Genomic DNA, 54,591 nt, shown 5'->3' on the forward strand with positions numbered 1-54,591 from the left:
GCTGCACGACGGCTGGCTGGCCACCGGTGACCTGGGCTCCCTCGACGAGGACGGTTATCTGACCATCACCGGCCGCAAGAAGGAGATCCTCGTGACCTCCGGCGGCAAGAGCGTCTCGCCCGGCGTGCTGGAGGAGCGGGTCCGCGATCATCCGCTGGTCAGCCAGTGCATCGTGGTCGGCAACGACCGCCCCTACATCGCGGCCCTGGTCACCCTCGACCAGGAGGCGGTCGAGCACTGGCTCCAGATGCGCGGCAAACCGGCGATGGCGCCCGCGCAGCTGGTGCGGGACCCGGATCTGGAGACCGAGGTGCGGCGCGCGGTGGTCGCCGCGAACACGCTGGTCTCCCAGGCCGAGTCGATCCGCACCTTCCGGATACTGGCGCAGCCGTTCACCGAAGAACAGGGCCTGCTGACACCGTCGTTGAAGCTGAAACGGAAGGCGATCGAGAAGGCGTACGAGCGCGAGGTCGAGGCCCTGTACAAGTCCTGATCGGCCGAAGCGGATCCGGGTGTCTCCGGGCGCGTCAGGAATGTATCGCGGTGGGTGATCGTTGACGATGGTGAACCACGTTGTCGACAAGCGAAGGATCACGAGCTCGTGAGCAGCAAGGTCCCCCCGATCATCCTCAACAACGGCGTGGAGATGCCCCAGGTGGGCTTCGGCGTGTGGCAGGTGCCGGACGACGAGGCCGAGCGGGCCGTCGGCACCGCGCTGGAGGCCGGGTACCGCAGCATCGACACGGCCGCGGCGTACGGCAACGAAGAGGGCACCGGCCGGGCCATCGCGGCCTCCGGTCTGCCCCGCGAGGAAGTCTTCGTCACCACCAAGCTCTGGAACAGCGACCAGGGGTACGACGCGACCCTGCGTGCCTTCGACACGTCGCTCCGCAAGCTGGGGCTCGACCACCTCGACCTGTACCTGATCCACTGGCCGCTGCCGGCGCGGGACACGTACGTCGACACGTACAAGGCGCTGGAGAAGCTGTACGCCGACGGCCGGGTCCGTGCCATCGGTGTGTCCAACTTCCTTCCCGAGCATCTGCGGCGGCTCGCGGAGGAGACGTCCGTCATCCCCGCGGTGAACCAGATCGAGCTGCACCCGCATCTTCAGCAGCACGAGGCGCGGCAGTACCACGCGGAGCAGGGCATCCGGACGGAGGCGTGGTCCCCGCTCGGGCAGGGCAAGGGGCTGCTGGAGGTGCCGGCGATCGTGGCGATCGCGCAGAAGCACAACCGCACTCCGGCGCAGGTGGTGCTGCGGTGGCATGTCCAGCAGGGCACCATCGTGATCCCGAAGTCGGTGACGCCGTCGCGGATCAAGGAGAACATCGAGGTGTTCGACTTCAGTCTGGACGAGGAGGATCTGGCGGCGATCGGCGCGCTGAACGAGGACCGGCGGATCGGTCCGGATCCGGCCACGTTCGACATGGGCTGACGTGCGGGGGCGTTGAGGGGGCGCGCTGTACCGCGGCTGGGCGGTGGCTGGGCCGGGCGCGCGGGGAACTGCGCGAGCGGCCACAGCGGGCCCGCTGATCACGACGGCGCGGCAGGCCCACGCCGCGGTCACAGCGCATGCGCATCCGCATGCACCACGGTGAATTCCTCCAGCGCCACCACCTTCGCCCGTGCCTTCGCCGTGCCGGACCGGCGGACGGCGGAGGCGGAGGCGCGGGAGGACACGAGGGTGGGGTGGTCGGTGAAGACCGTGCCCGCGATGCCCCGGCCCCGGTCGCGGTCCAGCAGCAGCGCCGTGCGGGCCAGCCCCGGTACCGTCTCCAGCCGCGGCAGCGCCGTCGCGTGGAAGGTGTCGGCCAGCAGGTCCGCGTCGCGGGGGTCGAACTCCAGCCGGGCGACGCGCAGTCCGCCGCCGACCACGGGCCGCGGCAGGGCGTGGAAGACCGCGACGCGATAGTGCTCGACGGCCACCGACGCGGCGAACGGCTCCAGCAGCGCGGAGCGGCGTTCCCGCATCACCTCGTCGCTGTTGACCTGTGCCTCCTCGGACTCCCACCAGCTGACGGTGAGCAGTTTGCCCAGTTCGCGGTCGACGAAGACGCCCGCGCCCCGGTAGCCGGGCCGCTCCTCCAGCAGATCGTGACCCTGGCTGTTCAGGGCGCGCAGGGCCGAGTCCAGCCGGGCCGGGTCCCCGGTCGCGTACACCGTGCGTACGAACATGACGCCTCGCCTCCCAGGGCGCGGATGACGCCGATCCCTCCGGTGACTCCAGTCTCACCACGGGAGCAAACCACCGCAATACGCACCAGGTTGCGCGCGTTCGCGACCCAAGGGTTGACGCGCACATGACGCCTAGGCCACCGTGGAGCCGCCCGGTAAGGAAAGTTTCCTAACAGAAGGGTCCCCCACAGTGCGTCTTCGATCACTGACCCTCGCCGCGGCCTCCGGGGCCGCCCTGCTCGCCGCCGGCCTCGTGCCCGCGCACGCGCTCGCGAACCCCGCGCCGGCCTCCGCGCCGAAGGCCGCCCAGGAGGGCTCGGTCAGCGCGGCCGACCTGCTCGCCAAGGTCAAGTCCTGTTCGCAGATCTCCAACGGCAAGTACAAGACCGACGACGAGACCTCAGCCACGGTCCCCGTCTGCGGCAAGAACGGCGCGGTGTTCTGGAAGGCCGACATGGACATCGACTGCGACGGCCAGCGCACCACCAACTGCAACGAGGACCGCGACCCCTGGTTCCAGGACGACACCGCCTTCCACCAGTCCGACGGCAAGCCCCTGAAGTCCGAGTCGCTGCCCTATGTCGTGGTGCCCAGCACCAGCAGCATCTGGAAGTACACCGACTACGGGATCAAGGGCGGCGGGGTGGTCGCCGTCATCTACGACAACAAGGTGGAGTACGCCGTCGTCGGCGACACCGGCCCCACGAAGATCATCGGCGAGGCGTCGTACGCCACCGCCAAGGCGCTCGGCATCGACCCGGACCCGAAGACCGGCGGCGCGGACTCAGGGGTGACCTACATCCTGTTCAAGAACTCGAAGGTCTCCCCCATCGAGAGCCACAGCGCCGCCGTCTCCCTGGGCGACCAGCTGGCCAAGCAGTTCATAGCCAACAACTGACCTGGCTGCCCCGTAGAGGTTGCCGGGCGTGTTCACGAACCCGGCGACACTGCCGACGAGCACGATCCGGCCCCGCGTCTCCTTGAGCGCGTCGATCGAGGCACGGATGAGCAGGGCGGGGCCGAGGACGCTGGTGAGGACCGTTTCGGGCCAGTCGGCCGGGGACCGTCGTCAGCGCCTCGAGGTCGCCCAGGCTCGCGGCGAAGTCCCGCAGCCGCTGTTCCGCGCGGCCCGTGACGGCGACCCGGTGGCCGGCGGCCAGTCGCCGGGCGGCGGCAGCTGCGATGCCGCTGCCGCCGCCGGTGATGAGCGTGACCGGAGAGTCGTTCATGGTTTCCCCCTGGGTTTCCGAGTGCCGCTGGGCGGAGGGGGAGTTCGCCATTTGAAGCGCTCTCGAAGTCGAGTGCCGCCGGGCGCGGGAGGGGTCAGGACGGGCGGACGGCCGTGTACACGGTGTGGGCGGCCAGCAGGAACACGTCCGGCCGCCGGTGGACGCTCGCGGGGTCGGCCGGGTCCAGGAGCCGGTCGAGGGTGTCGCGGTCCTCGGCGACGAGGGCGTCACCGAAGCCCTCGCGCAGCCGGCCGAGGTGGGCGGCGGCGTAGGCGCGGGTCCGGTCGTCGGCGGGGGCGGGCAGGTCGAGCAGGAAGCTGCGGGTGCCGGTGTGCTTCAGGCCCGCGGCGGTCAGCAGGGCCGGCCAGTCCTCGGTCTCGGCGACGGCACCGGGGAGGTCGGCGCGCATCCGCGCGAACCAGTCCTCCTCCAGCGCGTCCAGCCGTGCCTGGAGTCCGGGGCGGCCGATGCCGAGGTCGCGGGGCAGGAAGCGGGAGGGCAGGCCGCCTTCGAGCAGGGCCAGGGTGCCGCCGGGGGCGAGCCGCTGCCCGAACGCGGTGAGCGCGGACCGCTGGTCGCCGAGGTGGTGCAGGCTGCGGCTGGCCCACAGCAGATCGGCTGGCTTCGGCAACTCGTCCAGTACGTCCGGGAGTTCACCGGCGAGGGTGTCGACGCGGTCGGCGAGACTCAGGCGGTCGGCGCGGGCGCGGGCCCGGTCGAGGAGCGGCGCGGTGCCGTCCACGGCGACGACCCGCGCGCCGGGGAACGCCTCGGCGAACAGGCAGGACAGGACGCCGGGTCCGCTGCCCGCGTCCACGATCAGCCCCGGCTCGGCGGCCTCGCTCGCGAGCCAGGACAGGGCCTGCCGGTACAGGGGAGCGAACAACTCGGCCTGGGCTTCCAGGTGGGGAGCCATCGCGTTCCAGTCGAGGTCCGAGCCGTGCCCGTGGCCGTGCTGGTGGCCGTGGCCCTGTTCGTGTCCCTGCGCCTGGCCGTGGGTGTGGTTGCCGTCGTGGTCGTGCGCCATGGTGGTCAGCCTTTCTTGCGGGTGCCGTCAGGGTGCGACGGCACACCGGGCGAAGGCCAGCTACGTTGCCGACCCGGCAAATCCGTGGCGGGAGACCGCCGGAAAGAAACCGGATGCCCGCCCGCCGCCCCCTCGTCCACCATGACCTGATGGGCAACGACATGGTGGGGCGCTTCCTCGCCGACGGATTCGTGAAGATCGAGGGCGCGGTCGCGCCCCGGACCGCGGAGGACTGCGCGCGACTGCTGTGGCGGGAGACGGGGTACGACCCGGAAGACCCCGGCACCTGGAAGGAACCGGTGGTGCGGATCGGCGGTCTGGCGCAGGGGCCTTTCGCGGCCGCCGCCAACTCCCCCGCGCTGCATGAGGCCTTCGACCTCTTGGTGGGTGAACGGCGGTGGCTGCCGCGGTACTCGCTCGGCACGTTCCCGCTGCGCTTCCCGCACGCCGAGGAACCGGGCGACGCCGGCTGGCACATCGAGGGCAGCTATCTGCCCGAGGGCGCGACCTGGTTCCACACCAATCTGCGCTCGCGGGACCGGGCGTTGCTGATGCTGTTCCTGTTCAGCGAGGTGGGCGAGGAGGACGCGCCGACGCGGATCAGGGTCGGTTCGCATCTGGACGTGCCGCGGATCCTCGAACCGTACGGCGAGGCGGGTGTCTCGGGGTTGGAGATCGCGCCGGAGCTGGAGACGGCGAGCGCGCACCGGCCGCTCGCCCTGGCCACCGGGCGCCCCGGCGATGTCTATCTGTGCCATCCGTTCCTGGTGCACGCGGCGCAGCCGCACCACGGCACCCGGCCGCGGTTCATGGCCCAGCCGCCGCTGGAGCCCGCGGTGCCGTACGAACTGGAGCGGCCGGACGGCTCGTACTCCCCCGTGGAGACGGCCATCCGCCGGGGCCTCGGCCACTGACCGAACCGGCCCGCCGGAGCCTCGGCCACTAGCCGGCCCTCGCATCCCGGCCCCCGCGTCCGCCGGGACCCCTCACTGTTTGCGGAAGGCGCGCAGGGAGAAGGTCGGGTCCGGGCGGCGGCGGTTCTGGTCGGGGAGGGCGGCCAGCCGGGCGGCGTACGTCTCGCGGCGGGGGTCGCCGGGCGGGAGCTGGCTGAACCAGCCCCGGTGCAGGTCGGCGATGGTGCTGCGGGGGCTGCGGCCCTGGCCGACGCCGGGGAAGGAGGAGTGCCCGGCGAGGGCGAGCCCGTGCCGGGCGGCGTGCGCGGTGACGAGGCCGGCGGCGTCCGCGGCGGGGCGGACGGGCCGGCCGGCGAGGGCGGCGTCGATGTCGCTGCCCACGTCGTGCGCGGCGGCCTTGTCGACCGTCGTGACGTACACCCCGCCGGGCCGCAGGACGCGGGCGCACTCGGCGAGGACGGCGTCCAGGTCGCCGGGGTCGGGCAGCAGGTGCAGCAGCCAGACGCTGACGACGGCGTCGAAGGTGGCGCCGGGGAAGGGCAGTCGGCGGCTGTCGGCCCGCACGAGCGCGCCGGGCAGCCGGGAGGCGGCCCGGCGGATCATGCCGTCCGCGAGGTCCGCGCCGGTCACGCGGGTCGCGGGGCGGGCCGCGGCGAGCCTGCGGGTGACGATGCCGGTGCCGCAGGCCAGGTCGAGAAGGCGGCCGGGGCGGTCCGGTATCAGGTCGAGGACGGCGACCGCGGCGGCTTCGGCGCGCTCCTCGCCGCCGCGTAGGGCGTCGTAGTCACGGGCTTCCTTGTCGTAATCGAGCACAGCGCTCAGTGTGCGCCGTGACCCGGTGCGATGTCCTCCACCCTGCGGGCGAGAGCGAAGTCCTTCTCGGTGAGGGTGCCGCCGGCGCTGTGGGTGGTGATAGTCAGGTCGACGGAGTGGTAGCCGAGGGTGCAGTCGGAGTGGTGGTCCAGCTCGTCCTGGACGCGGGCGATGTGCATGACCAGGGCGGCCGCGGCGAAGTGCGAGGCGAACCGGTAGGTGCGGGTGAGCCGGTCGCCGTCCGCGGACCAGCCGGGGAGCCCGGCGACCCGGTCCTCGATCTCCTGCGGCGACAGCGGTACGGCGGCCATGGCGCGGCTCCCTTCGGGTGGGGCGGATCTCCTCCCAGCCTGCCACGCGCGGGACCGGGGCGGCCCGACGACGCGTCCGCGGGGCCGGTACCGGCTGGCGCACCGCCGATTCCGGCCTGACCTGGCGCGTCCGCGTCCGCGAGGTCGTTGCGGTGCGCGCTTCTCGTCTAGGGTCGGGGTATGACCATGGTCGCCACCGAAGCTTCCGTGTCCACCGCCGCCCCCGGCACCAAGGGGGTGGGCCCGCTGCTGCGTGCCTGGCGGGAGCGGCGCCGCATCTCCCAGCTCGAGCTGGCCCTGCGCGCCGACTCCTCCGCCCGGCACATCAGTTTCGTGGAGACCGGCAGGTCCCGGCCCAGCGAGGAGATGGTTCTGCGGCTCGCCGAGCATCTGGACGTGCCCGTGCGGGAGCGCAACGCCCTGCTGCTGGCCGCCGGTTACGCCCCGCGCTACCCGGAGACCCCGCTGGACGACCCCGCCCTGGACGCCCTGCGCGAGGGCATGGAGCGGCTGATCCAGGGCTACGAGCCCTACCCCGCGCTGGTGGTGGACGCCGGGTACACGGTGGTGGCCGCCAACCGGGGCATCACGATGCTGCTGGACGGCATCCCGGAGAAGCTGCTCCAGCCGCCGAACGCGATGCGGCTGACCCTGCATCCCGAAGGCCTCGCCCCGCGGATCCGCAACCTGCGGGAGTGGCGCGGGCATCTGGTGGCGCAGATGGAGCGCCAGCTCGCGCTGCACCGCTCGGACCAACTCCGCGCGCTGTACGAGGAGGTGACGGCGTACCCGGTGCCCGAGGACGCTCCGGGCGAGGATCCGGACGAGCCGGTGCCGTACTTCGCGCTGCCGATGCGGGTCGAACACGAGGGCCGGATCCTGTCGTTCGTGTCCTCCATCTCCACGTTCAACACGCCGATGGACGTCACCGTCGCCGAGCTCGCCATCGAGACCTTCCTGCCGGCCGACCCGGCGACCGCCAAGTACCTCCAGAACCTGGCGGGTTGACGGGCCCGCTCGCGGGTTGACGAACCTGTGATCCTTTAGTGCGTTCGATCCGCTGTGCGAGCGGGCCGCGCGTGACAGACTGCTGCGCGCCAGGGCGGCACGGCAGGGGAGGGCGTGGCGTGAGTGAGCGGCGGGCCGCACCCACCGTGGGGCAGGTGGTGCTCGGCAAGCGGTTGCAGGAGCTGAGGGAGGCGGCGGGCCTCAGCCGGGAGGAGGCCGCCGGGGTGCTGCGGGTCGCGGCGGCGACCGTACGGCGCATGGAGACGGCCGAAGTCGCGCTGAAGATACCGTACTTGCAGGTGCTCCTGGACACGTACGGGGTGGCGCGGGATGAGGCGGCCGCGTTCGTACGGCTGGCCGAGGAGGCCAACCAGCCGGGCTGGTGGCAGCGGTTCCACGATGTGCTGCCGGACTGGTTCAGCCTCTACGTCAGTCTGGAGGGCGCCGCCCGGATCATCCGCTCCTACGAGCCGCACTTCGTGCCGGGACTGCTCCAGACCGAGGCGTACGCGCGGGCGGTGCTGGAGGCGGGGACGATCGGGCAGAGCTCGCCGGAGTCGGTGGAGCGGCATGTGGCGCTGCGGATGGAGCGGCAGCGGCTGCTGGAGCGCGCGGATCCCCCGCACCTGTGGGTGATCATGGACGAGACGGTGCTGCGGCGCCCGGTGAGCGCGTCCCCCGAGGTGATGCGGGACCAGCTGGACCGGCTCGTGGAGTGCGCCGAGCAGGACCGGATCACGCTCCAGATCGCGGAGTTCGCGGCGGGCCCGCATCCGGGGACGTACGCGCCGTTCACGCTGTTCCGGTTCGCCGAGCCGGAGTTGCCGGACATGGTGTTCACCGAGTATCTGACCGGCGCCCTGTATCTGGACGCGCGGCGGGAGGTCGCCACGCATCTGGAGGTGCTGGACCATATGACGGCGCGGGCCGCCTCGGCGCGGCGCACGCGGAAGATCCTGCGGGAGTACCGGGCGCGGTTCTGAGGGACGCGGGCCGGCGCCGGTTCCGAGCGGTGCGGGGCGGCGCTGGTTCCCGGGGGCGCGGGCCCACGCCCGGCTCTCCGTCGTACGACTTCCAGGTGCCGCGCCCCGCTCTCCGTCGTACGACGCCGAAGTGCCGCGCCCCGCGAGGGAACACGGCACCCGTGTCGGCCGACGCCGGTCCGGCTCAGGCCAGTTCGGCGGTCAGGGTGATGGTCGTGCCGGTGAGCGCCTGGCTGACCGGGCAGTTCTTCTTGGCGTCCTCGGCGGCGGACCGGAAGCCCTGCTCGTCCAGGCCGGGCACGGTGCCGGTCACGGTGAGGTGGATGCCGGTGATGCCGGTGCCGGGCTGGAAGGTGACGTCGGCCTTGGTCTCCAGCTTGGTGGGCGGGGTGCCGGCGCCGGTCAGGCCGTGGGCGAGGGCCATGGAGAAGCAGCTGGAGTGGGCGGCGGCGATCAGCTCCTCGGGGCTGGTCCTGCCGTTCGCCTGCTCGGCGCGCGAGGGCCAGGACACCGGGTACGCGCCGATGCCGGAGGAGTCGAGGGTGACGAGGCCCTTGCCGTCGAGAAGGTTGCCTTCCCATTCGGTGTGCGCGGTGCGCGTGGTGGCCACGATGGTTCCTTTCGCGAGGAATGCGGTTCCGTTGCCGGGTGTCCGGGATCCCTATCCGATCACATCCGGGCGGCGCGGGCGGGGGTTCGGCGGCACCCCGTGGGACGCGTCGTCAGGCGGCCCGCTCGTCCTCCTCCACGGCGGCCCCGGTGAGCGGAACCCCGGGCCCGGAGAGCTCGCCGAGCCAGCGGCGCAGCACCCGGTGCACCTGCTCGGCCCCGGTCAGCCGCTCCCCCGGCACGACCGGCGCGGACAGCTCCAGCGGGGAGAGCACGAACGGGCGGGACTGGGCGCCGCCGAGCCCGCCGTGGGAGCCGATCTGCTCCTCGAAGGCGAGCACCTCGCCGTCGGCGGGGTCGTACGCCGAGTTCACCATGATGTCGGCGGTGTGCGGGAAGGAGTGGGTGCGGCGCACCGCCTCGACGGCGCCGGGCCCGAAGCCGGCCAGCGGTCCGGGGTCGCGGTCGAGGTCGGCCAGCGGGATCTCGGTGCCGCCGGGGCCGAGCAGCACGCCGTCGTGCGTCTCGCTCGCCACCAGCAGGAAGCCGATGCCGGGGTGGTTGGCGAGGGTGGTGAGCAGGGCGGGGTGGCGGGCCTCGATCTCCTCCTTGGTCATGCGGTGGCGCACGTCCGGGAAGGAGACGAGGCCGAGGTTGCCGGAGGCCAGCACGATGGGTTCGCGGCGGCGGGCGGGCCGGTGCCGCTCGCCCTCCTCCACGGGCCGGCGCAGCGCGGCGCGTACGGCGGCCCGCGCCTCGGTGCCGCTGTGGGTGCGCTCGGCGCGGCGCGGCACGTGCAGTCCGCAGCCGGCCCGTACCAGGTCGGCGAGGGTGAGGCCGTAGCGGGCGTGGAAGGTCTCGCCGGGGCTCTGCCCGTGGTCGGAGAGGACCACGAGGCGGTACGGGCGCGGGGCGTGCTCGGCGACTCGGGCGAGCAGGGCGAGGCAGCGGTCGAGGCGGGTGAGCACCTTCGCGGCGTCGCGGCTGTGCGGTCCGGAGTGGTGAGCCACCTCGTCGTAGGCGACCAGGTCGGCGTAGACGGCGGTGCGTCCGGCGAGCATGTCGCCCATCACCGCGGCGACGACGACGTCCCGTTCCACGACGGTGGCGAAGGCACGGACCAGCGGGTAGAGCCCGCCGCGGGAGACGCGGGGGCGCCGGCGGCGGATCCGGGCACGGGTGGACTCGCCGATCTCGCGGGCCACCTCGGCGAGGAAGGACAGGGCGGTGCGCACGGCGTTGGCCGGGTCGGAGAAGTAGGCGAAGTACCCGGCGCGGGAACGGTTCTCCCGGCCCCGGCGGCGGGCCGCTATGGACAGCACCAGGGCCTGTTCGCCGGCGCCGCCGCTGAAGAGGTTGCCGCGGCTGGCGCCGTCCTCGGTGAGCAGTCCGCCGCCGCCGGTGCGGGCGATGGCGCGGCGCTGGAGTTCGGCGGCGCTCGTCGGCCGGTTGCAGACCATCACCTCCCCGCGGTCCTTCTCGTACCAGCGGAAGGCCGGCACGTCGTACGTGCTGCCGTGCAGGATGCCGAGCTGGCTGGCGCCGGTCTGGCTGGACCAGTCGGTGTGCCAGGGGGTGAGGCGGTGGGTCGGGCGGGCCGCCGGGGGCGGGTCGTCCGCCGCCAGCCAGCGGGCGACCGTGGGCATCAGCCCCTGCTCCACGGCCGCGGTCAGCACGTCGTGGCCGACACCGTCGAGCTGCAGGAAGACCACTCCGGGGGTGGCCGGGCAGGGCGGGTCGGTTCTCCGGCGGCGGGTGGCGAGGCGGTGCAGCCGGCGCCGGTACGCCTCGTCGTCGCGCACGGCGAGCGCGCCGCCGGTGGCCGAGGCGACGGCCGACATGACCGCGGCCACGATGACGGCGGTCTCCGGCGCGACCGCGCCCCGGCCGGTGGGGTTCAGGCGCAGGGCGAGCGGCAGCAGGGAGCCGTTGAGGAAGAAGACCAGCAGGCCGAGGACGAGGGCGGGGACGAGCAGCAGCAGCCGGACGAGCAGCGGCCACACCACGGCGGACAGGACGCCGAACGCGCCCGCGCCGAGGGCGGCGGTGAGGGCGATCCGGGTGGCGCTGTCACCGTCGGCGGACTGGAGCCGGAAGTCGGGCAGGAGCAGCGCGAGGACCAGCATGGTGAGCGTGGAGACCGCCCATACGGCGACGCTGCGCCCGATCTGACGGGCGATCCGCCGCCATCCGGTCCCACCGGTGATCCGCCGCCACGCTACGCCCCGCACGCCCGCGCTTCCTCCGCCTCGACCCTCCCCCGCCGCGCGGCGAGGCCACCGTCCCGGCGCACCGCGGCGACCGAGCCGCCCTCCACCTTGTCATACCGGCCGGAATCCACTCGAAGGAGTGACGGCGGGCTCACGGCGCGTGGTGCCGGTGGGCTCACCGTCCGTCGTACCCGGCGGTCGGCATGGACAGCCGGCGGTGCACTCGGGCCTTCATCTGCGCGTCGTACGACGGCTCCGCGCGGCCCACCGTGACCACCCGAACCCCGCGCCGGGCGCACTCGGCGGTGAACTCCTCCACGGAGGACAGGGCCCGGCGCAGGACCCGCAGGCTGGGCGCGACGAACACGTCCACGCCGGGGCGTACGCCGTCCCACAGCGCGCGGTGGTCGAAGCGGAGCCCGCCGACGAGCAGTTCCCGTGCGACGACGTAGCCGTGCTCGTGGGCCCAGCGGGCGCACATGGCGTGCTGGGTGCGGCTGTCGACCAGGAAGGGGTCGGCGTCGAGTTCCTCCAGGGGGGTCAGGCTGGCGATGGCGATGACCCGTGCCGGTGTGCGCGCGCCGGAGGCGCCCCGTGGTTGTCCCATGGCCTCCCCCCTCACCTCCGGTTTTCGCCGCCGACCCTACTCCTGCACGTAGGCTTCGGACAGGCGCGTGAAGGAGGCGAAGAAGGTGCCGGTGGAGATCACCTGGTGGGGTCATGCCACCTGCACGATCGAGGATTCGAACATACGGGTGCTCACCGATCCCCTGTTCGCACGGCGCCTCGCGCATCTGCGGCGCCGGCGGGGCCCGCTGCCCTCCGCCGAGGCCCGGCGCGCCGACGTGGTGCTCGTCTCCCATCTGCACGCCGACCATCTGCATCTGCCCTCCCTGGGGGCGCTCGATCCGGGCACGCGCCTGCTTGTGCCCCGAGGCGCACTCCGGGTGGTGCCCGGCGTGCGCCGGCTGCGACACCTCCGCGTCACCGAGGTGGTGCCGGGGGACGAGATACGCGTCGGCGACCTGCTGGTGCGGGTGGTGCCCGCACGGCACGACGGGCGGCGGCTGCCGGTGGGTCCGCACCGCACGCCCGCGCTGGGCTTCGTCGTCGAGGGCGAGGCGCGGACCTACTTCGCGGGCGACACCGGGCTGTTCGACGCGATGGCCGACTGGGTGGGGCCGGTGGAGGTGGCGCTGCTGCCGGTGGGCGGCTGGGGGCCGTTCCTCGGGGAAGGCCACCTGGACGCGGGCCGGGCGGCCCGGGCGCTGGAGCGGCTGGCGCCGCAGGCAGCGGTGCCGGTGCACTACGGGACGTACTGGCCGATCGGCATGGACGCGGTGCGCCCGCACGAATTCCACGCGCCGGGCGACGAGTTCGTACGACTGGCCGCCCTGGCCGCCCCGAAGGTGGCGGTGCACAAGCTGGGGCACGGGGAGCGCGTCCGGCCGGCGGCCGCCCGGTGAGCCGGCTGTCCGCCGCCGCGGTGCTGGCCGCAGCGGCGACGTCGGCGGTGCCGCCGGAGACGACCCAGCAGGCGCTCGGCTACCCGTCGTTGTTCCTGCTGGTGCTGATCGGCGCGCTGGTGCCGGTGGTGCCGACGGGGGCGCTGGTGAGTTCGGCGGCGGTGGTGGCGTTCCACCAGACGGCGCCGTTCGGGCTGGCGCTGGTGTTCGTCACGGCGTCGCTCGCGGCCTTTCTCGGGGACGCGGCGCTGTACTGGCTGGGGTGGCGGGGGATGCGGTCGCGGGGCGGGTCGCGGTGGCTGGCGGCGATACGGTCGCGGGCGCCCGAGGAGCGGCTGGCGCAGGCATGGGGGAAGCTTGCGGAGCACGGGGTGGCGGTGCTGGTGCTGTCCCGGCTGGTGCCGGCCGGGCGGATCCCGGTGATGCTGGCGTGTCTGATGGCGGAGTGGCGGCTGCGGCGGTTCGCGCGGGGGAATGTGGCGGCGTGTCTGGCGTGGGCGGCGACGTACCAGGTGATCGGGATCGTGGGCGGTTCGCTGTTTCCCCAGCCGTGGGAGGGTGTGGTGGTGGCGGTGGTGCTGACGGTGATGGTCAGCGCGGTGCCGGGTGTGGTGCGGCGGTTCCGGTAGCGCCGCACCGGTCGCGTGAGGTCCGGACAGCCTCCCGCGCCCCTTGTCCGGGGCGTTTCAGTCGAGGGTTCTCGACGATCCGATCGGCATGTCCCACAGGTCTTCTCTGGGCAGGCCCGCCTTTTGCCAGGCGGTCTGTACACGGGTCAGTGGTTCGAGGACCGGTTCCGCCGAGAGGATGAAGGTGGCCCAGTGCATCGGGGCCATGCGGCGGGCGCCCAGGTCGAGGGTGGCCTGGACGGCTTCCTCGGGGTCGCAGTGGACATCACTGAGCCACCAGCGGGGGTCGTAGGCGCCGATGGGCATCAGCGCGAGGTCGATGCCGGGGTAGCGGCGGCCGATGCGGGAGAACCAGTGGCCGTAGCCGGTGTCGCCGGCGAAGTAGAGGCGCGGGCCCCCGGGTGCGGTGAGGACCCAGCCGCCCCACAGGCTGTGGCAGGTGTCGGTCAGGGTGCGCTTGGACCAGTGGTGGGCGGGCACGAAGTCGAAGCGCACGCCCGCCAGTTCGGCGCCCTCCCACCAGTCCAGCTCGGTGACGCGGGTGAACTCGCGGCGCCGGAACCAGCGGCCGAGCCCGGCCGGGGCGAACACCGGCGTGTCGCGCGGGAGTCGGCGCAGGGTGGGGGCGTCCAGGTGGTCGTAGTGGTTGTGGCTGATGACGACCGCGTCGACGCGGGGCAGCCGGTCCCAGGGCACTCCGACGGGGGTGATGCGGGCCGGGGTGCCGAGGATGCGGCGTGACCAGACCGGGTCGGTGAGCACGGTCAGACCGCCCACCTGGACGATCCAGCTCGCGTGCCCCGCCCAGGTGACGGCGAGGGTGCCGGTGCCCGCGCGGGGCAGCGGGGCGGGCGCGTACGGCAGCCGGGAGATGCCGGCGAGGCCCTGGGCGTCGGGGCGTACGGCGCCCTCGCGGGCGAAGCGGGCGAGGGCCTTGAGGCCGGGCAGGGGCGCGGTGAGCCGGTCGTGGAACGTGCGCGGCCACACCCGGCGTTCGCCCAGCGGGCGGGGTTCGGCCAGCGGCGGGAAGGGGGGTGTGCCGGGGGCGGGCGGGGCGGTCGCCGTCGAGGTCACAGGAGCCGTGGGTGAGGTGTCGGACGGCGGGGTCGATCCGGGCTCATGCGTCTGCTGCGTCATCGAGGGGGCTCCCGTCGCTGGGCGTCGTCGCGGAGATCGTCGAGGACCGACCTCAAGGAGATCAACGAGCTTTGCACACAGGGCAATTCCCAGGGCGCGGGTGAGGTGAGGGCTTGTGCGCGTTCCTCGTCCGTGCCGGCCAGCAGCGGCCCGGTGCCCAGTCGTACGCGCGGCGCCGCCAGGTCGTCGCCGAAGCGGTGGCCGCCGGGCGCCGGCATGCCGGTCGCCGCGGTGAGGAAGTCCTCCAACTCCTGTGCGTCACCCACTCCTTGGGCAGCGAGGGCCTCGCGGAAGGGACTCAGGTCGGCGTAGAGGTGGCGGCCGGCCTGCGGGGGGCGGGCGACGGCGCCGGCGGCGGTGACCTCGGCGTGCGCGGCGGCGGCCAGGCGGGCGTGCAGCCGTACCGTGGCCGCGCGGCGTTCGGTGACCGGCGGGGGTTCGTCGAGGGCGTAGCACGCGGCCGCGGCGACGGGGGCGGCGAGGCGGGCGCCGAGCGCGGTGAGGATGTCCAGGACCCGTGCGTGCAGGCGCCGTCCGCTGTCACCGGCGGGGAAGCGGGCGACGGCGGCGGGCCAGCCGGGCGGCAGCAGGGCCCCGGCCAGGTCGGTGACGACGGTGACCCGGTCGGGCCGCATCTCGGCGGGGCTGAGCAGGACGGTGTCGTGCGGCGCGTGCACGGTGTCGCGCCAGGTCTCGTCGCTCACCAGGTGCAGGCCCTCGGCGGTGGCTGCCTCCACGGTCTCGTGCAGCAGTTCGGGCGGGGCGACGGTGGCGGTGGGGTCGTCGGCGACGGACAGCACCAGCAGCCGGGGGTCGCCGCCCTCGGCGCGGACCCGGCGCACGGTCTCCAGCAGCGCGTAGGGGTCGGGCACGCCCCCGCTCTCGGCGGGCGTCGGCACATGAAAGACGGGACGGCCCAGGACGCGGGCGTAGGGGGCCCACCAGGCGGCGCAGGGGCGGGGTACGAGGATGTCGGCGCCGTCTCCGGCGAGCGCGGCGGTGAGGGCGAGGAGCAGCGCGGGGGCGCCGGGTCCGGCGGCGATCTGGTCGGGGAGGCAGGGCAGCGCGCGCCGGGTCCAGTAGCCGCAGGCCGACTCCAGCAGGGCGGGGGCGCCGCCCACGGGCGGGGCGTCGGCGCGGCCCGCGGCGGCGGCGACCACGGCGGTCAGTTCGGGGAGCACGGGCAGGCCGTCGCCGGGCAGCGGGGGGCCGTAGCGGACCGGGCCGTGGCCCTCGGGGTCCGTCCGCCGCATGTCCGCCTCCGCGCAGTCCGTGGTGCCGCCCGCCCTGGGCCGGGCCGTCCGGTGTGCCGCCCGGGGGTCGCGTCCCGCCCCGCGCCGGACGGTGCCGAGGGCGCGGCGAACGGTGGGTGGTTCCGGTGTTCCGCTGTTCCGGTGTTCTGGTGTCTGGTGGGTCGGGTGGTCTCCCTCGGGATGCTGTGTACCCGCTGGGCGTAACTCCATGGCCGGCGCGGGAGTTGTGCGGGTCACATGCCCATGGGCCGCTCCCCCGCGCCGTCGCGGACACGGCCGTGGATCCGGTAGCCGGCGCCCGCGCAGGCGGCGGCGATCAGGGCCGCGCCGGCGGCCAGGGCGGGGACCGAGTCGCCGAAGGTGCCGCCCGCGCCGGCGGCGACACCGTGTCCGCTGCCGGTGCCGCCCGCGGCGCAGCCGTCACCCCCGTCGCCCTCGTCGTCGCCCTCTCCGGGGCTCCAGCCCGTGTCGCCGTTGCGGTCGTCGCCGCCGCCGTCGTCGTAGGTGTCGCGGGAGTCGTGGGAGCGGGAGGAGTCGTCGGTGCCGTCGGAGTCCCTGGAGGAGGTGCGGGGTTCGCGGCAGGAGTCGTCGTCAGAGTCCGCGCAGGCGCCGGAGCGTGCGCCGTCGCACGCGTGGTCGTCGTCGGCGCAGGACCCGCTTCTGGCGCCGGCGCACTGGCGCGCGTCACCGGTACAGCTCTCCCCCGCCCGGCACTGGCTGCCGGTCCCGGTCCCGGCGCACGGTGTGCCGGGGCCGCCGCTCGCGCGGGTGTCGGGGCCCCCGCTCGCGCGGGACGTGGGTCCGGGCACGCGGCCCGCGGCGCCTCCCGTGTCCGGGTCCGGCGCGGGTGCGGGCGCCCGGCTGGCGCCCGGCATCCGGGGCTCGGGGGCGTTCGTGGGGGCGCAGGTCGCGGACCCCGCGCCGGGGGTGGCCGCCGCGGCGAGGGCGACGGGACCGGTCAGGGCGAACGCGGCGCCGGCGGCGAGGGCGACGGGCAGGGCGCGGGCGGTACGGCGCATGGAGGGGCTCCTCGGGAGCTGCGGCGGACTGCGAGAAGGACGACGGACGGGCGGCGGGAAGTGGATGGCGGCCGGTGGGCGGGAAGGTGGCTGACGGGCGGATGGGCTGACAGTCGTACGAGCGGGGTCACGGGCGTGGTCGTGCGGGCGGCGTGTCGCGTGGGCGGCGTGGTCATACAGGCGGCGGGGCCGGTGGTACGACACCCGCGCCGACCGGCGCCCGGCGTGGTACTCGTACTCCTGCCTCCTCAGCCATCACAGCCCGCCGCACGCCCCGGCGCGCGCGGCCGGGCCCCATTCGCGGGACGCGGACGGCCAGCCGGGTGACGGTGTGGCGCGAATGGGGCCTCGCGCCGGAGTCACCGGCCCCGAGAGGTTTTCCGGTCTGCCCACCGGAGACTCGGTCAACGCTGACCGGATCGTCCGCTCCGCAACCCCACCGGGAGGTCCCTCCATGAGCACGAAGGTGTCCGACCACATCCTGGAGCGTTTGCGCGCCTGGGATGTCGAGCAGGTGTTCGCCTATCCGGGCGACGGCATCAACGGGCTGCTCGCCGCCTGGGGCCGCGCCGGGGACAAGCCGCGCTTCATCCAGTCCCGGCACGAGGAGATGTCCGCGTTCGAGGCGGTCGGGTACGCGAAGTTCAGCGGGCGCCTCGGTGTGTGCGCGGCGACCTCCGGGCCGGGCGCCATCCACCTCCTGAACGGCCTGTACGACGCCAAGCTCGACCACGTCCCGGTGCTGGCGATCGTCGGCCAGACCAACCGCACCGCGATGGGCGGCTCATACCAGCAGGAAGTGGACCTCCACACGCTGTACAAGGACGTCGCCTCCGAGTTCGTGGAGACGGTGATGGTGCCCGAGCAGCTGCCGAACGTGCTGGACCGGGCGATCCGCACGGCGTACGCGCGGCGCTGCCCGACCGCCCTCATCATCCCCGGCGATGTGCAGGAGCTGGACTACTCGCCGCCGACGCACGCGTTCAAGATGGTGCCCTCCAGCCTGGGCATGAGCGAGTGGACGGCGACCCCGACGGACGAGGCGCTGCGCCGGGCCGCGGAGGTGCTGAACGCGGGCGACAAGCCGGCGATCCTGATCGGGCAGGGCGCCGCGGGCGCGGTCGCCGAGGTGCGGGAGATCGCGGAGCTGCTCGGCGCGGGCGTCGCCAAGGCGCTGCTCGGCAAGGACGTGCTCAGCGACGAGCTGCCGTACGTCACCGGACCGATCGGGCTGCTGGGCAGCCGGCCGTCGTACGAGCTGATGCGGGACTGCGACACGCTGCTGACCATCGGGTCCTCGTTCCCGTACACCCAGTTCATGCCGGAGTTCGGCAAGGCGCGCGCCGTGCAGATCGATCTCGACCCGCACATGATCGGGATGCGGTACCCGTACGAGGTGAACCTCGTCGGCGACGCGCGGGAGACGCTGCGGCGGCTGATCCCGCTGCTGGAGACCGACCGGGGCGGCCGGGAGTGGGCCGACACGGTGGCCGCGAACGTGCGGCGCTGGCACGAGACGATGGACCGGCGGGCCGCCCTCGAAGCGGACCCGATCAACCCGGAGTACGTGGCGCGGGCCCTCGATCCGCTGCTCCCGGACAACGCGATCCTCACCTCCGACTCGGGTTCGGTGGCCAACTGGTACGCGCGGCACATCACCATGCGGCCCGGCATGCGCGGCTCGCTGTCCGGGACGCTCGCGACGATGGGACCCGGTGTGCCGTACGCCATCGGGGCGAAGTTCGCGCACCCGGACCGGCCGGTGGTCGCGCTGGTCGGCGACGGCGCGATGCAGATGAACGGGCTGGCGGAGATGATCACCGCGGCCAAGTACCGGGACCGCTGGACGGACCCGCGGCTGGTGGTCGCGGTCTGGAACAACCAGGATCTGAACCAGGTGACGTGGGAGATGCGGGCCATGGAGGGCGCGCCGTCCTTCCTGCCGTCGCAGGAGATCCCGGACGTGCAGTACGCCGCCTTCGCGCGCTCGCTCGGCCTGGAGGGCATCCGGGTGGAGAAGCCCGAGGACGTCGAGGCGGGCTGGCGGGCGGCGCTCGCCGCGGACCGGCCCTGCCTGATCGAGTTCCTGACCGACCCCGCCGTGCCGCCGATCCCGCCGCACGCCACCTGGGAGCAGATGGAGGCCACGGCCTCCTCCATCCTCAAGGGCGACCCGGACCGGGGTTCGGTGGTCAAGCAGGGGCTGAAGGCGAAGGTCCAGGAGTTCCTGCCGGGCCGCACCCGGCAGTGAGGGGCGGTGTCGGTGCTGCCGCACCGGGTACGCGGTGCGGACGTTCGACCCCTGGAGGGAGATATGCAGCGAGGCAGTGACCGGCTGAACGTGCACCGGGACGACGAGATGAAGCACGAGCTCAAGGGGCTGCTGCGGTCCGGGCACCCCACCCGGGTCGAGGAGTGGCACGACCCGGAGCCCGCCGCCGACGACGACCCGGAGGTGACCGGCGGCCCGGTCGGCGGGATCGGTTCTCCCGCGTCCCTGGAACGGGTGCGGCTGGAGCTGGCCCGCAACCTGAGCCGCAGCACCTTCCCGGCGCGGCCCGGCGAGCTGGTCTCGGCCCTGCGCCGGGACAACGCGCCGGACCCGCTGGTGGACGCGGTGGCCCGGCTGCCGCGCGGCGAGCGGTACCGCAATGTGCAGCAGCTGGCCGAGGCACTGGCGGGCGGCGGATGAGCGAGGACCAGGCGGCACGGATCGCGCGGGGCGCCACCGTCGATGTCGGCGACGTCACCACCCGGTTCCTGCTCTACGGGCTGCTGCCCGGCTGGTTCGTGCCGGGGCTCGCCGACTGGGCGATGCACCGGCGCACCCGCATCGAGGACACGACGGGGACCAAGGAGTCCCTGATCCACGCGCTGATGATGGCCGAGGTGGGCGCGCCCATCGCGCTGACCCTGCGCTACGAGGTGAATCCGCTGCTGCTGACCGTGCAGCTGGGCGCGGCGGCGGTGCACGAGGCGACCGCGCTGTGGGACGTGCGCACGGCTGTCGACAGCGACCGCGAGGTCAGGCCGGTGGAGCAGCACATCCACAGCTTTCTGGAGTCGCTGCCCTTCGGCGGGCTGGTCTCGCTGATGTGTCTGCACGCCGATCAGGTGCGCTCGCTGCTGCGCGGCGGGCGCGGCGATCCGGACGCCTGGCGTCTGCTGCGGCGCCGGCGCCCGCTGTCGGCGGGCTATCTGGCGGGCGTCTTGCTCGCGATCGGTGCCTGTGTGCTGCTGCCGTACGGCGAGGAGCTGCTGCGCTGCGCGCGTGCGGACAGGGAAAGGAAGCGGCGCGCCCGGAACGCCGAGGCGGACCGGGACGCCGGGAAAGGAGTACGAGGATCATGCGAATCGCGTTTCTGGTGGCGCCCGAGGGCGTCGAGCAGGTTGAGCTGACCGAGCCGTGGAAGGCGGCCGCGGACGCGGGGCACCAGCCGGTGCTGGTGTCGACCGAGTCCGGGAAGGTTCAGGGGTTCAACCATCTCGACAAGGCGGACACCTTCGACGTGGACGAGGTGGTCGGCGAGGCGGACGCCGGTTCCTTCGGGGGCCTGGTGCTGCCCGGCGGGGTGGCGAACCCGGACTTCCTGCGAATGGACGAGAAGGCCGTCGCGTTCGTGAAGGACTTCTTCGAGCAGGGGCGGCCGGTCGCCGCGATCTGCCACGCGCCGTGGACGCTGGTGGAGGCGGACGTCGTACGGGGCCGGGTGCTGACCTCCTGGCCGAGCCTGAAGACGGACATCCGCAACGCGGGCGGCACCTGGGTGGACGAGCAGGTCAAGATCTGCGACCACGGGTCCAACCAGCTGGTGACCAGCCGTAAGCCGGACGATCTGAAGGCGTTCTGCGACGCGTTCCTGCACGTGTTCGCGGGAGAGGCCGGCTGAGGGGTCGCACTGCGCGTAAAAGGGGGGCCGGCCCGCGGTGGACACCGTTGGTAAATGAGACTCCCACTGCGTCCCGCTGCCATCAGGCTGCGGGGCGCAATCGTTCGAAGCGGGAGATACGGGTCCCGGCTCGGGGTGTTCCGGTGATCCAGGCATCGAGCCGGGCGAGGTTCATCGCAGTGGCGGTGAAGAGGTGCTGCAGTCGGGTTCTGGGGTAACCCCGGTAGCGGGACCGCCGAAGGCCGAAGGCTCGGACGCCTTGGGAGACGGTGGCCTCGATGCCCTGTCGGTGCTGGCAGACGCTCCGCCACTCCGGGCTCCGCTGGGCAGCACGGTTCGTCCTCGTGACCTCGTGTACGGCCTTCTCCCGCAGCCTGATCTCCCGGCCCCTGCCGCCCTTGGAGGGCGCGCAGTCATTCACGTCCGGGCAGGACCGGCAGTCAGCTGCGGGAAACCGGACCCGGATCACCGGAATTCCATGCGAGGAGACACGCGGATACCAGTGGTCGGCGACCTTCCCGTTGGGGCAGGTGACTCGTTTGTTCTCCCAGTCCACGGTGAAGGCGTCGGTGGCGAAGGGACCGAATGACTGGGCGGTGGTGTTGCGCTGGATCGGTCCCACCAGCTCGATGCCCGCTTCTCCGGCGTCAGCCAGGCCCTGGCCATCGACATAGTTCGCGTCCACCAGATGCACGGCGGGGACCCTGCCGTGAGCACGCAGGTCAGCGTGGATGGCACTGATCATCTTCACGTCGCTCACGGACGCGTCAGTGGTGGCGACATGAGTGATCAAGTTGGGCGCGTCCGGCTCGCACGTCTCGGTCAGCTGCACCAGGTAGCCGGTCCACCCGGTGCCTCGCTTGGCGCCGGCGCGAGCGTCGGCGTCATACGGCGAGAAGGGCCGTAACCGGCCCGGAGGTACGTTGTTGGCATCCCGTCGGCAGACGGCCCCGTCGACGATCTGGAAGTTCTGCACCCAGATCTGCCGCAGCAGCTCGACCGCCTCCAGCGACCGCGCCCGGCGAGGAGTCTGTGGGGAGAAGACCGCTTCCAACAGGAGTATCCCGTCCACCCCGGCCTGCTCGATCCACGCCTGGCGCTTCTCCTTGCCGCGGGGCAGCCTCGCTTCCTCCACCCGGTGCCCATAGCGGTCGAACCAGTCGGCATCCACCTGCGAGGCCAGCCACTGCGGGCACGCTGCGGCGAGCGCGTTCAGGGCTGCCCGTAGTGTCTCTCCGACCATCTCTGCATGGTCGACCGCCCGAATCGCCGCCAGGACCCGGGCAGAATCGGTCCGGGCCCGGCCCGATGTCTTCAGCAGCCCTCGTTCCTTGGCCGCTCGAAGCACCTGCTCGAAGAGTTCATCGGCCATCTGACCCTTCACCAGGCGGGCTCGGAACTCGCTGAGCACCGAGTAGTCGAAGCCGGTATCGGTCAGCTCCAGCCCGAGGGCGTACTTCCAGTCGATCCTCACCCGCACTGCGGTAGCGGCCTGCCGATCGGACAGTCCTTCAGCGAACTGCAACACCGTGACCAGCGCCAATGCCCCGGCGGGACTGCTGGACGACCGCGGCGCGGGAACAGGGAGGCGAACGCCTCACCGGTGAAAACGTCCCCGAACTCATCACGCAGCCGCATCGCCGGCGTTCCGTCCGGACACACCGCCCGAGCCACCCGCTCTGTCTCCGGCAGAATCTCACCCAGACCCGGTTCCCTCAGCGACACCGACACCCTCCCCATAACGCATCGTCGGCCTTCACCACCCACAACCAGGCGATGAAGGCCGACGTCACGCACAGGGGCCAAACCATTTACCAACAGTGTCCGCGGTGGGCCGGCCCCCCTTCTCCTGGGTTCCTGCCAGGTCAGGCAGGTCAGGTGCCCGACTGCCCCGGCGTCACCGATTCGCCGGGGTGGCGCTCGCGGGCGCCCTCGCGGGTGCGGGCCGCGCTGACCACGCGGCGCGGGTTGCGGCGCAGATACTCACCCTCCAGCTGCGCCATGCGCTCGTTGTGGGCCCGCAGCGCGTCGTTCGAGCCGTACAGGAGGGTGTCGTGGCGCGTGCGGTGGATCGTCTCCAGCTCCTTCATGAGCTGCTGGTCGTCCAGTCGGCTGGGGTCGACTCCGGTCATGGTGGTGCCCCGCTCGTCGTGTCCGTTCATGGGGTCCGGGTACCCGCGTTCCTCAGTCCACTGTACGAACATCCCGGACCCGCGGCCTCCCGCATCCCGGCGGCGGCCCCGGCGGCGGCTACCGGGCCCGCTGCACGCGGCGCTCGTCCCACACCGGCTCCGGGGTCTCGCGGACGTGACCGTCGGTGCCGAAGACCAGGAAGCGGTCGAAGGAGCGGGCGAACCAGCGGTCGTGGGTGACCGCGAGGACCGTGCCGTCGAACGCCTCAAGACCCTCCTGGAGGGCCTCGGCCGACTCCAGGTCCAGGTTGTCGGTCGGTTCGTCCAGCAACAGGGCGGTGGCGCCCGCGAGTTCGAGCAGCAGGATCTGGAAGCGGGCCTGCTGGCCGCCGGACAGCCGCTCGAAGGACTGCTCGGCCTGCTGGGTCAGCTCGTAGCGGCGCAGCCGGGACATGGCGGCGCCCCGGTCCTGGGCGTGCTCCTTCCACAGGATGTCCAGCAGGGTGCGGCCCTGGAGTTCGGGGTGCGCGTGGGTCTGCGCGAAGTGGCCGGGTACGACGCGGGCGCCGAGCTTCCACTGCCCCGAGTGCGCGATGTCCTCCCCGGCCAGCAGGCGCAGGAAGTGGGACTTGCCGGAGCCGTTGGAGCCGAGGACGGCGACCCGTTCGCCGTAGAACACCTCAAGGTCGAACGGTTTCATCAGGCCGGTCAGTTCCAGCGCCTCGCAGGTGACCGCGCGCACCCCGGTACGGCCGCCCTTCAGGCGCATGCTGATGTCCTGCTCGCGCGGCGGCTCGGGGGGCGGTCCCGCCTCCTCGAACTTGCGCAGCCTGGTCTGCGCGGCGGCGTAGCGCGAGGCCATCTCGTGGCTGACGGCGGCGGCCTGACGGAGGTTCAGGACGAGTTTCTTCAGCTGGGCGTGCTTCTCGTCCCAGCGGCGGCGCAACTCCTCGAAGCGGGCGAAGCGTTCGCGGCGGGCCTCGTGGTAGGTGGCGAAGCCGCCGCCGTGCACCCAGGCGTCCGCGCCAGCCGGTCCCGGTTCGACGGAGACGATCTTCTCGGCGGCGCGGGCGAGGAGTTCACGGTCGTGGGAGACGAACAGGACCGTCTTGCGGGTCTCCTTGAGCTGCTGCTCCAGCCACCGCTTGCCGGGTACGTCCAGGTAGTTGTCCGGTTCGTCGAGAAGCAGGACCTCGTCGGTGCCGCGCAGCAGCGCCTCCAGCACCAGGCGCTTCTGCTCGCCGCCGGACAGGGTGCGCACCTGGCGCCACTGCGCCTTGTCGTACGGCATCCCGAGCGCGGCGGTGGTGCACATGTCCCATAGGGTCTCGGCCTCGTAGCCGCGCGCCTCGGCCCAGTCGGCGAGCGCCTGCGCGTAGGCCAGCTGGGCGGCCTCGTCGTCCACCGTCATGAGGGCGTGCTCGGCCTCGTCCACGGCCTTCGCCGCCTCGCGGATCCGGGGCGTGGCGACGGAGACCAGCAGGTCGCGCACGGTGGTCTGGTCGCGCACGGAGCCCACGAACTGGCGCATCACGCCGAGGCCGCCGCTGACGGTGACCGAGCCGCCGTGCGGCTTCAGCTCGCCGGAGATCAGCCGCAGCAGGGTGGTCTTGCCCGCGCCGTTCGGGCCGACCAGGGCGACGGCGGAGCCTTCGCCGACCCGGAAGGAGACATCGCCGAGCAGCGTCCTCCCGTCGGGGAGGTGGTATTCGAGGTGTGCGGCTTCCAGATGTCCCATGGGGAGGCATTCTCCGGGCCGGGGGCGGAGCGGGGCAAACCGATATCGAAGGGGGCGGGCAAGCGCGATCCTGTGAGGCGGGGCGGATGCGGAGGGGGTGCGGGGCGGGGGCCGGCGGAGGGGGCGGGGGGCGCGGTGGCGCGGGAGGCCGCGGGGGCGCGGGGGCCGCGAGGGGCCACGAGGGGCGCAGGGGGGCCGCGGGGGCGCGGGGGGCCGCAGGGGCGCGGTGCGGGGGGGGGCTGACGGAGGGGACGGGGGCGGGGCCGCCGCAGGGCGCGCGGGGGCGCTGGGGGACGCGGTGCGGGCGCGCGGAGAACACGAGAGCCGCAGGCGGCGGTGCCACACAGGGCCGCAGGGCGCGCGGAGGCGCTGGGGCGCCGGGGGGGGGACGCCGAGCCGCAGTAGGCGCGGGGGCCGCCGCGGGGCGCAGGACCGCAGCGGGGGCGCCGAGGCCAGGGACTGCGGAATGCCGTGCGCGCGGACGCTAGGGCCACCGAACACCATGCACGCGAACGCGACGGCCGCCCAACGCCATGCATGCGAACGCGACGGCCCCCCAACGCCATACACGCGAACGCGACGGCGGCAGTGGGCGCGGGGGGACTCGCGGTTGCCCGTGCGCCTTCCCCGGTGGCCCCCTCGGGTCGCCCCGGTTTCAGCCGCTGGTGTCCAGAGGCTCTCCCGTCGGGCCGGGCGCGCCCGGGGGCTCGATGGTGTGGGTCTCCCAGGTCAGGACCCGCCAGCCGGTGCCGGGGTCGCCCTCCAGGGTGATCACGCCGGTGTTGGCCAGCGGGCGCGCGGCGGCGAAGGCGACGTCGATGTTGCGGGCGCGGGCCGCGGTCCACATCCGGATCGCGGCGCCGTGGCTGACCAGGGCGGCCGTCGCGGCGCCGCTGCCGTACGCCTCCTCGATCACGGCGTCGTAGCGCGCGAGTGCCTCCTCGCCGCTCTCCCCGCCGGGGACGCGCAGCGTGGTGTGCCCGGCCGACCAGGCGAAGACGGTGCGCATGTAGGACTGGGCCTCGGGGGCGTCGCCGGGCAGCATCTCCAGGTGGCCCGCGGACAGCTCCCGGATGCCGTCGCGGACGGTCACTCCGAGCCCCCGTGCCAGGGCCAGCGGGGCGGCGGTGAGCTGGGTGCGGATCAGCGGGGAGGCGTACAGGGCGTCGATGTCCTCGGCGGCCAGCGCCCGCGGCAGCGCGGCGGCCTGTGCCTCGCCGAGCGAGGTGAGCCCCGGTCCGGGTGCGGCGGTGTCCAGCAGGTTGCGCACATTGGACGTGGTCTGGCCGTGGCGGATCAGGAGCAGGCGCATCCGGGCGTCCTCCTCGCGGCGTCCGGGCGGCGTCCCCGCGGGACTGGCCGTCGCGGGACAGGAAACGGGCACTTCAGGGTATCCGCACCCCTATGAACAAGACGGAGACTCCGGACGTGGATCTGACCGCCCCGACCGCCGCCCCGCACCCCCTGTACGAGCGGCTGCTCGCCGCCGACGGCCGCCTCTTCGAGCGGGCCGCCCGCTGGAACTGGCCGGGGGCCGAACACGTGCTGCCCCGGCTGAGCCGCGCCGCCAACCACGGGGTGCTGTGGGGCGCCGTGGCCGCCGCGGTGGCGGCGAGCCGTACGCCGCGGGCCCGGCGGGCCGCCGTACGGGGCCTGGCCTCGCTCGCCGTGGCCTCCGCGACCGTCAACACGCTCGGCAAGCGCTCGGTGCGCCGGGCCCGGCCGCTGCTCGACCCGGTGCCCCTGGGGCGGCGGCTGCGGCACCAGCCGTTCACCACCTCCTTCCCCTCGGGCCACGCGGCGTCGGCGGCCGCCTTCGCCACCGGGGTCGCCCTGGAGTCCCCCGCGTGGGGCGCGGCGGTGGCGCCGCTGGCGCTCTCGGTGGCCGCCTCCCGCGTCTACACCGGGGTGCACTTCCCGAGCGACGTGCTGGCCGGCGCGGCGCTGGGCGCGGGCGCCGCCTTCCTGGTGGAGCGCCTCGTGCCGGCTCGCACCGCGACGGTGCCCGGCGCCCGGCCGCGCGCCGAGGTGCCCGCGCTGGTGGAGGGCGAGGGTCTGGTGATGGTCGTCAACCAGGGCTCGGGCACCGCGGACCGGGTGGGCGGGCTGCGGGCGGCGCTGCCGCGTGCGGAGGTCGTGGAGTGCGAGCCCGAGGAGGCGGGCGACGCGCTCGCGAAGGCGGCGGCGCGGGCGCGGGTGCTCGGGGTGTGCGGCGGCGACGGCACCGTGAACACGGCCGCCGCCGTCGCCCTGCGCCACGGGCTGCCGCTGGCCGTGCTGCCGGGCGGCACCCTGAACCACTTCGCCCACGATCTGGGCGTGGAGGACGAGCGCGACCTGGCCCGTGCGGTGCGCAAGGGCGAGGCGGTGCGGGTGGACGTGGGCCGCTTCGTCTCCGACGGCGAACAGGGCCTGTTCCTGAACACGCTGAGCCTCGGGGCGTACCCCGAGCTGGTGCGCGCCCGCGACTCCTGGTCGCACCGGATCGGCAGCTGGCCGGCCGGGCTGCTCGGCGCGCTGCGGGTGCTGCGCGCGGGGCAACATCCGCTGGAGGTGGAGGTGGGCGGTGAACGGCGGCCGCTGTGGCTGCTGTTCGCCGGCAACGGCGTCTACCACCGGATGGGACTCGCGCCGGGTCGCCGCAACGACCTGGCCGACGGACTGCTGGACGTGCGGGTGGTGCACGGCAGCGGCCGGGCCGCGCTGCGGCTGCTGGCCGCGGCCGCCGCGGGACCCCTGACCCGCTCGCCCGCCCATGCGGCCGTCCAGGTGAACCGGCTGCGGCTGACCGGCCTGGCGCCCGGCACCCCGCTGGCGTACGACGGGGAGGTCACGACCGTCTCGGGCGAGGTGACGGTGGAGAAGCTGCCGGAGGCGCTGACGGTCTACCGTCCGCTGCCCGAGTCGTCCTGACGGCCCATCAGTCCGTATGGCGAAACGCAGGTCTCGCCATACGGTCGCTGCGCGTACCGTGAACCGTGACGCGGGCCGGGTCCGGCCGGTGCGACGAGAAGGGGTACGGGCATGGCGAAAGCACGGGAGACGGCCGTCTACACGCACGGGCACCACGAGTCGGTGCTGCGCTCGCACACCTGGCGCACCGCCGCCAACTCCGCGGGCTACCTGCTCGGTTCGCTCAAGCCGCACATGAGGGTCCTGGACATCGGCTGCGGGCCCGGCACCATCACCGCCGATCTGGCCGAGCTGGTGCCGGACGGGCATGTGACCGGCGTCGACCAGGCCCCCGGCATCCTGGAGCAGGCGCGGGAGACGGCCGCCGCGCGCGGGCTCGCCAACGTCGACTTCGCGGTCGCCGACGTGCACGCCCTGGACTACCCGGACGACACCTTCTGCGTGGTCCACGCCCACCAGGTGCTCCAGCACGTGGGCGACCCGGTGCAGGCGCTGCGCGAGATGCGGCGGGTGACGAAGCCGGGCGGGTTCATCGCCGTACGGGACGCCGACTACGCGGCGATGACCTGGTACCCGGCGGTGCCGGGCCTGGACGACTGGCTGGAGCTGTACGAGCGGGTGGCGCGGGCCAACGGAGGCGAGCCGGACGCCGGGCGCCGGCTGAAGTCCTGGGCGCTGGCCGCGGGGCTGCGGGACATCACCGCGACCTGCGGCACCTGGACCTTCGCCACCGAGGAGGAGCGCGCCTGGTGGAGCGGCCTGTGGGCGGACCGCACCCTCGCCTCCGCCTACGCCGAACGGGCCACGGCATCCGGCCATGCCACGCCCGAGCGGCTGCGGGCCATCTCGGACGCCTGGCGGGAGTGGGGACGGCGGGAGGACGGCTGGTTCGCGGTACTGCACGGAGAGATCCTGTGCCGCAAGGAGGCGTGAGCACCGGGGCGTTCCTGAGCGCCCCGGTGTGCCCCTCCCCTGTGTGTCAGTCGCGGGGCAGCAGTGGGCCGAGGGGACCGAGGTCCAGGTTGAGGTCCTCGGGGCGCAGGCCGTAGCGGTTGCGGAGTTCCGCCATCCGGTCCTCCAGGAGCATCAGGGTGAGCCCGATCCGCTCCTCCTGCTCCTCGGTCAGGTCGCCGGTGTCGAAGCGCCGTACCGCCTGCCGCTCCATCAGCTGGCGCAGCAGCTCCACCACGGTCAGGACGAGTTTCACCAGGTCGCGCTCGACGGTGTCGGGTTCGAGGTCGAGCCGGTTGCGCGCGGACATCACAGCTCCTTCGCAAGCGGCCCGGACGGCGCTTCGAGCGGTATCTCGAACGGCGAGGGCACGGTTTCGTTGACCGAGCTGATCAGCGCGTTCAGGTCGATGCGGACCAGGTCCACGTCGGCGATGCGCAGCGTGAGGTCGCCGGCGATGACGACGCCGCCCGCCAGCAGCCGGTCCAGCAGGTCGACCAGGGCGATCTCCCGGCGCTCCACGACGGTCACCGGCCCTCCCCCGCCCGCGCACCGTGCCGCGCGTCCTCCTCGGCGAGCCCGCTGAACGAGTACGCGGCCCACGGCCCGGTCAGCTCCACCCGGAGCCCGCCGGCCTCGTCCTTCGTGCGGTCCACCAGTTCCACGAACTCCTCGGACCGGTCGCGGGGCACCAGATAGGCCGCGTTGAGCACATTGCGGCCGCGGGCGCCGGACAGCGAGGCGTTCTGCGGAGGGTGCAGCCGGCAGTCCTCGGCGTGCGCGCACAGCCGCTCGTGCAGGGCGTCCGCGAAGGCCTCGGCGGCCTGGAGGTCCGCCTCGTGGGCGCGGGTGTCCGCGCGGCGGCGGCGCAGATAGTCCCGGCCGCTCATGGGCTTGCCGGACGCGCCGGCCGGCGCGGCGGGTTCGGCGGGCGGCGGCTCCGTGAACACCTTGACGCCCCACTCCACCCGGCCGTCCAGCCGGTCCAGGGCGCCCAGGAAGTCCGCCTCGCGGGCCTCCATCATGCTGCGCACCCCGCTGTCGTCCCGGAAGACGGTCGCGAGGCGCAGCGGCAGCGGGGTGGTGACGGTGGTGAGCGCGTCGATCACGCCCTGGTGGGCGCGGGCGGTCGCGGCCAGCCAGTCCAGGTCCTCCAGGTGGGCCTTGAGCCCCTCCTCGCAGAAGTCGGCCTCGGGGACCGTACTGACCACCGCGACCAGGCCGCGGTGGGACAGCAGGGCCGGCGGGGCGCCCCCGACACCCGTCAGCTGGGCCTGGAGGGGTGCCCCGAGGGGACGGCAGACGGCATACACATAACGCAGTCCGCTCATGGCGCCTCCTTCCGGGCGCGGCCCGGCTCCAGTTCCTCCAGCCGGGCCAGCCGCTCTCTCAGCTCGGCGTTCTCCCGGGTCAGCTCGTCCCGGCGGGCCCGTGAGGACAGGGCCGGGTCGCTCTCCCACCAGTCGATCCCCATCTCCTTCGCCTTGTCCACCGAAGCCACGATGAGCCTCAGCTTGATGGTGAGCAGTTCGATGTCGAGCAGGTTGATCCGGATGTCACCGGCGATGACGACACCCTTGTCGAGGACGCGTTCCAGGATGTCGGCGAGGTTCGCGCCCGAGCTGTGGCCGTACGGTTCGGCGAACCCGCCCGACCGGGGGGCGGGGGTCGTCATCGACGGCTCCCGCGATCGGCGTACTCGGGCTCTTCCTCCTCGTCGCCCTCGTACTCCTCGTCCTCGGGCTCCTCGTCCTCGTACTCGTCCTCCAGCTCCTCCTCGTCCTCTTCCGGCTCCCCGGCTTCGTCCTCGTCCTCGTACGAGCCCTCGTCCTCGTACTCCTCGGGCTCCTCCGATTCCCGGTCCCCGGCCCGGCCCTCGGGCTCCTGGTCCTGGTCCTCCGGCTCCTCGGATTCCTCCGGCTCCCCGGATTCCCCGGACTCCTCCTCGGATTCCCGGGACTCCTCCTCCGCGACCGCGTCCTCGTGACTGCGGACGACCTCGCCGTCGCGGATCTCGCCGCGCCAGCCGTCCTCCGCCTCCGCCTTGAGGGTGATGAAGCGGGCGAAGTGCTTCAGGTCCAGCCTGGTCCGGCGGCCCTGGGCGCGCCACAGGTTGCCGGTCTTCTCGAAGAGGCCGCTCGGGTAGTACTCGATGACCAGCAGGATCCTCGTCAGGTTGTCCCCGAGGGCGTGGAAGGTGACGACGCCCTTGGTGCTGCCCTTGGCGCCCTCGGAGGTCCACTGGATGCGCTGGTCGGGGATCTGCTCGGTGGTGCGGGCCTTCCAGCTGCGGCTGGACAGGAAGATCTTCGCCTGCCAGTCGGTCTCGGTGTCGCCCGCGCGGGAGACGCTCTTGACGCCGTGCGCGAAGGTCGAGAAGTCCTGGAACTGCGTCCACTGGTCGTAGGCGGTGCGCAGCGGCACGCCCACGTCGATGGACTCCATGATCACGGTGGGCTTGTTGCCGCCGCGGCCCTTGCCCTTCTTGCCGCCGCCGAGGTTCTTGACGGCGTCCGTGACGCTGTCCTTGGCGCGGGAGGCGCCGAGTTCCAGCGCGGTGCGCAGCGGGCCCTTGCCCTCGGCGAGCTTGCGGCCGCCGTCGAGCGCGAGCTTCGCGAAGCCGGGGCTGTTGCCCTCCGCGATGTCGTTCAGCTTGCCGGTGGTCTCGCCGAGCTTGCGTCCGAGGCCGGTGAGCAGCCGCTGGGCCTGCGCGGACAGGTACTCCTGCGCCTCCTCCTTCAGCCGGTCGGCGGCCTCGCTGTGGGCGAGGTCGGCGAGCGGCCCTGCGTCCTTGGCGGCGCCCTTGGCCCGCCCGGCGGCCGAGGCCGCGGAACCCACGGTGTCGGTCATCGTTCGTCACCGCCCTTCGCGGAACCGCCGCGGCGCGAGCCGGCCTGCTTCTTCGCGGCCGTCTGACGCTGGGCGCCGGTCTTCTTGGCCGCCGTCTTCTTCGCGGGGCCCCGCTTCTCCGTCGTGCCCGTACGCCGCGCCGCGGTCTTCCTGGCGGCGGGCTTCCGGTCGCTGGACTTCCCGGCCGCGCGGTCCTCGTCCCGGCCCTCGCGGTCGCCGTCCCCGTCGTCCCGCCCGCTGTCGCGGTCGTCGTCGCGGGTCTCGCGGTCCTCGTCCTCCCGCTCGTCGCCGCCCCCGTCCGCCTTCTCGCCGGAGAGTTCGCCGCGCATCTGGGCCGTACGGTCGTGCAGGCGGTCGGCGAGGCTGCTCATCTGCCGTTCGACCATGGCCCCGGAGGCCGCCTTGCCGACGCCCCGCAGATCGCTGCGCAGCTGGTCGCCGATCTCCTTGAACTGCGGGTTGTCCCGCAGCTGCCGGCGGGCGAGGTCGGCGAGCGCACCCGGACCGAGGTTGAGCTTCTTGCCCGCCACGAGCGAGCCGACCGCGAGTGCCATCTTCAGTTTCCTGGTGCGTCCCAGGAAGTATCCGGCCCCTACGGCGAGGCCCAGTGCCGTTCGGTTCATCGTCCCGTTCCGTTGCCTGTGGTGTCGCCGGGGCCCTGCTGGGCCTCCAGCCGGTCGAGCAGTTCGTCCTCGCGCCGGTCGAACTCCTCCTCGGTGATCTCGCCCGCGTTCAGCTGTTCTTCGAGGCGGGCGAGTTCGGCCCGTACGGTGGCGGGGTCGTAGTAGATCCGTTCCGCCTCGCGGAGCACCTGGTTGATCGCCCAGCCGCTGCCGCGCACGGGCGCGAAGGGCAGCAGCAGCACTTCCTTGATCAGCCCCATGGGATCCTCCTTCCGCTCTCCGTCCGGGCCGTCCTCGTGGGGCGGGCCGCGCCCTTAGGGGGCCGGGGCGGTGGCCTCCGCGGGCTGGGCGGGGCCCGGCTCGACGAAGCTGTACGGCGGCAGCGGGCCGTTGACGCGCAGCTCCAGGTGGGAATGGCCGGCGCGGACCCGCTCGACGGCGGCCAGGAACTCCTCCGCGGTGTCGCGGGCCACCAGGAACGAGTCGTTGAGCAGCCAGCCGGTGGACTGGGGGCCGGAGCTCACCGCGGCGGCGGCCGGCTCCAGCTGGGCCCGCACCTCGGCGGCGTCCGCGGCCTCCCGTGCCTTGACGGCGCCGGCGACCATCTCGCCGAGGCGCAGCTTGTCGTCGTAACTCCCGCCGCCCGCCGTGCGGTTGGCCTCCGCCAGGGCGCGTACGTCCGGCTGCTCGGCCATCACCAGGTGCAGGACGGCCTCCTCGATGTGGTTGGCCTTGACGTTGTACTCGACTTTGCCCTCCAGGGCCGCGAGCCGCTCCCGGTAGTGGTCGGCGCGCTCCTGGAGGACCTGGGTGACGGTGTCGTCGTCGGGGGCCACGTTGCCGAACCGCATGGGCAGCACGCAGCCGCCGGCGCCCGCCTCGGCGAGCACGTTCTGGTGGGCGAGCAGATCCCGGCGCTTGGGGCGCAGGTTCTCGGGGGCCTCGCTGACCAGGGCGGCCAGCTCCCCCGCGACGAGGACCCGTACGGGCAGGGCCGGATCGCCCACGCCGGTCATCCCCTCGGGGAGCGCCGGGTGCGAACGGGCGGTGATCCCGTAGACGTACGTGCTCACTCCTGCTCCTCCTTGCGGCGGGCCGCGGCCTTGCGGGTGCGGGGCCGCTCTTCGCCCTCCTCGCGGGCCTGCTTGAACGCGTCGGATATGGTCTCGGCGGCGCCGGAGAGCGCGCCCTTGGACTTGCCGCGTGCGCCGGACTCGGTGACCTGGCCGACCACGTCCGGCAGGCCGGGGCTCTTGTTGGGTCCGGATTCCAGATCGAGGCGGTTGCAGGCCTCGGCGAAGCGCAGGTAGGTGTCGACGCTCGCGACGACGACCCGCACGTCGATCTTCAGGATCTCGATGCCGACCAGGGAGACGCGCACGAAGGCGTCGATCACCAGGCCGCGGTCGAGTACCAGTTCGAGAACGTCGTAGAGGCCGCTGCTGCCTCCGCCGCCGGTCTGCTGTGCCGGGACAACGGTCATGCCGGCCGTTCCTCCTCCGGGATAGGTGCCGAATGGTCGTGGTGGGCGGTCCGTCTAGCGGCCGCCGGGGCGCGCGTCGGCTCTGCCGCGTTCGTAGCGGCGGACCCGCCGGTAGCCGGTGAGCTGCCCGTCCTGGTCGAGTTCGACCTGGTAGGCGCCCATGAGGCTCATCGTGTCCGGCACCCGCTCCAGCTCCAGTACCTCCACTTCGAGCGACCAGCCGTTCTCGGTCTGCTCGAAGGAGGAGACCGACTCGGGTACGAGTCCGGTCAGCTCGGCGAGCTGGGCGCGTGCCTGGCGCAGTACCTCCATGGGGCCCGGCGCGCGGGCCTCGGGCTCGTGCGTGGACTCCTCTCCCTCGGGGGAGGGCCGGGTCCGCTTCCGGGTCTTCCGGGGCGCCCGCTCCGGTTCCTGTTCGATTTCTTCCTGCGCCTCTCGGTCTTCTTCCCGCTCGGGTTCCTGCTGGGAATCTCGTGAATTCTGTGTCTGTGTTGTGCGATGTGTGTTCGACATGGCCACCTCTTGGTGCGGGTGGCCGCTCATTCCGTGGCCAAACCTTCGGAGCGCCCTCAGTCGCGCAGCTCCGCGAGGTGCCGCCGGGCGGGCCCGAGGCCGCGGGCGCGCGCCGGCAGGTCGGCCCAGGGGTCGGTACGGGCCTGTTCGAGGGCGTCGGCGATGGTCCAGCGGCGGGCGTGGACGCCGGGCTCGTCCAGCTGCGGCCAGGCGAGGGGCACGGCGACGGGGGCGCCGGGGCGGGCGCGGACCGTATAGGGGGCCACGGCGGTCTGGGCGTAGGCGTTGCGCTGCACGTCGAGGTAGAGGCGGTCGCCGCGGTCCTCCTTGCGGACGGCTGTGGTGAGCCGGTCCGGGTGCCGTGCGGCGGCGAGTTCGGCGACGTCATGGGCGAACTGCCGTACCTCGTCGAAGCCCTGGCGTCCATCGAGCGGGACGACGAGGTGCAGGCCGCGCGAGCCGGTGGTCATCGGGGCGGCGGGCAGGGCGAGTTCCCCCAGTAGCGCCCGCAGCACGGCGGCGGCCTCGCGGACGGGGGCGAAGTCATCGTCCGGTGGATCGAGGTCGAACACAAGCCGGTCGGGGCGGCCGGGCCCGGCGGCCCGGTCGGTGCGGGAGAGCCAGCGGTGCAGGGTGACGCAGGCCTGGTCGGCGAGGAAGAGGAGGGTGGCGGTGTCGTCGCACACGACGTGCGTGACGGTGCCGCCTTCCTTGGCGACCTCGGCGCGGGTGATCCACTCCGGGTAGTGCTCGGGGGTGTTCTTCTGCATGAAGCGCGGGCCGTCGACACCGTCCGGGTGGCGCTCCAGCATGAGCGGGCGGCCCCTGAGGTGCGGCAGCAGGTAAGGGGCGACGGAGCGGTAGTACTCGGCGAGGTCGCCCTTGGTGTACTCCGGCGTACCCCCGCGGCCGGGGAAGAGGATCTTCCCCGGCCGCTGGATCTCCACCGCCCGGCGGCCCGCCCGTATCCGCCGCGGCGCGCCGTCGGTCACCGCACCACCGCCTCCTCCACCAGCAGTTTCGCCGCGGCCACGATGCCGAGGGAGTCGATGCCGGCGGCGTGCAGCTGCTCGTCCGGGGCGGCCGAGCCGGGCATCGTACGGACCCCGAGCCGGACCAGGCGGGGCACGGGCCGGCCGTCCGCGAAGGACTCCGCGACCGCGTCCCCGATGCCGCCCTCGGGGTGGTGGTCCTCGACGGTGAGCAGGCAGCCGGTCTCCTCGGCGGCCCGGCGCAGTGTCTCGGCGTCCACGGGCTTGACCGAGTACAGGTCGATCACCCGGACCGCGATGCCGTCCTCGGCGAGCCGGTCGGCCGCCGCGAGGGCCTCGGGCACGGTGACCCCGGCGGCGACGACGGTCAGCCGGTCCTCCTCCGAGGAGCGCAGCGTCTTGCTGCCGCCGACCGGGAACTCCTCGTCGGCGTCGTAGAGCACCGGGGTCTTGCCGCGGGAGGTGCGCAGATAGCGGATGCCGTCGAGGCCGGCCATGGTGGCGGCCAGCCGGGCGGTCTGGTTGGCGTCGCAGGGGTAGAGGACGGTGGAGCCGTACACGGAGCGGAACATGGCGAGGTCTTCCAGGCCCATCTGGGAGGGCCCGTCCTGGCCGATGGCGACGCCGGCGTGCGAGCCGACGAGGTTGATGCCGGCGCCGCTGATGGAGGCCATGCGCACGAAGTCGTGGGCGCGGGTGAGGAACGCGGCGAACGTCGCGGCGTACGGCACCCAGCCGCGTGCCGCCATCCCCACGGCGGTGGCGACGAGCTGCTGCTCGGCGATGTAGCACTCGAAGAAGCGATCGGGGTGCGCCTTGGCGAACTCCTCGGTGCGGGTGGAGTCGCCGACCTCGCCGTCCAGGGCGACGACGTCGCCGCGCGCGTCGCCGAGCGCGGCGAGGGCGGCGCCGAAGGCGTCCCGGGTGGCGGCCTCGTCGCCCTTGTCGTAGCGCGGCAGCCGGACGGCCTCGGTGGTGTGGTCGTGCAGCGTGGCGGCGGCCGGCGGCTCGCCCACCCGCAGCCGCAGCCGGCGGGGGCCGCCGAGTTCGGCGATCGCCTCGTCGGCGTCGGGCAGCGGCTTGCCGTGCTGGCCCTCCCGGTCCTCCACGGCGGCGACGCCCTTGCCCTTGAGGGTCCGGGCGAGGATCACCACGGGCTGCCCGGTGGTGGACAGCGCCTCCCCGTACGCCCGGTCGATCGCGTCCACGTCGTGGCCGTCGATCTCGATGGTGTGCCAGCCGAAGGCCTGGAAGCGGCGGGCGTAGGCGTCCAGGTCGTGGCCGTGCCGGGTGGGGCCGCGCTGCCCGAGCCGGTTGACGTCCACGATCACCTTCAGGTTGTCCAGGTTCTCGAACCCGGCGTGCTCGGCGGCCTCCCAGATCGAGCCCTCCGCCAGCTCGCTGTCCCCGCACAGCACCCACACCCGGTAGCCGGTGCGGTCCAGGCGCAGCCCGGCGAGCGCGATGCCGACCCCTACGGGCAGACCCTGGCCGAGGGAGCCGGTGGCCGTCTCCACCCAGGGCAGCCTGCGGGGCGTCGGATGCCCTTCGAGCCGGCTGCCCAGCTTGCGGAACGTGACCAGCTCGCCGTCCTCGATGGCGCCGGCCGTCTTGTACGCGGAGTACAGCAGGGGCGAGGCGTGGCCCTTGGACAGTACGAAGCGGTCGTTGGCGGGATGCTCGGGGCGCTCGAAGTCGTAGCGCAGATGGTTGGCGAGCAGGACGGCCATCAGGTCGGCGGCGGACATCGAGGACGTGGGGTGCCCGGAGCCCGCCGCCGCGGCGGCCCGTACGCTGTCGACGCGCAACTGCTGTCCGAGTTCGGCGAGTTCGGCGGTGTCCATGGTTCTCCTTGCGCGAGATCGTGGTCGTCGGTCGATGGCGGGCACCGGTTTCACCGGGGCGGCGCGGGGGCGTCCGGGGCCGGCGTTCCCCCGGCGCGGTCGGCCCACGGCGGCGCCTCGGGCGGTGGGCTCGTGCGAGGTTTTCCGCGTATCCGGGGCCCGGCCAACCAAACGCGGGGGCGCTCACCCGGCCGGAGCACACGGGCCGCCCGCCGGGCGCGGGTGCGGGCACGTCGGTGGGAGCCGCGCCGGTACGGGCCCCCTCGGTGCGGGGCGCGGGCGCGGGCCACGTCGGTGCCGGCTGCGTTTCACCCCGGTACCCCCGGTTACCCGGCCGCGGACACGCACACCCGGTTCCGGCACCCGGAGGTCCCCTCATGCCCGAGTACGGCTATTTCCTGGCGAGCGAGGAGCACGGTCCGGCCGCGCTCGTGGAGCAGGCGCGGATGGCCGAGCAGGCCGGGTTCCAGGCACTGTGGATCTCGGACCACTTCCACCCGTGGAACGACGCGCAGGGCCAGAGCCCCTTCGTCTGGTCGGTGATCGGCGCCCTCTCCCAGGCCGTGTCGCTGCCCATCGAGACCGCCGTGACCTGCCCGACCGTGCGGATGCACCCGGCGGTGACGGCGCATGCCGCGGCCACCTGTGCGGTGCAGACCGGGGGCCGCTTCCGGCTGGGCCTCGGCACCGGCGAGGCTTTGAACGAGCACATCCTCGGCGACCGCTGGCCCCCGGCGCACGTGCGTCTGGAGATGCTGGAGGAAGCGGTGCAGGTGATGCGCCGGCTGTTCACCGGCGAGGAGGTCGACCACCACGGGACGCACTACACCGTGGAGAACGCCCGCCTGTACACGGTGCCCGACGAGCCGGTGCCGATCGACATCTCCGGGTTCGGCCCCAAGGCGACGGCGCTCGCCGCGCGGGTGGGCGACGGCTACATCACCATGATGCCGGAGGAGGAGATGGTCACCTCCTTCCGCAAGGGCGGCGGCGGGGCCAAGCTCGTCAGCGGCGGCACCAAGGTCTGCTACGGCACCGACCGCGAGAGTTGCGTCCGCCAGGTGCACCGGCTCTGGTACAACGAGCTGCTGCCCGGCGAGATGGGCCAAGTCCTGCCCTCCCCCAAGCACTTCGAGCAGCTGCACGAGCTGGTCACACCGGACATGGTCCGGCAGAAGGTGGTGTGCGGCGACGATCCGGACGAACACGCCGCCGCCCTGCGCGCCTTCGGCGACGCCGGGTTCGACCGCGTGTACGTCAACCAGATCGGTCCCGACCAGCAGGGCTTCTTCGACTTCTACCGTACGAAGGTGCTGCCCCGGCTGGCCGAGGGGTGAGCGGGGTGGGGGCGCCCCCGGACGGGGCGCCCCGCCCCGGTCACCGGCGCGGGTCGTCCAGGCCAGCCGGGGGCTCCGGCGGGTTGTCGGGGAGCGGCGGGTACGGCAGGCCGAGGCCGCCCGGCGGGGCGGCCGGCGGGGTGCCGCCGATCACATGGTGCGGCGGGTGCGGCTGGTGTCCGGAGGACGCGGAGTGGGCGCCGGCCCGCAGCGCGTACGCCACCGCGGCCAGCAGCGCCCCGGTGATCAGCGCGGCCGCCCAGCCGGGCAGCCCGGTCGCAAGGGCCAAGCCGACGGCGACGACGACCGCGCCGCCCGCGTACAGGGCGGCGGCGCCCGACGCGCCGTAGAGCACGGCGGTACGGCGCTGCTTGCGGGTCTGCTCGCGCAGCTCCTCCCGTACCGTCACGCGGGCCACCTGAGCCAGCTCCTCGACCAGCTCCTTGTCGAGATGTTCCAGATGATCCAAAGGCTGTGAACGGTTCATGGTACGCGGGTACCCTGTGCGCATCTCGAGTAACTCCGGGGAACCTGCGCGCGGGCCCTGGTCCCAACTAGGCTCGTCCGTATGGAGATTATGGGCGCCTCGCTGCGTATCTGCGTTGCCGACATCGAGACCGCGATCCCCTTCTACGAGCGGCTGGCCGGTGGCACCGCGCAGCGTTTCGAACGCGGCGGGGTGCGGGTCGCCGCGATCGGCTCCTTCCTGCTGATGAGCGGTCCAGAGGCGGAGCTGGACATCCTGCGGAAGGTCACCGCGACCATCGCCGTCAAGGACGTGGGCGAGGCACAGGAACTGCTGACCGGCCTCGGCGCCCGCATCCTGGTCGAGCCGGTGCCGACACCGGCGGGCCGCAACATGCTCGCGATGCACCCGGACGGGTCGATCTTCGAGTACGTGGACCAGCACGGCTGAGGGCTCAGGCCAGGTCGGGGCGCATCCGGAAGTCGTAGCGGGCGGGCAGGGGTTCGCCGGTGAGCCGGTCCCACACCCGGTCGAGCGCGCGGGAGCCCTCCCGCAGGTCGGCGACCTCGAACCCGGCGTCGAACACGGCCCGCGCCGCGTCCCGCCGGCCCTCCGCGAGCAGCAACTCCGCCTCCAGCAGCCGGAATCGGCCGCGCTGCCGGACGGGAGGCGGCAACCGCTCCCAGACGGCGCGGGCGGCCGCCGTCCGCCCGGCCCGCAGCAGCGCTTCGAGCGCCTCGCGGCCGAGGGCCGCCAGCACGGCGGTGCGGTCCGCGTCCCGGCCGCCGTCCTCGGGGCACCCGGCGGCGCACAGGTCGGCGAAGGCGTCGGCGTACCGGTCGGCGGCCCGCTCGTGGTGGCCGTCGTCCGCGTCGGCGACGGCGAGGGCGCGCAGCAGCGGCCAGCGCGCGGGCGCGTGCGGCAGGGCACGTTCCCAGCTGCGCACGGCCTGGGCGCGGTCGCCCGCGTGCCACTGGGCGATGCCGAGGTGGTACTCGGTGTGCCAGGTGGCGGGCGCGGTCTCCAGCAGTTCCCGCCAGTGCGGGGCGACCAGCGTGTCGGTGCCCGGCCACGGGCCGGGTGGGGCGGGCAGGCTGCCGGTGCGCAGCAACTGACGCCAGGGTGCCTGGTCCTGGCCGAGCGTGGACTCGGGGAAGGGGGTGCCGGGCAGCTTCCAGCCGGCGCGCAGCACTTCGAGCGCGCCCCAGCCGGAGCCGGTGGCGAGGACCTCGCCGGGTTCGGTGTCGGCGGCGGGCCGCCACAGCGCGTACGCCTCCTCGACGCGGGCGCGGGGCAGCACCGACTCCAGCCGTTCCCCGGCCCGCCGGACGGCGCCGTGCCACTCCCCCGCGGGCTCGGTGTCGAGCGGGCCGTACGCCTCCAGCCAGCTCACCTCGCTCTCCGCGTCCAGCCGGACGTGCTCCAGCTGGGTGCGGGCGAGGCCCGCCTGGATCTCGCAGTAGCCGCCGGTGCCGGGCTCGGTGAGCCACTGCTGCCAGCGGCGGCCGCCGGTCCCGCTGCCCCAGACGAACAGCTTGCGGCCGCGCAGCGCGTCGGTGGAGGTCTGCACCAGCCCGTGCCCGTCCGCGTCCAGCGCGGCGATCCAGCGGCGCCGGCCGTCGGGCACGTCGTAGAAGTAGTCGGCGGCGTAAGGGCTGTTGAGCGGGTACGTGCGGTCGATGCCGTCGTACGACGGGACGGCCACCCGGCGCAGCCGCCGCTCGTAGCCGAAGTGCCAGGCCTCCCCGGCCGGGGCGAGGACGCGGACCTCCTCGGGTACCGCGATGTTGGACCACCAGTACGTGGGCACCGGGTGCTGGTGCGGGTTGCGGACGCGCACGCCGGCGTAGAGGAAGTCGGAGCCGTCCGGCAGCCACAGGTCGACCTGGAAGGGCAGGTCGCGCAGCCGCTCCCACTCCCACAGGCGCAGCATCTGCCCGCCGTCGGGGGCGGGGACGCGGGCGGCGTGCAGGGGTGCGCAGGAGAGGGTGGTGTGGCCGGTGGCGCCGATGTTCCACTCGATGCCGCCGGAGTACCAGGCGCCGTTGAGGGCGAAGTCGGCGGGCTGGAACACCGGGTTGCGGTAGAGGAGTTCGCGGCCGGTCGGCAGGTGGACGAGGGAGGCGACACGGCCGCCGAGTCCGGGCAGGACGGTGGCGCGCAGCCGGTCGTTCTCGATCACCAGGGCGTCGAGCGGGCGGGGTGCGCGGGTTCTGTCGTAGCCGTCGCGGAGGCGGACCGGCAGCAGGCTGCGCAGCGGAGCGCAGCCGAGCCCGCGCGCCATGTCGCGGGGTATGCCGTCGAGGTCGCGGTCGTCGAGGCGGTGGACCTCGTCGAGCGGGCGCAGCGCGGGCAGCGGGTTGTCCGGGCCCAACTCGGCGGCGGGCAGGGTCAGTACCTCACGTCGGATCCTTGTCACGACGACCATGGAACCCGGCGGGCGATGACTCGGCCAGGGGAGCTGCCGGTCTAGATTGCGCAAAGGGCGCCGGGGCCCCGACGCGGCGGGGCGTGCGAGGTCAGGCGCGCATCTCGGCGGTGAGCGCCCAGCGTTCGTGGTCCCGCCAGTCCCCGTCGACGTAGATCATCTTCGGCGAGAAGCCCTCCAGGCGGAACCCGGCGCTCCGGGCCAGCGCGATCGAGGCGCTGTTCTCCGGCTGGACGTTGATCTCCAGGCGGTGCAGTCCGAGCGGTCCGAAGGCGTGGCCGATCACCAGTTCCAGGCCCTCGCGCATCAGGCCCCGCCCGGCGGCGTGCGCGAACGCGCCGTAGCCGAGGGCGCCGCAGCGGAAGCCGCCCCGGACGATGTTGTTGATGTTGATGAACCCGGCGATGTCTCCGCTGTCGCGCTCGCACACCAGGAAGCCGGCCCTCGCCGGGTCCTCGATCAGCCGCCCGGCGTAGTCGGCGTAGGCGTCCTCGGTGTCCGGCGGGAACAGCCACGGCCGGTGCAGGTCCTTGCTCTCGCGGGTGCGCGCGGTGAACTCGGGTCCGTCCGCCAGGGTGAAGGGGCGGATGCCCACGCGGGGGCCTTCGGCGAGGTAGCGGGACGTGGTGTGCGGCATCCGGCCACTTTACGCGTCCCGCACGGGGGATCAGCGCAGCGCGGGCTCCGCCAGCGTCAGCGTCCCCGCGTCCGCGTCCAGTTCCGCCCGCACCCCGAACGGGATGGTCAGCGCGCCCTCGCAGTGCCCGAACCCCATCTCCTGGAGGACCGGCACGCCGAGTCCGCCGAGCCGGTCCGCGAGGACGGCGCGCACCTCCTCGTACGGGCCGCAGCGCTCCCAGGAGCCGAGCCCGATCCCGGCGACCCCGTCGAGCCACCCGGAGCGCAGCAGCTGGGTGAGCAACCGGTCGATGCGGTACGGCTGTTCGGTCACGTCCTCGATCATCAGCAGCCCGCCGCGCGCACCGGCCGGGGCGAACGGGGTGCCGAGGTCGGCGGCGAGCCCGCCGAGGTAGCCGCCGAGAGTCACCCCGTGGGCCCGGCCGGGCACCAGCGGGGTTCCGGTCGTGGCGATGGTGCGTACCGTCTCGGGCGCGAACAGCGTGGCCCTGAGGTGGTCCTGCGCCCGCGCGCTCTTGATGAAGTCGATCCCGGCGGCCACCGGCCCGTACAGCGTGACCAGGCCCAGGCGGGCGGCGAACGCCTGGTGCAGATGGGTGATGTCGCTGAACCCGGCGAAGACCTTCGGTCCGGCCGCGCGCATCGCCTCCCAGTCGAGCAGGTCGACCATGCGCTGGGCGCCGTAGCCGCCGCGGGCGCACAGCACCGCGGCCACCGACGGATCGCACCAGGCCCGCTGGAGATCCGCGGCCCGCTCCGCGTCGCTGCCCGCCAGATAGCCCAACCCGCCGTGTCGGGAGAGGACATGGGGCATGACGACCGGGTCGAGGTCCCAGCCGCGCAGTACGTCGAGGCCCGCCTGGACGCGTTCCTCGGGCACGGGCCCGCTGGGGGCGACGACGGCCACGCGGGCGCCCGGTGCCAGCCGCGGCGGGCGGACGAGGGGGTTCACCGGTGCAGCTCCAGCCGGGGCAGGCCGGGCACGTCCAGTTTGAACACCTGTGCGTAGAGGGAGAGTTCGGCCTCCAGCGCGCGGATCATGGTGTCCGCCCTGCGGAACCCGTGCCCCTCCCCCTCGAAGGTGAGGTAGGCGTGCGGGACGCCCTTGCCCTGGAGGCGGGCGAGGAATTCCTCGCACTGCACGGGCGGACAGATCACGTCGTCCAGGCCCTGGAGCATCAGGAACGGCACGGTGAGCCGGTCGGCGTGGCTGGCCGGCGAGCGCTCGGTGTAGCGGGTCGGCACGTCGGTGAACGGCCCGATCAGGGAATCCAGGTAGCGCGACTCGAAGTCGTGGGTGCCGCCGGAGCCCCAACCGGTCAGATCCAGGATGGGGTAGAGGATGGTGCCGCAGGCGTAGACGCCGGTGGTGGTGAGGGAGGCCGCGGTGGTCCAGCCGCCCGCGCTGCCGCCCCGGATCGCGAGCCGGCCCGGGTCCGCGGTGCCCTCCTCGGCCAGCGCGCGGGCGACGGCCGCGCAGTCCTCCACGTCGACCACGCCCCACTGCTCGCGCAGCCGCTCGCGGTAGGCGCGGCCGTACCCGGTGGAGCCGCCGTAGTTGACCTCGGCGACGCCGATGCCCCGCGAGGTGAAGTAGGCGATCTCCAGGTCGAGGACGAGCGGCACCCTGCTGGTGGGGCCGCCGTGCGCCCAGATGACGTACGGCGGCAACTCCCCGTCGGGCGCGGTGTGCTCGGGGTGGTGCGGCGGGTAGATGTGGGCGTGCACCTCGCGGCCGTCGGGTCCGGTGAAGACGCGGATCTGCGGCTCGGGGTAGTAGGCGGGGTCCACCGGGTCCCGGTGGCGGGCGCCGACGGCGCGGGCGCGACCGGTGGTGGTGTCCAGCTCGACCACCTCGTAGGCGGTGCGCGGGCTGGCGCCGACGACGGCGATCCGGCCGCCGTGCACGGCGAGGCTCGGGGCGAACTCGGTCCACGGCCCGGCGGCGTCCACGATCTCCCCGGTCTCCGGGTCGAGGATGCCGAGCAGGGTCGAGCCCTTGCCGTGCACGACCGCGATCAGGCCGCTGTCCAGCGGCGCGAACCAGCGCAGACCAAGCTGCCACAGCGGGCCGCCGAACTCCTCCTCGCGGGTGCACAGCGGGACGCCGTCGCGGTAGAGGTTCCACCAGCCGCCACGGTCGCTGGAGTACAGGAGTCTGCCGTCCGGGGCCCATTCCACCTGTGCGACGGCCTCGTCGGGGCCCCCGGCGACGGTGTGCGCGCCGTGCAGGGTGCCGTCCTCGCCGACGTCGGCGACCAGCAGTTCGGTGCCCTCCCAGGGCATCCGCGGATGGTCCCAGGCGAGCCAGGCGGCGCGCCGGCCGTCCGGGGAGAGCCGGGGTCCGGTGACGAACCGGTGCCGTTCCGCGGTGAGTTCGCGCACCGCACCGCGGTCCCCGGCGGCCGAGCCGTCCAGCGGTACGGCCGCGAGGACGCGCCGCACGTCGCCGGGGTCGTCGCCGGTGAACTCCTCCAGCACGCACCACACTTCGCCCCGTTCGAGGTCGAGGCACGGCTCGGCCCAGCGCAGTCCGCCGCCGACCGGGGAGAGGGGGGTGAGCGGGCGGGGCTCGACGCCGGGCTCGTACCGGTAGAGCCGCTGGTCGGCGAAGTGGGCGAACACCACGAGGGGCGTGCCGCCTTGCGTCCCGGCGGTCCAGGGCCGGCCGCCGTATTCGATGACGCGGCTGCGCACGTTCCACGGCGCGGGCAGCAGCGACTCCTCGGTGCCGTCGGCGCGGCGCCGCATCAGCGCGCGGCGGCCGCCCTCGCCGGGACGGGGTTCGGTCCACCAGGTCTCGTCCCCGACGTAGCCCACCCAGTCCGGGCGGCCGTCGTGGGCGGCGGCGAGTGCCGCGTCGATGGGTGACGGCCAGGTGCCGTAGGGCGCCGTGAGCATGTTGTCCTCCCCCATGTCGTCTAGGCCGTGCGCAGGAAGCGGTCGAGGACGCGGACACCGAAGTGCAGCGCCTCGACGGGCACGCGTTCGTCCACGCCGTGGAACAGCGCCTGGTAGTCGAGGCCTTCGGGCAGCTTCAGCGGGGCGAAACCGTAGCCGGTGATGCCGAGCCGGGAGAACTGCTTGGCGTCGGTACCGCCCGACATGCAGTACGGCACGACGTGACCCTCGGGCGCGAACTCCCGTACGGCGTCCCGCATCCGCGCGAACAGCGGCACGTCCACCGGTGCCTGGAGGGCGACCTCGTGGTGCGCGAACTCCCAGTCGACGTCCGGGCCGGTGAGCCGGTCGAGGGTGGCGGCGAACTCCTCCTCGCCGCCGGGCAGATAGCGTCCGTCGACATGGGCGACGGCCTCACCGGGGATCACGTTCACCTTGTAACCGGCTTCCAGCATGGTCGGGTTGGCGCTGTTGCGGACGGTCGCCTCGACCAGCCTGGCGGCCGGGCCCAGCTTCTCCAGCAGCCGGTCGACATCGCCGAAGTCGGCGTCGATGCCGTACAGCGCGGCGAGTTCGGTGAGCGCGGCGCGCACGGTCGGGGTGAGCCGCAGCGGCCACTCGTGCTCGCCGATGCGGGTGACGGCGGCGGCGAGCCGGGTCACCGCGTTCTCCTTGTTCACCTTCGAGCCGTGCCCGGCGCGGCCGCGGGCGGTCAGCTTGAGCCAGCCGGTGCCGCGTTCCCCGGCCGCGATCGGGTAGATCTGCCGCCCGGCGCCGTCGTGGAAGGTGAAGGCGCCGGACTCACTGATGCCCTCGGTGCAGCCCTCGAACAGCTCGGCGTGCTCGTCGGCGAGGAAGCCGGAGCCGTCCTCGGCGCTGGCCTCCTCGTCGGCGGTGAACGCGATGACCAGGTCGCGGCGGGGCCGCACCCCCGAGCGGGCCCAGGAGCGGACGACGGCGAGGATCATCGCGTCCATGTTCTTCATGTCGACGGCACCGCGCCCCCACACCACCCCGTCGCGGACCTCCCCGGAGAAGGGGTGCACGCTCCAGTCGGCGGCCTCCGCGGGCACCACGTCGAGATGACCGTGGACCAGCAGGGCGTCGGCCCCCGGATCGGTGCCCTCGATCCGGGCGACCACATTGGTACGGCCCCCGGTGCGCTCCAGCAGCAGCGGTTCGAGGCCGGCGCCGGCCAGCCGCTCGGCCGCGTACTCGGCGGCGGGCCGCTCCCGGCAGTCGCCGCCGCCCCGGTTGGTGGTGTCGATCCGGATCAGCCCCGAGGTGAACTCCACGACCTCGTCGAGGGCTTGCGCGTCAGCCATACTGCTCCTCCACGGCGTTGGAGACGATCGTGGTGACCGCCTTGAACGTCCGGATGCCCTCGTACATGGTGGCGCTGGTGTACGCCACCTTCCGCTCGCCGATGCGCGCGACCCCCGGCACCACGGTCGCGGCCATCGCCAGGTGCTCGGCGTCGAACTCCACGGCGACGGTGAACGGCCCCGCCTCCACGGGCGCGTGGCGCACGGCGAGCCGCGCGGCCTCCTTGGCGGCGGCGCGGATGCCGGCGGCGGTGCGGGCCGGGGTGCGGCACACGGCCGCGTACCGCGACACATGGTCCTTGACGGCGACCTTCAGCGCCTCGGGCGCGTAGCCGAGCGCGTCCTCGCAGGCCACGTCGTCGCCCGTGACGAGGACGACGGGGACGCCGTACTCGGCGACGACGTGCGCGTTGAGCAGGCCCTCGCTGGCGCGTACGTCGTTCAGCCAGACGCCGGTGATCTGGTTGGCGAGGTAGGTGTGGGCGAGCACGCCGTCCATCCCGGCGCCCGCGTGGTAGCCGACGAAGGCGATGCCGTCCACGTCGCCGTGCTGGACGCCCTCCACCATGGACAGCTCCTTGTGCCGCCCGGTGAGCATCTCCACCCGCTCGTCCAGCTGTTCCAGCAGCAGATTGCGCATGGTCCAGTGGGCCTCGTTGACGAGCACCTCGTCGGCGCCGCCGTCGAAGAAGCCCTGTACGGCGGCGTTCACGTCCGAGGTGAACATCCCCCGGCACCGCTCCCACTGCGGCGTCCCCGGCAGCACGTCCGCCGGCCAGGTGACGCCCGTGGCCCCCTCCATGTCGGCACTGATGAGGATCTTCATGGAGCGTCACGTTACGCGCTGCGGGGTCCCCGGACCACCAAAGCCGGGGAGGCGCCGTGGCGGCACCCCCCACACGTTTTGCATAATGCAAAAGTGAGGGAGGAGAATCAATGAGTGCCATATCGGTGGCAAAGGAGACAAAGCGCGGGCCGGGCGAGGCGGCACGGGGCCGGGCGCCCGCACCGGGGCAGGCAGGTCCACCGCACGGCGCCTGGATCGTCCTGGTCCTGGCCGTGGTCGTGGGCGCCGGGGCGGGCGTGGGCTCGATCGTCTTCCGCTGGTGCATCCAGACGTTCACCCGGCTGCTGTCCGGCCACGCCGACTACGCCGCCTCCCCCGGCGCGGACAACCCGCACGTGCCCTGGCTCGGCCCGTACTTCGTGCTCCTCGCCCCGGTCGTCGGCGGGCTGCTCTACGGCCCCCTGGTCAACCGGTTCGCCAAGGAGGCGCGCGGGCACGGCGTGCCCGAGGTCATGCTGGCCGTCGCCCAGCGCGGCGGGCGGATCAGTCCGAAGGTCGCCGTCGTCAAGACGCTGGCCTCGGCACTCACCATCGGCTCCGGCGGCTCGGTGGGCCGCGAGGGTCCCATCGTCCAGATCGGCTCGGCGCTCGGCTCCACCCTCGGCCGGCTGACCCGGTCGACCGAGGGCCGGATGAAGCTGCTGGTCGCCTGCGGCGCCGCGGGCGGCATCGCGGCCACCTTCAACGCGCCCCTGGCCGGTGTCTTCTTCGCCATGGAGCTGATCCTCGGCACCTTCACCGCCGAGGCGTTCGGCGCGACCGTCCTGGCCAGCGTCACCGCGAGCGTGATCGGACGGGCCGCGTTCGGCGACAACGCCTTCCTGAACCTGCCGGACTTCCACGTCGGCCACCTCCCCCAGTACGGCCTGTTCGCCCTGCTCGGGATCGTCGCGGCCGCCGTCGGCGTGGGCTTCACCCGCTTCCTCTACCTGGTCGAGGACGCCTGCGACTGGCTGTGGCGGGGCCCGGAGTGGCTGCGTCCGGCGGTCGGCGGCCTCGCGCTCGGCCTGGTGCTGCTGGCCCTGCCCCAGATGTACGGCGTCGGCTACCCGGTCCTCCAGAAGGCGACCGAGGGCGGCTACGCGGCGGGCTTCCTGCTGATGCTCATCGCCGGGAAGATGCTGGCGACCAGCCTCACCATCGGTATCGGCGGCTCGGGCGGCGTCTTTGCGCCGAGCCTGTTCATCGGCGCGATGCTCGGCTCCGCGTACGGCATCGGCGTCCACCACCTGCTGCCCGGCTCGGCCGGCGCCGTGGGAGCGTACGCGCTGGTCGGCATGGGCGCGGTGTTCGCCGGCGCGGCACGGGCGCCGATCACCGCCGTGGTCATCCTCTTCGAGCTGACCGGCGAGTACTCGATCATCCTGCCCCTGATGCTGGCCGTCGTGCTGGCCACCGTCACCAGCAGGCTGCTGTGCCGGGACACCGTCTACACCCTCAAGCTGCGCCGCCGCGGCATCGACCTCCAGGGCCCCGCCCCCGGCGCGCCGATCGGCGCCCAGCACGTCGGCACCGTCATGGAGCCACTGCCCGCACCCCTGCCCGCGGCCACCCCACTGGCCGACGCCGCCGAGCTGCTCGGCCGCTCGGGCCACGGCGCGCTGCCGGTGGTCGACGACGGCGGGGCGTACGTCGGTGTCGTCACCGCGCGGGCGGTCGCCGAGGCCCTGGCCGAACAGCCGGACGCGGCACCGGCCACCGTGGGTCCGCTCGCCGAGCCACCCGCGCCGGTGACCGCCGACCAGCCGCTCGCCCAGGCCCTGCACACCCTGCTCTCCGCGGCCGGGAGCGGGGTGCCGGTGCTCGACGCGGAGCGGGGCAGCCCGGTGGGCTGGCTCAGCCATCAGGGCGTGTTGCGGGCGGTGCATGCGACGGGCTGAGCGCCGGGCGGCCTGCGCGCCGTACGCGACAGGCTGAACCCCGAGCCCCGTCCCGCTTCTTTGCATCATGCAAGGGACACGGGAGGCCGGGGGCTCAGACCTCGTGGGCCAGCGATCCGTCCACGATCCAGCCCAGCGGGTGCGGTTCGGGGTCGTCCGCGCCGGGGGCCGGGGGCTCGCCGCCGGCCTCGTTGAACGCGTCGAGGGCCTCGACGAGGGCCAGCCGCTCGGTGGGGCGGAGCCGGGCCACGATGGCGGCGATCTCGGCGCGGCGACCGGCCGTCACGTCCGCCACGATGCGCCGGCCCTCGTCGGTCGCCCGCAGCAGGGTCTCGCGCCGGTTGTCCGGGTTGGGCTGCCGGTCCGCGAGTCCGGCGGCGATGAGCCGGTCGACCATGCGCATCGCAGTCGAGGGCGCCACCTGGAGGAGTTCGGCGAGCGCCACCAGCTTGGTCGTCCCCCGCGTCGCCAGCACCACGAGCATCCGGAACTGGGCGAGGGTCACCCGCTCCTCCACCGCGGCGAGGGAGCGGGCGGACACGGCCACCAGCAGACGGGATGCGGTCAGCACGGCCCTGGTGACCGCGTCGACATCGTCCAAGGCGCCCGCGGGGGTCTTTCGTTCCGGCATGGGTCCTTTCTACCGCGTGCGGGCCACCACGCTCCACGAGAGCCCAGCCGGGACCGGTGCGGGACGGCGCCACCGGCCGCCCCGCACCGCGCACCGGCGTCCGGCTACCGTCCCGCGAGCACGAACCAGCGGGCCGGCAGGTCGATACGGGTGCCGTCGGTGAGGTGTTCGGTCTGCGGCAGGACGGTGTCGCCCTCGGCGAGGACGGTCAGTCCGGCCTCGCCGAGCAGGCGCGGGACCTCGCCCTCGTCGGCGTCGGCGGGCTTGAGGCGGTGGTGGAAGACGCGCTGGAGCTTGGGCGGCGGCCCGGACGGCTCGGCGGCGGCCCGCCCCAGGACGTCGCGGGAGGCGGGGGTCAGCTCCACGACGAAGGCGCGGCCCGCGCTGCCGATGAGCGTGGCGACGGCGACGGCGACGGCGGGCCGGGCGGCGGGCTCGCTCTGGTGGATGACGGCCCGCATGTAGACGTTGCAGTCGCCGAGCCGGTCGTGCAGGGCCTTCACCGCGTCGCCGTCGGTCAGATCGAGCTGTTCGAACTCCACGGGCGCGTCCCCGGCGGCGCGCCGGGCGTGTTCGACGGCCGCGTGCGAGAGGTCCACGCCGATGGCGCGGGCGAACCGGCTGGCCAGGTAGCGGGTCTGGGTGCCGTTGCCGCAGCCGAGGTCGACTATGGGGCGGGCCGGGTCCGCGTGCGGCAGGAGCAGCGCGGAGTGCGGTTCGGCGGTCAGCGAGGGATCGGAGTCCCAGATCGCCTCGCCCGGAGCGTCGGAGGTCTCGCTCCAGTAACTCTCCCAGTTGGCACGGTAGTTGTCCGAAACGTTCATGCGCTCTCCCACGATCGGTTGCCGTGATCGGGATATCGCGCGGAGCGGGGTGCGGGCAAGGGGCGGGCGGCCACCTTCACCGGACGTACCGACGCTCCTCGCCGATTCGGTCGCTGCCCGTGACCGGCTGTTCGAACCAGACCGTCTTGCGGTGCCCGGTGGCGCTCGCGCCCCATTCGCGGGCGAGCCTGCTGACCACGCGCAGCCCGCGTCCGTACTCGTCGCGGGGACCGGCGGCGATCATCGCGGGCAGGGTGGGCTCGTCGTCGGTGACCTCGAACAGCAGCGCGTCGGTGCGCACCACCCGCAGCCCGATCCGGTCGCCCTCGGCATGCCGTACGGCGTTGGTGACGACCTCGCTCACCAGCAGTTCCGCGGTCTCCACGGGCCCCGGCAGCCCCCAGGCGAGGAGTTGCTCGCGGACCAGGCGGCGGGCCCGGCCCACCTCGCGGGGGTCGTTGTCGAGCCGCCACTCGGCGACGTGTTCGGCGGGGATGCCGTTGAGCCGGGCCATGAGCAGGGCGACGTCGTCCTTGCGTCCGCCGCGGGTGTTGAGGGCGCGGATGATGGTGTCGCAGGCGTCGTCCATGGAGGCGGCGGGGTGCGCGGCGGACTCGCAGAGCGCGGCGAGGCCCTCGCCGATGTCCGAGCCGCGCACCTCGACCAGCCCGTCGGTGCACAGCACCAGCCGGTCGCCGGGTGAGACCTTGATCCGGGCCGCCTCGAACGGGACTCCGCCGACGCCGATGGGCGCCCCGGTGGGCAGGTCGAGCAGTTCGCTGCCGCCGTCCTCGGCGCGCACCACCACCGGCGGGATGTGTCCGGCGTTGGCGAGGGTGACCTCGCCGCGGATCGGGTCGTAGACCGCGTACAGACAGGTGGCGAGGTAGGTGTCGCCGAGCCGGCGGGCCAGGTCGTCCAGGTTGCGCAGGAGCTGGGCGGGCGGGGTCTCCATCGCGGCCATGGTCTGGACGGCGGTGCGCAACTGGCCCATCATCGCGGCCGAGTTGAGGCCGTGGCCCATGACGTCGCCGACGACGAGGGCGGTGCGCGAGCCGGGCAGCTTGATGGTGTCGAACCAGTCGCCGCCGATCCGTCCGAGCAGGGTGCCCGGAAGGTAGCGGGTGGCCACGTCGCAGCCGGCCATCCGCGGGGTGACCTGCGGGAGCATGCTGTCCTGGAGGGTGTCGGCGACGTTCTCCTGGTACGTGTACATGCGCGCGTTGTCGAGCACGAGCCCGGCGCGGGCGGCGAGTTCGGCGCCGGTGGTGCGGTCCATGTCGTCGAACGCGGGCCGGTCGGGGCGGCGCATCAGCACCATGAAGCCGAGGACGACATTGCGCGCCTTGAGCGGCACGATCAGCAGCGAGCGCCCGCCGATGAGCGGTCTGAGGTCGCGCTTCTCGAACTGTCCGGAGATGCGCTCGGACAGCTCCTCGGTGACCTCCGGGATGAGGACCGGGTCTCCGGTGACCATGCACCGGTAGAACGGGGTGTGTTCGGGGAAGGCGAAGGCCTCGCCGACCGGCACGGTGTCGTCCCAGCGGCCCGGTTCGTCGTTGTGCTCGACCCAGACGCGGAACATCACGGTGCTGGCGTCGGGCGGGCCGTCCGGGAAGCCCTCGCCCGCGAGGACGGCCGCGCGCAGATGGGTGCCGGCGAAGTCGGCGAAGCGGGGCACGGCGGCGCTGGTGACCTCGCGGATGGTCTCGCCGAGGTCGAGGGAGGAGCCGATGCGGGAGCTGACCTCGTTGAGGAATTCGAGGCGCTCGCGGACGGCGGCGTACTCCAGGTCCCGTTCGGCGGCCGCCGGTACGGCGGTCACGGCGGGCGTGCGCTGCCGCGGTACCCGGCTGCCGGCGGCCTCGGCCCGGTCGCGGCCGAGTCGGCGGGGCACGCCCCAGTACGGGGTCACCGGCACCCGCTCGAACTGGCTGAACTCCAGGACCGGGTAGCCGAGTTCGAGGACCTGGGAGACGATGCGGCCGCTGAGGCCGGGGCCCATGTTGGGCAGGATCTCCGGCAGCCGCCGTTCGAGTTCGTCGAAGGCGGGCAGTTCGGTGTGGCGGGCGAAGCCGGGCGCGATGCGTTCGGCGGTCTCGTCCTCGTCACCGCGCTCCTCGCGCAGCCGGGTGGCGTCGGCGGCGAGCACCAGCAGCCGGGCGGGACCGGGGCCGACCAACGGGTAGGCCCACCACAGCACATCGACTCGCTCGCCGTCCGCACCCGGATCGGCGTCCGGGTCCCGGCACACCGAGAGGTGGGCGCGGCCGGCCGTGGGGAAGGAGGTCTGGCCGCCGAGGGACGCCTCCAGGTCGGGGCCCGGTCCCGGCTCGTCGCCGCCCGGACCGCCGTACTGCGCGCCGCCGTCGTGCTCCGGGTCGTACGCCTCGTACGCGTCCGGCATGGCGCCGCCCTGGAGGTGGTCGGGGAGGGCGCCGGAGACCGGCAGCAGATCGCCTGCGGGGCGGCCGACGGCCTCCTCCCGGCCGACGCCGAACAGCCGCCGCGCCCCGCTGCTCCAGTGGGACACCAGGCCGGTGCGGTCCACGACGATCACGGCAAGCGGAATCCGGCCCGCGTCGGTGTCGCCGGCGCCGCGCGCGGGAGTCGTGTCCCGCTCGCTGCCACGGTCCATGGCCCAGGCCCCTTCTCCCCACGGCTGTTCGCAAACGATCTGTGCCGCCGACCACTACGGTACGGCGGCGGCCGGTGGCGATGTGTGGCAATCCGGGAATTGGTTTCACATGATCGCACCGGCCCGCGGCCCCGGCGCCCGGCGGGGCGCCGCCTCAGTCCTCGTGCCCGAGCTGGAGGTCCCGCTCCGTCCGGCCGCCGCCCGCGACCTGGAGGACCGTGGCGACCGGCGGGTAGCCCGCGGCGATGACCGTGTACTCGCCGGAGGACAGGTCCACGAACCGGAAGGCGCCGTCCGCCCCGGTGGTGAGGGTGTCCACGACATTGCCCGCGGCATCCAGCAGGGTGACCCGCGCGTCCTCCACGGGCCGTCCCCCGCTCGCCCGTACGACGCCCCGCAGCACGGCGCCGCCCGCGAGCTCGACGTCCTGCCGGGTCTCGCGGGACGCCTGCACACTGACCGGAAGGGCGGCCGGGCGGAAGGCGGGGGCACTGGCGGCGAGGGTGTACTCGCCGGCGACCAGCTCGGTGATGACGTAGCCGCCCTCGCGGCCGCTGCGGGTGGTGGCGACGACCTCGCCGTGCACGTTGGTGAGCGTGACGGTGGCGTCCCGCACCGGGCTGCCGTCGGCGGTGAGCACGCTGCCCGCGAGGCGTCCGGCGCCGCCGAGGACGACGTCGAGTTCCACGGGCCGCTCGCCCACGGTGACGGAGACGGCCTGCGGCTGGTGCCCCCCGGCGGCGGCGATCAGGACGTACGACCCGGAGCCGGGCGTGCTCAGCGCGTACCGCCCGTCGTCGCCGCTCGCGCCCCGGCCGATCTGCTGTCCGGTGACGTCGATGAGGGTGAGCGCGGCGCGGGGCACCACGGTGCCGTCGGGGTGCTGCACGGTGCCGCAGACGGGGAGTCCGGCGGCGTACGGTGAACGGGCGTGCGGGACCGAGGGGTTGGCGCTGTCGGGGTCGGAGTCGGTGGCGTGGTGGGACACCAGGGGTTTCTCCTTGAGGAAGAAGGCGATGAGGAGGCCGAGGACGAGCACCGGGACCAGGTACAGGAAGATCCGGGGCATGGCGTCGGCGTACGCGCGGATGTAGGCGTCGCGCAGGGCCGGGGGCAGCGCGTGGACGAGCCCCGGCGTGAGGGACTCGGGGTCGGGCAGCCGGGCGCCGGTGCGCGGGGGCAGCTCCCGGCGCAGGGCGTGACCGAGCCGGTTCGCGAAGAGGGTGCCGAAGACGGCGGCGCCGACGCTGCCGCCGATCTGCCGGAAGTAGTTGTTGGCGCTGGTGGCGGTGCCGAGGTCGGCGGGGCGCGCCGAGTTCTGCACGGCGAGGACGAGGACGGGCATCACCAGGCCGATACCCGCGCCCAGTACGGCCATCCAGACGCTGTACTCCAGCCGGGAGGTGCCGGCGTCCAGGCGGGACAGCAGCCACATGCCGACGACGGAGACGGCGCTGCCGAGCACGGGGTAGAGCTTGTAGCGCCCGGTGTGGCTGATGAGCTGGCCGGAGAGCAGGGAGGCCACGACGATGCCGGCCGTCATGGGCAGCATCAGCAGCCCGGAGCCGGTGGCGCTGGCCCCGTCGACCATCTGGAGGAAGGTGGGCAGGTAGCTGGCGGCGCCGAACAGGGCGACGCCGACGACGAGTCCGACCAGACCCGTGACGTTGAAGACGGAGTCCCGGAACAGCCGCAGCGGGATGAGGGGTTCGGCGGCGAAGCGCTCGGCGACGAGGAAGAGGACGGTGGCGGCGAGTGCGCCCGCGCCGAGACCGAGGATCTGCCGGGAGCCCCACGCGTACTCGGTGCCGCCCCAACTGGTCAGCAGGACCAGGCAGGTCGACGCGGCGGCGAGCAGCAGGGAGCCCAGCACGTCGAGGCGGCCGCGCGTTTCGGGCCTCGGCAGCTTGAGGACGGCGGCGACCACGGCGAACGTGACCAGTCCGAAGGGGACGTTGAC

53 protein-coding genes and 2 pseudogenes (2 of these 55 cut by a window edge) are annotated in these 54,591 nt (G+C 73.6%); 17 read left to right on the forward strand and 38 right to left on the reverse strand.

Annotated elements, in window-relative coordinates; all coding sequences use genetic code 11:
• Window positions 1–493, forward strand: partial view of an AMP-dependent synthetase/ligase gene (locus ACE4Q9_RS05330; protein WP_397983056.1) — the 3' portion only. It extends 1,334 nt beyond the left edge of the window; 493 of the gene's 1,827 nt are visible here — the last part of the coding sequence; its start codon lies beyond the left edge, outside the window; the stop codon is at window positions 491–493.
• A gap of 108 nt (window positions 494–601) precedes the next feature.
• Window positions 602–1,438, forward strand: coding sequence for an aldo/keto reductase (locus ACE4Q9_RS05335; protein ID WP_397983057.1), 837 nt, complete (start codon window positions 602–604; stop codon window positions 1,436–1,438).
• Between the two features lie 128 nt (window positions 1,439–1,566).
• On the opposite strand, the gene ACE4Q9_RS05340 is transcribed toward ACE4Q9_RS05335, so the two are convergent.
• Complete coding sequence (locus tag ACE4Q9_RS05340) at window positions 1,567–2,178, reverse strand: antibiotic biosynthesis monooxygenase family protein (protein ID WP_397983058.1); 612 nt, start codon at window positions 2,176–2,178, stop codon at window positions 1,567–1,569.
• 190 nt (window positions 2,179–2,368) lie between these two features.
• Between ACE4Q9_RS05340 and ACE4Q9_RS05345 the strand changes: the two genes are divergently transcribed.
• Window positions 2,369–3,076 (forward strand): glycoside hydrolase family 75 protein, encoded by a 708-nt coding sequence (locus tag ACE4Q9_RS05345; RefSeq protein WP_397983059.1) that lies wholly within the window; start codon window positions 2,369–2,371, stop codon window positions 3,074–3,076.
• Here ACE4Q9_RS05345 and ACE4Q9_RS05350 read toward each other — a convergent pair.
• Window positions 3,068–3,407 (reverse strand): annotated as a pseudogene (locus ACE4Q9_RS05350) (short-chain dehydrogenase); the annotation flags it as partial. The gene ACE4Q9_RS05345 and the pseudogene ACE4Q9_RS05350 overlap by 9 nt on opposite strands.
• A gap of 94 nt (window positions 3,408–3,501) precedes the next feature.
• Window positions 3,502–4,434, reverse strand: coding sequence for a class I SAM-dependent methyltransferase (locus ACE4Q9_RS05355; RefSeq protein WP_397983060.1), 933 nt, complete (start codon window positions 4,432–4,434; stop codon window positions 3,502–3,504).
• Between the two features lie 113 nt (window positions 4,435–4,547).
• Here ACE4Q9_RS05355 and ACE4Q9_RS05360 point away from each other — a divergent pair, with 113 nt between their 5' ends.
• Window positions 4,548–5,348: a phytanoyl-CoA dioxygenase family protein gene (locus ACE4Q9_RS05360; protein ID WP_397983061.1), complete on the forward strand. Its 801-nt coding sequence runs from the start codon at window positions 4,548–4,550 to the stop codon at window positions 5,346–5,348.
• 72 nt (window positions 5,349–5,420) lie between these two features.
• Here ACE4Q9_RS05360 and ACE4Q9_RS05365 read toward each other — a convergent pair whose 3' ends face one another.
• Window positions 5,421–6,161, reverse strand: a complete 741-nt coding sequence (locus tag ACE4Q9_RS05365) for a methyltransferase domain-containing protein (RefSeq protein ID WP_397983062.1) — start codon at window positions 6,159–6,161, stop codon at window positions 5,421–5,423.
• Between the two features lie 5 nt (window positions 6,162–6,166).
• Window positions 6,167–6,472 (reverse strand): 4a-hydroxytetrahydrobiopterin dehydratase, encoded by a 306-nt coding sequence (locus ACE4Q9_RS05370; protein ID WP_397983063.1) that lies wholly within the window; start codon window positions 6,470–6,472, stop codon window positions 6,167–6,169.
• Between the two features lie 180 nt (window positions 6,473–6,652).
• Here ACE4Q9_RS05370 and ACE4Q9_RS05375 point away from each other — a divergent pair, with 180 nt between their 5' ends.
• Together ACE4Q9_RS05375 and ACE4Q9_RS05380 are read left to right on the forward strand one after the other, a co-directional pair.
• A complete protein-coding gene (locus tag ACE4Q9_RS05375; RefSeq protein ID WP_397983064.1) occupies window positions 6,653–7,480 on the forward strand; it encodes a helix-turn-helix domain-containing protein in 828 nt (275 codons plus the stop codon).
• A 119-nt stretch (window positions 7,481–7,599) separates the two neighbouring features.
• On the forward strand, window positions 7,600–8,463 hold the full coding sequence (locus ACE4Q9_RS05380; protein ID WP_397983065.1) for a helix-turn-helix domain-containing protein: 864 nt from the start codon (window positions 7,600–7,602) through the stop codon (window positions 8,461–8,463).
• 184 nt (window positions 8,464–8,647) lie between these two features.
• Here ACE4Q9_RS05380 and ACE4Q9_RS05385 read toward each other — a convergent pair whose 3' ends face one another.
• The 3 genes from ACE4Q9_RS05385 to ACE4Q9_RS05395 all read right to left on the reverse strand — a co-directional run bounded on the left by ACE4Q9_RS05385 (window position 8,648) and on the right by ACE4Q9_RS05395 (window position 11,889).
• Window positions 8,648–9,073 (reverse strand): OsmC family protein, encoded by a 426-nt coding sequence (locus ACE4Q9_RS05385; RefSeq protein ID WP_397983066.1) that lies wholly within the window; start codon window positions 9,071–9,073, stop codon window positions 8,648–8,650.
• Window positions 9,074–9,185: 112 nt separating this feature from the next.
• Window positions 9,186–11,303 (reverse strand): alkaline phosphatase family protein, encoded by a 2,118-nt coding sequence (locus ACE4Q9_RS05390; protein ID WP_397983067.1) that lies wholly within the window; start codon window positions 11,301–11,303, stop codon window positions 9,186–9,188.
• Between the two features lie 154 nt (window positions 11,304–11,457).
• Window positions 11,458–11,889 (reverse strand): hypothetical protein, encoded by a 432-nt coding sequence (locus ACE4Q9_RS05395; protein WP_397983068.1) that lies wholly within the window; start codon window positions 11,887–11,889, stop codon window positions 11,458–11,460.
• Window positions 11,890–11,974: 85 nt separating this feature from the next.
• Here ACE4Q9_RS05395 and ACE4Q9_RS05400 point away from each other — a divergent pair, with 85 nt between their 5' ends.
• Window positions 11,975–12,748, forward strand: coding sequence for an MBL fold metallo-hydrolase (locus tag ACE4Q9_RS05400; RefSeq protein WP_397987129.1), 774 nt, complete (start codon window positions 11,975–11,977; stop codon window positions 12,746–12,748).
• Between the two features lie 20 nt (window positions 12,749–12,768).
• Window positions 12,769–13,377 (forward strand): DedA family protein, encoded by a 609-nt coding sequence (locus ACE4Q9_RS05405; RefSeq protein WP_397987130.1) that lies wholly within the window; start codon window positions 12,769–12,771, stop codon window positions 13,375–13,377.
• A gap of 57 nt (window positions 13,378–13,434) precedes the next feature.
• Here ACE4Q9_RS05405 and ACE4Q9_RS05410 read toward each other — a convergent pair whose 3' ends face one another.
• From ACE4Q9_RS05410 to ACE4Q9_RS05420, 3 genes are all read right to left on the reverse strand, one after another.
• A complete protein-coding gene (locus tag ACE4Q9_RS05410) occupies window positions 13,435–14,514 on the reverse strand; it encodes an MBL fold metallo-hydrolase (RefSeq protein WP_397983069.1) in 1,080 nt (359 codons plus the stop codon).
• A complete protein-coding gene (locus tag ACE4Q9_RS05415) occupies window positions 14,511–15,767 on the reverse strand; it encodes an aminotransferase class I/II-fold pyridoxal phosphate-dependent enzyme (RefSeq protein WP_397983070.1) in 1,257 nt (418 codons plus the stop codon). Before ACE4Q9_RS05415 ends, ACE4Q9_RS05410 begins: the two co-directional genes overlap by 4 nt.
• A 233-nt stretch (window positions 15,768–16,000) precedes the next feature.
• Entirely contained in the window at window positions 16,001–16,786 is a 786-nt protein-coding gene (locus tag ACE4Q9_RS05420) for a hypothetical protein (RefSeq protein ID WP_397983071.1), read from the reverse strand.
• Window positions 16,787–17,240: 454 nt separating this feature from the next.
• On the opposite strand from ACE4Q9_RS05420, the gene ACE4Q9_RS05425 reads away from it, so the two are divergent.
• The 4 genes from ACE4Q9_RS05425 to ACE4Q9_RS05440 all read left to right on the forward strand — a co-directional run bounded on the left by ACE4Q9_RS05425 (window position 17,241) and on the right by ACE4Q9_RS05440 (window position 20,676).
• Window positions 17,241–19,037 carry a thiamine pyrophosphate-requiring protein gene (locus tag ACE4Q9_RS05425; RefSeq protein WP_397983072.1) on the forward strand — a complete coding sequence of 599 codons (1,797 nt, stop codon included), beginning with the start codon at window positions 17,241–17,243 and terminating at the stop codon, window positions 19,035–19,037.
• A 63-nt stretch (window positions 19,038–19,100) separates the two neighbouring features.
• Window positions 19,101–19,478 carry a DUF2795 domain-containing protein gene (locus ACE4Q9_RS05430; RefSeq protein WP_397983073.1) on the forward strand — a complete coding sequence of 126 codons (378 nt, stop codon included), beginning with the start codon at window positions 19,101–19,103 and terminating at the stop codon, window positions 19,476–19,478.
• Window positions 19,475–20,185: a diguanylate cyclase gene (locus ACE4Q9_RS05435; protein WP_397983074.1), complete on the forward strand. Its 711-nt coding sequence runs from the start codon at window positions 19,475–19,477 to the stop codon at window positions 20,183–20,185. The genes ACE4Q9_RS05430 and ACE4Q9_RS05435 overlap by 4 nt, the downstream gene beginning before the upstream one ends.
• The gene (locus tag ACE4Q9_RS05440) at window positions 20,134–20,676 is read left to right on the forward strand and encodes a type 1 glutamine amidotransferase domain-containing protein (protein WP_397983075.1); all 543 of its coding nucleotides are present in this window, start codon (window positions 20,134–20,136) and stop codon (window positions 20,674–20,676) included. The genes ACE4Q9_RS05435 and ACE4Q9_RS05440 overlap by 52 nt, the downstream gene beginning before the upstream one ends.
• A gap of 82 nt (window positions 20,677–20,758) precedes the next feature.
• Here ACE4Q9_RS05440 and ACE4Q9_RS05445 read toward each other — a convergent pair.
• From ACE4Q9_RS05445 to ACE4Q9_RS05460, 4 genes and pseudogenes are all read right to left on the reverse strand, one after another.
• Window positions 20,759–22,401, reverse strand: a pseudogene (locus ACE4Q9_RS05445) (IS1182 family transposase).
• A gap of 149 nt (window positions 22,402–22,550) precedes the next feature.
• Window positions 22,551–22,838 (reverse strand): DUF6158 family protein, encoded by a 288-nt coding sequence (locus tag ACE4Q9_RS05450; RefSeq protein ID WP_397983076.1) that lies wholly within the window; start codon window positions 22,836–22,838, stop codon window positions 22,551–22,553.
• Window positions 22,839–22,926: 88 nt separating this feature from the next.
• A complete protein-coding gene (locus ACE4Q9_RS05455; RefSeq protein ID WP_397983077.1) occupies window positions 22,927–24,546 on the reverse strand; it encodes an ABC-F family ATP-binding cassette domain-containing protein in 1,620 nt (539 codons plus the stop codon).
• 655 nt (window positions 24,547–25,201) lie between these two features.
• The gene (locus ACE4Q9_RS05460; RefSeq protein WP_397983078.1) at window positions 25,202–25,858 is read right to left on the reverse strand and encodes a histidine phosphatase family protein; all 657 of its coding nucleotides are present in this window, start codon (window positions 25,856–25,858) and stop codon (window positions 25,202–25,204) included.
• Window positions 25,859–25,950: 92 nt separating this feature from the next.
• On the opposite strand from ACE4Q9_RS05460, the gene ACE4Q9_RS05465 reads away from it, so the two are divergent.
• Together ACE4Q9_RS05465 and ACE4Q9_RS05470 are read left to right on the forward strand one after the other, a co-directional pair.
• Window positions 25,951–27,459, forward strand: coding sequence for a bifunctional phosphatase PAP2/diacylglycerol kinase family protein (locus ACE4Q9_RS05465; RefSeq protein ID WP_397983079.1), 1,509 nt, complete (start codon window positions 25,951–25,953; stop codon window positions 27,457–27,459).
• A gap of 111 nt (window positions 27,460–27,570) precedes the next feature.
• A complete protein-coding gene (locus ACE4Q9_RS05470; RefSeq protein ID WP_397983080.1) occupies window positions 27,571–28,392 on the forward strand; it encodes a class I SAM-dependent methyltransferase in 822 nt (273 codons plus the stop codon).
• A gap of 46 nt (window positions 28,393–28,438) precedes the next feature.
• On the opposite strand, the gene ACE4Q9_RS05475 is transcribed toward ACE4Q9_RS05470, so the two are convergent.
• Genes ACE4Q9_RS05475 through ACE4Q9_RS05530 form a run of 12 tightly spaced genes read right to left on the reverse strand, consistent with a single transcriptional unit; the run spans window position 28,439 to window position 36,715 of the window.
• Window positions 28,439–28,720, reverse strand: coding sequence for a gas vesicle protein K (locus tag ACE4Q9_RS05475; protein ID WP_397983081.1), 282 nt, complete (start codon window positions 28,718–28,720; stop codon window positions 28,439–28,441).
• Window positions 28,720–28,941 carry a gas vesicle protein gene (locus ACE4Q9_RS05480; protein WP_397983082.1) on the reverse strand — a complete coding sequence of 74 codons (222 nt, stop codon included), beginning with the start codon at window positions 28,939–28,941 and terminating at the stop codon, window positions 28,720–28,722. Before ACE4Q9_RS05480 ends, ACE4Q9_RS05475 begins: the two co-directional genes overlap by 1 nt.
• Window positions 28,938–29,741, reverse strand: coding sequence for a GvpL/GvpF family gas vesicle protein (locus tag ACE4Q9_RS05485; RefSeq protein ID WP_397983083.1), 804 nt, complete (start codon window positions 29,739–29,741; stop codon window positions 28,938–28,940). The genes ACE4Q9_RS05480 and ACE4Q9_RS05485 overlap by 4 nt, the downstream gene beginning before the upstream one ends.
• Complete coding sequence (locus ACE4Q9_RS05490; protein ID WP_397983084.1) at window positions 29,738–30,085, reverse strand: gas vesicle protein; 348 nt, start codon at window positions 30,083–30,085, stop codon at window positions 29,738–29,740. Before ACE4Q9_RS05490 ends, ACE4Q9_RS05485 begins: the two co-directional genes overlap by 4 nt.
• Window positions 30,082–31,260, reverse strand: a complete 1,179-nt coding sequence (locus ACE4Q9_RS05495; protein ID WP_397983085.1) for an SRPBCC family protein — start codon at window positions 31,258–31,260, stop codon at window positions 30,082–30,084. The genes ACE4Q9_RS05490 and ACE4Q9_RS05495 overlap by 4 nt, the downstream gene beginning before the upstream one ends.
• Entirely contained in the window at window positions 31,257–31,883 is a 627-nt protein-coding gene (locus ACE4Q9_RS05500; RefSeq protein WP_397983086.1) for a DNA primase, read from the reverse strand. The genes ACE4Q9_RS05495 and ACE4Q9_RS05500 overlap by 4 nt, the downstream gene beginning before the upstream one ends.
• Window positions 31,880–32,143, reverse strand: coding sequence for a gas vesicle protein GvpG (locus tag ACE4Q9_RS05505; protein ID WP_397983087.1), 264 nt, complete (start codon window positions 32,141–32,143; stop codon window positions 31,880–31,882). The genes ACE4Q9_RS05500 and ACE4Q9_RS05505 overlap by 4 nt, the downstream gene beginning before the upstream one ends.
• A gap of 54 nt (window positions 32,144–32,197) precedes the next feature.
• Window positions 32,198–32,956 (reverse strand): GvpL/GvpF family gas vesicle protein, encoded by a 759-nt coding sequence (locus ACE4Q9_RS05510; RefSeq protein WP_397983088.1) that lies wholly within the window; start codon window positions 32,954–32,956, stop codon window positions 32,198–32,200.
• Window positions 32,953–33,366, reverse strand: coding sequence for a gas vesicle structural protein GvpA (locus ACE4Q9_RS05515; RefSeq protein ID WP_085567431.1), 414 nt, complete (start codon window positions 33,364–33,366; stop codon window positions 32,953–32,955). The genes ACE4Q9_RS05510 and ACE4Q9_RS05515 overlap by 4 nt, the downstream gene beginning before the upstream one ends.
• A 54-nt stretch (window positions 33,367–33,420) precedes the next feature.
• The gene (locus ACE4Q9_RS05520) at window positions 33,421–33,879 is read right to left on the reverse strand and encodes a gas vesicle protein (RefSeq protein WP_397983089.1); all 459 of its coding nucleotides are present in this window, start codon (window positions 33,877–33,879) and stop codon (window positions 33,421–33,423) included.
• Between the two features lie 56 nt (window positions 33,880–33,935).
• On the reverse strand, window positions 33,936–34,871 hold the full coding sequence (ligD, locus tag ACE4Q9_RS05525) for a non-homologous end-joining DNA ligase (RefSeq protein ID WP_397983090.1): 936 nt from the start codon (window positions 34,869–34,871) through the stop codon (window positions 33,936–33,938).
• Window positions 34,868–36,715 carry a transketolase gene (locus ACE4Q9_RS05530; RefSeq protein ID WP_397983091.1) on the reverse strand — a complete coding sequence of 616 codons (1,848 nt, stop codon included), beginning with the start codon at window positions 36,713–36,715 and terminating at the stop codon, window positions 34,868–34,870. Before ACE4Q9_RS05530 ends, ligD begins: the two co-directional genes overlap by 4 nt.
• 377 nt (window positions 36,716–37,092) lie before the next feature.
• Between ACE4Q9_RS05530 and ACE4Q9_RS05535 the strand changes: the two genes are divergently transcribed.
• The gene (locus ACE4Q9_RS05535) at window positions 37,093–38,052 is read left to right on the forward strand and encodes an LLM class F420-dependent oxidoreductase (protein WP_397983092.1); all 960 of its coding nucleotides are present in this window, start codon (window positions 37,093–37,095) and stop codon (window positions 38,050–38,052) included.
• A gap of 40 nt (window positions 38,053–38,092) precedes the next feature.
• Here ACE4Q9_RS05535 and ACE4Q9_RS05540 read toward each other — a convergent pair whose 3' ends face one another.
• Entirely contained in the window at window positions 38,093–38,539 is a 447-nt protein-coding gene (locus ACE4Q9_RS05540) for a phage holin family protein (protein WP_397983093.1), read from the reverse strand.
• Window positions 38,540–38,620: 81 nt separating this feature from the next.
• Between ACE4Q9_RS05540 and ACE4Q9_RS05545 the strand changes: the two genes are divergently transcribed.
• Window positions 38,621–38,968 carry a VOC family protein gene (locus ACE4Q9_RS05545; protein WP_397983094.1) on the forward strand — a complete coding sequence of 116 codons (348 nt, stop codon included), beginning with the start codon at window positions 38,621–38,623 and terminating at the stop codon, window positions 38,966–38,968.
• Between the two features lie 4 nt (window positions 38,969–38,972).
• On the opposite strand, the gene ACE4Q9_RS05550 is transcribed toward ACE4Q9_RS05545, so the two are convergent.
• The 6 genes from ACE4Q9_RS05550 to ACE4Q9_RS05575 all read right to left on the reverse strand — a co-directional run bounded on the left by ACE4Q9_RS05550 (window position 38,973) and on the right by ACE4Q9_RS05575 (window position 46,637).
• Window positions 38,973–40,946 carry a DUF5107 domain-containing protein gene (locus tag ACE4Q9_RS05550; protein ID WP_397983095.1) on the reverse strand — a complete coding sequence of 658 codons (1,974 nt, stop codon included), beginning with the start codon at window positions 40,944–40,946 and terminating at the stop codon, window positions 38,973–38,975.
• Between the two features lie 91 nt (window positions 40,947–41,037).
• Complete coding sequence (locus ACE4Q9_RS05555) at window positions 41,038–41,583, reverse strand: GNAT family N-acetyltransferase (protein ID WP_397983096.1); 546 nt, start codon at window positions 41,581–41,583, stop codon at window positions 41,038–41,040.
• 30 nt (window positions 41,584–41,613) lie between these two features.
• The gene (locus tag ACE4Q9_RS05560; RefSeq protein WP_397983097.1) at window positions 41,614–42,537 is read right to left on the reverse strand and encodes an LD-carboxypeptidase; all 924 of its coding nucleotides are present in this window, start codon (window positions 42,535–42,537) and stop codon (window positions 41,614–41,616) included.
• A complete protein-coding gene (locus ACE4Q9_RS05565; protein WP_397983098.1) occupies window positions 42,534–44,501 on the reverse strand; it encodes a prolyl oligopeptidase family serine peptidase in 1,968 nt (655 codons plus the stop codon). Before ACE4Q9_RS05565 ends, ACE4Q9_RS05560 begins: the two co-directional genes overlap by 4 nt.
• A gap of 5 nt (window positions 44,502–44,506) precedes the next feature.
• On the reverse strand, window positions 44,507–45,811 hold the full coding sequence (locus ACE4Q9_RS05570) for a M20/M25/M40 family metallo-hydrolase (protein WP_397983099.1): 1,305 nt from the start codon (window positions 45,809–45,811) through the stop codon (window positions 44,507–44,509).
• Complete coding sequence (locus ACE4Q9_RS05575; protein ID WP_397983100.1) at window positions 45,804–46,637, reverse strand: M55 family metallopeptidase; 834 nt, start codon at window positions 46,635–46,637, stop codon at window positions 45,804–45,806. Before ACE4Q9_RS05575 ends, ACE4Q9_RS05570 begins: the two co-directional genes overlap by 8 nt.
• Window positions 46,638–46,858: 221 nt before the next feature.
• On the opposite strand from ACE4Q9_RS05575, the gene ACE4Q9_RS05580 reads away from it, so the two are divergent.
• Complete coding sequence (locus tag ACE4Q9_RS05580) at window positions 46,859–48,538, forward strand: chloride channel protein (RefSeq protein WP_397987131.1); 1,680 nt, start codon at window positions 46,859–46,861, stop codon at window positions 48,536–48,538.
• A 94-nt stretch (window positions 48,539–48,632) separates the two neighbouring features.
• On the opposite strand, the gene ACE4Q9_RS05585 is transcribed toward ACE4Q9_RS05580, so the two are convergent.
• From ACE4Q9_RS05585 to ACE4Q9_RS05600, 4 genes are all read right to left on the reverse strand, one after another.
• Window positions 48,633–49,169 carry a MarR family winged helix-turn-helix transcriptional regulator gene (locus ACE4Q9_RS05585; protein ID WP_397983101.1) on the reverse strand — a complete coding sequence of 179 codons (537 nt, stop codon included), beginning with the start codon at window positions 49,167–49,169 and terminating at the stop codon, window positions 48,633–48,635.
• 104 nt (window positions 49,170–49,273) lie between these two features.
• Entirely contained in the window at window positions 49,274–49,993 is a 720-nt protein-coding gene (locus ACE4Q9_RS05590) for a class I SAM-dependent methyltransferase (RefSeq protein ID WP_397983102.1), read from the reverse strand.
• Window positions 49,994–50,069: 76 nt separating this feature from the next.
• Window positions 50,070–52,631 carry a SpoIIE family protein phosphatase gene (locus ACE4Q9_RS05595; RefSeq protein WP_397983103.1) on the reverse strand — a complete coding sequence of 854 codons (2,562 nt, stop codon included), beginning with the start codon at window positions 52,629–52,631 and terminating at the stop codon, window positions 50,070–50,072.
• 154 nt (window positions 52,632–52,785) lie between these two features.
• Window positions 52,786–54,591, reverse strand: partial view of an MFS transporter gene (locus ACE4Q9_RS05600; RefSeq protein ID WP_397983104.1) — the 3' portion only. Its footprint extends 651 nt past the window's final position; the window shows 1,806 of its 2,457 coding nt (coding positions 652–2,457); its start codon lies off the right edge, out of view; it ends in the stop codon at window positions 52,786–52,788.

Source organism: Streptomyces sp. AM6-12 (genome assembly GCF_044327085.1).
GTDB lineage: Bacteria > Actinomycetota > Actinomycetes > Streptomycetales > Streptomycetaceae > Streptomyces.

Coding starts and splice junctions, on each gene's coding strand:
- ACE4Q9_RS05535 (WP_397983092.1), top strand. CDS start 37,093: ATGCCCGAGTACGGCTATTTCCTGGCGAGCGAGGAGCACGGTCCGGCC.
- ACE4Q9_RS05455 (WP_397983077.1), bottom strand. CDS start 24,546: ATGGGACATCTGGAAGCCGCACACCTCGAATACCACCTCCCCGACGGG.
- ACE4Q9_RS05410 (WP_397983069.1), bottom strand. CDS start 14,514: ATGACGCAGCAGACGCATGAGCCCGGATCGACCCCGCCGTCCGACACC.
- ACE4Q9_RS05520 (WP_397983089.1), bottom strand. CDS start 33,879: ATGTCGAACACACATCGCACAACACAGACACAGAATTCACGAGATTCC.
- ACE4Q9_RS05470 (WP_397983080.1), top strand. CDS start 27,571: ATGGCGAAAGCACGGGAGACGGCCGTCTACACGCACGGGCACCACGAG.
- ACE4Q9_RS05495 (WP_397983085.1), bottom strand. CDS start 31,260: ATGACCGACACCGTGGGTTCCGCGGCCTCGGCCGCCGGGCGGGCCAAG.
- ACE4Q9_RS05505 (WP_397983087.1), bottom strand. CDS start 32,143: ATGGGGCTGATCAAGGAAGTGCTGCTGCTGCCCTTCGCGCCCGTGCGC.
- ACE4Q9_RS05370 (WP_397983063.1), bottom strand. CDS start 6,472: ATGGCCGCCGTACCGCTGTCGCCGCAGGAGATCGAGGACCGGGTCGCC.
- ACE4Q9_RS05500 (WP_397983086.1), bottom strand. CDS start 31,883: ATGAACCGAACGGCACTGGGCCTCGCCGTAGGGGCCGGATACTTCCTG.
- ACE4Q9_RS05415 (WP_397983070.1), bottom strand. CDS start 15,767: ATGCGGCGGACGGACCCCGAGGGCCACGGCCCGGTCCGCTACGGCCCC.
- ACE4Q9_RS05430 (WP_397983073.1), top strand. CDS start 19,101: ATGCAGCGAGGCAGTGACCGGCTGAACGTGCACCGGGACGACGAGATG.
- ACE4Q9_RS05355 (WP_397983060.1), bottom strand. CDS start 4,434: ATGGCGCACGACCACGACGGCAACCACACCCACGGCCAGGCGCAGGGA.
- ACE4Q9_RS05420 (WP_397983071.1), bottom strand. CDS start 16,786: ATGCGCCGTACCGCCCGCGCCCTGCCCGTCGCCCTCGCCGCCGGCGCC.
- ACE4Q9_RS05565 (WP_397983098.1), bottom strand. CDS start 44,501: ATGGGGGAGGACAACATGCTCACGGCGCCCTACGGCACCTGGCCGTCA.
- ACE4Q9_RS05575 (WP_397983100.1), bottom strand. CDS start 46,637: ATGAAGATCCTCATCAGTGCCGACATGGAGGGGGCCACGGGCGTCACC.
- ACE4Q9_RS05515 (WP_085567431.1), bottom strand. CDS start 33,366: ATGACCGTTGTCCCGGCACAGCAGACCGGCGGCGGAGGCAGCAGCGGC.
- ACE4Q9_RS05375 (WP_397983064.1), top strand. CDS start 6,653: ATGACCATGGTCGCCACCGAAGCTTCCGTGTCCACCGCCGCCCCCGGC.
- ACE4Q9_RS05490 (WP_397983084.1), bottom strand. CDS start 30,085: ATGACGACCCCCGCCCCCCGGTCGGGCGGGTTCGCCGAACCGTACGGC.
- ACE4Q9_RS05585 (WP_397983101.1), bottom strand. CDS start 49,169: ATGCCGGAACGAAAGACCCCCGCGGGCGCCTTGGACGATGTCGACGCG.
- ACE4Q9_RS05435 (WP_397983074.1), top strand. CDS start 19,475: ATGAGCGAGGACCAGGCGGCACGGATCGCGCGGGGCGCCACCGTCGAT.
- ACE4Q9_RS05465 (WP_397983079.1), top strand. CDS start 25,951: ATGAACAAGACGGAGACTCCGGACGTGGATCTGACCGCCCCGACCGCC.
- ACE4Q9_RS05570 (WP_397983099.1), bottom strand. CDS start 45,811: ATGGCTGACGCGCAAGCCCTCGACGAGGTCGTGGAGTTCACCTCGGGG.
- ACE4Q9_RS05340 (WP_397983058.1), bottom strand. CDS start 2,178: ATGTTCGTACGCACGGTGTACGCGACCGGGGACCCGGCCCGGCTGGAC.
- ACE4Q9_RS05550 (WP_397983095.1), bottom strand. CDS start 40,946: ATGGTCGTCGTGACAAGGATCCGACGTGAGGTACTGACCCTGCCCGCC.
- ACE4Q9_RS05540 (WP_397983093.1), bottom strand. CDS start 38,539: ATGAACCGTTCACAGCCTTTGGATCATCTGGAACATCTCGACAAGGAG.
- ACE4Q9_RS05590 (WP_397983102.1), bottom strand. CDS start 49,993: ATGAACGTTTCGGACAACTACCGTGCCAACTGGGAGAGTTACTGGAGC.
- ACE4Q9_RS05450 (WP_397983076.1), bottom strand. CDS start 22,838: ATGAACGGACACGACGAGCGGGGCACCACCATGACCGGAGTCGACCCC.
- ACE4Q9_RS05530 (WP_397983091.1), bottom strand. CDS start 36,715: ATGGACACCGCCGAACTCGCCGAACTCGGACAGCAGTTGCGCGTCGAC.
- ACE4Q9_RS05475 (WP_397983081.1), bottom strand. CDS start 28,720: ATGTCCGCGCGCAACCGGCTCGACCTCGAACCCGACACCGTCGAGCGC.
- ACE4Q9_RS05545 (WP_397983094.1), top strand. CDS start 38,621: ATGGAGATTATGGGCGCCTCGCTGCGTATCTGCGTTGCCGACATCGAG.
- ACE4Q9_RS05555 (WP_397983096.1), bottom strand. CDS start 41,583: ATGCCGCACACCACGTCCCGCTACCTCGCCGAAGGCCCCCGCGTGGGC.
- ACE4Q9_RS05360 (WP_397983061.1), top strand. CDS start 4,548: ATGCCCGCCCGCCGCCCCCTCGTCCACCATGACCTGATGGGCAACGAC.
- ACE4Q9_RS05425 (WP_397983072.1), top strand. CDS start 17,241: ATGAGCACGAAGGTGTCCGACCACATCCTGGAGCGTTTGCGCGCCTGG.
- ACE4Q9_RS05595 (WP_397983103.1), bottom strand. CDS start 52,631: ATGGACCGTGGCAGCGAGCGGGACACGACTCCCGCGCGCGGCGCCGGC.
- ACE4Q9_RS05485 (WP_397983083.1), bottom strand. CDS start 29,741: ATGAGCGGACTGCGTTATGTGTATGCCGTCTGCCGTCCCCTCGGGGCA.
- ACE4Q9_RS05460 (WP_397983078.1), bottom strand. CDS start 25,858: ATGCGCCTGCTCCTGATCCGCCACGGCCAGACCACGTCCAATGTGCGC.
- ACE4Q9_RS05440 (WP_397983075.1), top strand. CDS start 20,134: ATGCGAATCGCGTTTCTGGTGGCGCCCGAGGGCGTCGAGCAGGTTGAG.
- ACE4Q9_RS05395 (WP_397983068.1), bottom strand. CDS start 11,889: ATGGGACAACCACGGGGCGCCTCCGGCGCGCGCACACCGGCACGGGTC.